This window comes from Massilia sp. YIM B02443, assembly GCF_030411955.1.
Lineage (GTDB): Bacteria > Pseudomonadota > Gammaproteobacteria > Burkholderiales > Burkholderiaceae_D > Telluria.
Genome location: NZ_JASNRA010000026.1, coordinates 1 through 56,801, shown reverse-complemented (window position 1 = coordinate 56,801; position 56,801 = coordinate 1). Strand labels below are relative to the sequence as shown.

52 protein-coding genes, 2 tRNA genes and 1 pseudogene (1 of these 55 running past the window's edge) are annotated in these 56,801 nt (G+C 66.1%); 28 read left to right on the top strand and 27 right to left on the bottom strand.

The window, feature by feature from the left end:
• Together tssM and QPK27_RS21310 are read right to left on the bottom strand one after the other, a co-directional pair.
• Window positions 1–666: the beginning of a type VI secretion system membrane subunit TssM gene (tssM, locus tag QPK27_RS21315; RefSeq protein ID WP_290420186.1), read on the bottom strand. Its footprint begins 3,102 nt before the window's first position; only the first 666 of its 3,768 coding nucleotides appear in the window; it begins with the start codon at window positions 664–666; its stop codon lies beyond the left edge, outside the window.
• Window positions 667–782: 116 nt separating this feature from the next.
• Window positions 783–1,622 (bottom strand): M15 family metallopeptidase, encoded by an 840-nt coding sequence (locus QPK27_RS21310; protein WP_374047100.1) that lies wholly within the window; start codon window positions 1,620–1,622, stop codon window positions 783–785.
• Between the two features lie 59 nt (window positions 1,623–1,681).
• On the opposite strand from QPK27_RS21310, the gene QPK27_RS21305 reads away from it, so the two are divergent.
• The 3 genes from QPK27_RS21305 (at window position 1,682) to QPK27_RS21295 (ending at window position 6,659) form a co-directional block, all read left to right on the top strand.
• Window positions 1,682–2,524: a hypothetical protein gene (locus QPK27_RS21305; protein WP_290420185.1), complete on the top strand. Its 843-nt coding sequence runs from the start codon at window positions 1,682–1,684 to the stop codon at window positions 2,522–2,524.
• Between the two features lie 101 nt (window positions 2,525–2,625).
• Complete coding sequence (locus QPK27_RS21300) at window positions 2,626–4,338, top strand: VRR-NUC domain-containing protein (protein ID WP_290420184.1); 1,713 nt, start codon at window positions 2,626–2,628, stop codon at window positions 4,336–4,338.
• Window positions 4,335–6,659 (top strand): helicase C-terminal domain-containing protein, encoded by a 2,325-nt coding sequence (locus tag QPK27_RS21295; RefSeq protein WP_290420183.1) that lies wholly within the window; start codon window positions 4,335–4,337, stop codon window positions 6,657–6,659. The genes QPK27_RS21300 and QPK27_RS21295 overlap by 4 nt, the downstream gene beginning before the upstream one ends.
• On the opposite strand, the gene QPK27_RS21290 is transcribed toward QPK27_RS21295, so the two are convergent.
• From QPK27_RS21290 to QPK27_RS21260, 7 genes are all read right to left on the bottom strand, one after another.
• A complete protein-coding gene (locus QPK27_RS21290) occupies window positions 6,651–7,388 on the bottom strand; it encodes a LytTR family DNA-binding domain-containing protein (RefSeq protein ID WP_290420182.1) in 738 nt (245 codons plus the stop codon). The two genes, QPK27_RS21295 and QPK27_RS21290, sit on opposite strands and share 9 nt — an antisense overlap.
• A gap of 2 nt (window positions 7,389–7,390) precedes the next feature.
• Entirely contained in the window at window positions 7,391–8,470 is a 1,080-nt protein-coding gene (locus QPK27_RS21285; RefSeq protein ID WP_290420181.1) for a sensor histidine kinase, read from the bottom strand.
• Between the two features lie 13 nt (window positions 8,471–8,483).
• Window positions 8,484–9,188 carry a LiaI-LiaF-like domain-containing protein gene (locus QPK27_RS21280; protein WP_290420180.1) on the bottom strand — a complete coding sequence of 235 codons (705 nt, stop codon included), beginning with the start codon at window positions 9,186–9,188 and terminating at the stop codon, window positions 8,484–8,486.
• On the bottom strand, window positions 9,178–9,567 hold the full coding sequence (locus QPK27_RS21275) for a LiaI-LiaF-like domain-containing protein (RefSeq protein WP_290420179.1): 390 nt from the start codon (window positions 9,565–9,567) through the stop codon (window positions 9,178–9,180). Before QPK27_RS21275 ends, QPK27_RS21280 begins: the two co-directional genes overlap by 11 nt.
• A gap of 261 nt (window positions 9,568–9,828) precedes the next feature.
• Window positions 9,829–10,005, bottom strand: a complete 177-nt coding sequence (locus tag QPK27_RS21270) for a hypothetical protein (RefSeq protein WP_290420178.1) — start codon at window positions 10,003–10,005, stop codon at window positions 9,829–9,831.
• A gap of 59 nt (window positions 10,006–10,064) precedes the next feature.
• On the bottom strand, window positions 10,065–10,226 hold the full coding sequence (locus QPK27_RS21265; RefSeq protein ID WP_290420177.1) for a hypothetical protein: 162 nt from the start codon (window positions 10,224–10,226) through the stop codon (window positions 10,065–10,067).
• Window positions 10,227–10,608: 382 nt separating this feature from the next.
• Window positions 10,609–10,953: a hypothetical protein gene (locus tag QPK27_RS21260; RefSeq protein ID WP_290420176.1), complete on the bottom strand. Its 345-nt coding sequence runs from the start codon at window positions 10,951–10,953 to the stop codon at window positions 10,609–10,611.
• Window positions 10,954–11,445: 492 nt separating this feature from the next.
• Here QPK27_RS21260 and QPK27_RS21255 point away from each other — a divergent pair, with 492 nt between their 5' ends.
• The 15 genes and pseudogenes from QPK27_RS21255 (at window position 11,446) to QPK27_RS21185 (ending at window position 28,739) form a co-directional block, all read left to right on the top strand.
• Window positions 11,446–13,230, top strand: coding sequence for a nucleoside-diphosphate sugar epimerase/dehydratase (locus QPK27_RS21255; RefSeq protein WP_290420175.1), 1,785 nt, complete (start codon window positions 11,446–11,448; stop codon window positions 13,228–13,230).
• A gap of 243 nt (window positions 13,231–13,473) precedes the next feature.
• Window positions 13,474–14,802 carry a nucleotide sugar dehydrogenase gene (locus QPK27_RS21250; RefSeq protein ID WP_290420174.1) on the top strand — a complete coding sequence of 443 codons (1,329 nt, stop codon included), beginning with the start codon at window positions 13,474–13,476 and terminating at the stop codon, window positions 14,800–14,802.
• A 14-nt stretch (window positions 14,803–14,816) separates the two neighbouring features.
• On the top strand, window positions 14,817–15,878 hold the full coding sequence (locus QPK27_RS21245) for a Gfo/Idh/MocA family protein (RefSeq protein ID WP_290420173.1): 1,062 nt from the start codon (window positions 14,817–14,819) through the stop codon (window positions 15,876–15,878).
• A gap of 1 nt (window position 15,879) precedes the next feature.
• Window positions 15,880–16,473, top strand: a pseudogene (locus tag QPK27_RS21240) (acyltransferase); the annotation flags it as partial.
• Between the two features lie 224 nt (window positions 16,474–16,697).
• Window positions 16,698–17,897, top strand: a complete 1,200-nt coding sequence (locus QPK27_RS21235) for a DegT/DnrJ/EryC1/StrS aminotransferase family protein (protein ID WP_290420172.1) — start codon at window positions 16,698–16,700, stop codon at window positions 17,895–17,897.
• On the top strand, window positions 17,894–19,141 hold the full coding sequence (locus QPK27_RS21230; RefSeq protein ID WP_290420171.1) for an oligosaccharide flippase family protein: 1,248 nt from the start codon (window positions 17,894–17,896) through the stop codon (window positions 19,139–19,141). The genes QPK27_RS21235 and QPK27_RS21230 overlap by 4 nt, the downstream gene beginning before the upstream one ends.
• Entirely contained in the window at window positions 19,138–20,553 is a 1,416-nt protein-coding gene (locus tag QPK27_RS21225) for a hypothetical protein (protein ID WP_290420170.1), read from the top strand. The genes QPK27_RS21230 and QPK27_RS21225 overlap by 4 nt, the downstream gene beginning before the upstream one ends.
• Complete coding sequence (locus tag QPK27_RS21220) at window positions 20,459–21,748, top strand: glycosyltransferase (RefSeq protein ID WP_290420169.1); 1,290 nt, start codon at window positions 20,459–20,461, stop codon at window positions 21,746–21,748. The genes QPK27_RS21225 and QPK27_RS21220 overlap by 95 nt, the downstream gene beginning before the upstream one ends.
• Before the next feature lie 158 nt (window positions 21,749–21,906).
• Window positions 21,907–22,593, top strand: a complete 687-nt coding sequence (locus QPK27_RS21215; protein ID WP_290420168.1) for a hypothetical protein — start codon at window positions 21,907–21,909, stop codon at window positions 22,591–22,593.
• Window positions 22,590–23,372, top strand: coding sequence for a hypothetical protein (locus tag QPK27_RS21210; protein ID WP_290420167.1), 783 nt, complete (start codon window positions 22,590–22,592; stop codon window positions 23,370–23,372). Before QPK27_RS21215 ends, QPK27_RS21210 begins: the two co-directional genes overlap by 4 nt.
• Window positions 23,369–24,913, top strand: a complete 1,545-nt coding sequence (locus QPK27_RS21205) for a glycosyltransferase family 4 protein (RefSeq protein ID WP_290420166.1) — start codon at window positions 23,369–23,371, stop codon at window positions 24,911–24,913. Before QPK27_RS21210 ends, QPK27_RS21205 begins: the two co-directional genes overlap by 4 nt.
• Window positions 24,906–26,300, top strand: coding sequence for a DegT/DnrJ/EryC1/StrS aminotransferase family protein (locus tag QPK27_RS21200; protein ID WP_290420165.1), 1,395 nt, complete (start codon window positions 24,906–24,908; stop codon window positions 26,298–26,300). The genes QPK27_RS21205 and QPK27_RS21200 overlap by 8 nt, the downstream gene beginning before the upstream one ends.
• A gap of 11 nt (window positions 26,301–26,311) precedes the next feature.
• Window positions 26,312–26,926, top strand: coding sequence for a sugar transferase (locus tag QPK27_RS21195; protein WP_290420200.1), 615 nt, complete (start codon window positions 26,312–26,314; stop codon window positions 26,924–26,926).
• Window positions 26,923–27,519, top strand: coding sequence for a hypothetical protein (locus QPK27_RS21190; protein WP_290420164.1), 597 nt, complete (start codon window positions 26,923–26,925; stop codon window positions 27,517–27,519). Before QPK27_RS21195 ends, QPK27_RS21190 begins: the two co-directional genes overlap by 4 nt.
• Window positions 27,520–27,539: 20 nt before the next feature.
• Entirely contained in the window at window positions 27,540–28,739 is a 1,200-nt protein-coding gene (locus QPK27_RS21185; RefSeq protein ID WP_290420163.1) for an acyltransferase, read from the top strand.
• A 797-nt stretch (window positions 28,740–29,536) separates the two neighbouring features.
• Here the strand turns inward: QPK27_RS21185 and QPK27_RS21180 are convergent.
• The 6 genes from QPK27_RS21180 to QPK27_RS21155 all read right to left on the bottom strand — a co-directional run bounded on the left by QPK27_RS21180 (window position 29,537) and on the right by QPK27_RS21155 (window position 36,984).
• Window positions 29,537–31,804 (bottom strand): polysaccharide biosynthesis tyrosine autokinase, encoded by a 2,268-nt coding sequence (locus QPK27_RS21180; RefSeq protein ID WP_290420162.1) that lies wholly within the window; start codon window positions 31,802–31,804, stop codon window positions 29,537–29,539.
• Window positions 31,805–31,949: 145 nt separating this feature from the next.
• Window positions 31,950–33,128, bottom strand: a complete 1,179-nt coding sequence (locus tag QPK27_RS21175) for a polysaccharide biosynthesis/export family protein (RefSeq protein WP_290420161.1) — start codon at window positions 33,126–33,128, stop codon at window positions 31,950–31,952.
• Between the two features lie 137 nt (window positions 33,129–33,265).
• Window positions 33,266–35,146, bottom strand: a complete 1,881-nt coding sequence (locus QPK27_RS21170; RefSeq protein ID WP_290420160.1) for an energy transducer TonB — start codon at window positions 35,144–35,146, stop codon at window positions 33,266–33,268.
• Window positions 35,147–35,254: 108 nt separating this feature from the next.
• Window positions 35,255–36,223 carry an MBL fold metallo-hydrolase gene (locus QPK27_RS21165; protein WP_290420159.1) on the bottom strand — a complete coding sequence of 323 codons (969 nt, stop codon included), beginning with the start codon at window positions 36,221–36,223 and terminating at the stop codon, window positions 35,255–35,257.
• 76 nt (window positions 36,224–36,299) lie between these two features.
• A complete protein-coding gene (locus tag QPK27_RS21160) occupies window positions 36,300–36,668 on the bottom strand; it encodes a DUF5710 domain-containing protein (RefSeq protein WP_290420158.1) in 369 nt (122 codons plus the stop codon).
• Window positions 36,669–36,765: 97 nt separating this feature from the next.
• A complete protein-coding gene (locus QPK27_RS21155; RefSeq protein WP_290420157.1) occupies window positions 36,766–36,984 on the bottom strand; it encodes an HP1 family phage holin in 219 nt (72 codons plus the stop codon).
• A gap of 172 nt (window positions 36,985–37,156) precedes the next feature.
• Between QPK27_RS21155 and QPK27_RS21150 the strand changes: the two genes are divergently transcribed.
• From QPK27_RS21150 to QPK27_RS21140, 3 genes are all read left to right on the top strand, one after another.
• Complete coding sequence (locus tag QPK27_RS21150; RefSeq protein WP_290420156.1) at window positions 37,157–37,888, top strand: S24 family peptidase; 732 nt, start codon at window positions 37,157–37,159, stop codon at window positions 37,886–37,888.
• Window positions 37,885–38,172, top strand: coding sequence for a hypothetical protein (locus QPK27_RS21145; protein ID WP_290420155.1), 288 nt, complete (start codon window positions 37,885–37,887; stop codon window positions 38,170–38,172). The genes QPK27_RS21150 and QPK27_RS21145 overlap by 4 nt, the downstream gene beginning before the upstream one ends.
• 200 nt (window positions 38,173–38,372) lie before the next feature.
• Complete coding sequence (locus QPK27_RS21140) at window positions 38,373–38,750, top strand: TerB family tellurite resistance protein (protein ID WP_290420154.1); 378 nt, start codon at window positions 38,373–38,375, stop codon at window positions 38,748–38,750.
• Between the two features lie 20 nt (window positions 38,751–38,770).
• On the opposite strand, the gene QPK27_RS21135 is transcribed toward QPK27_RS21140, so the two are convergent.
• The 6 genes from QPK27_RS21135 to QPK27_RS21110 all read right to left on the bottom strand — a co-directional run bounded on the left by QPK27_RS21135 (window position 38,771) and on the right by QPK27_RS21110 (window position 44,227).
• Window positions 38,771–38,847, bottom strand: a tRNA-Arg gene (locus QPK27_RS21135).
• Window positions 38,848–38,952: 105 nt separating this feature from the next.
• A tRNA-Pro gene (locus QPK27_RS21130) sits at window positions 38,953–39,029 on the bottom strand.
• Window positions 39,030–39,113: 84 nt separating this feature from the next.
• Window positions 39,114–40,454, bottom strand: a complete 1,341-nt coding sequence (gene glmM, locus QPK27_RS21125; RefSeq protein WP_290420153.1) for a phosphoglucosamine mutase — start codon at window positions 40,452–40,454, stop codon at window positions 39,114–39,116.
• A gap of 21 nt (window positions 40,455–40,475) precedes the next feature.
• Window positions 40,476–41,351, bottom strand: coding sequence for a dihydropteroate synthase (gene folP, locus QPK27_RS21120; protein ID WP_290420152.1), 876 nt, complete (start codon window positions 41,349–41,351; stop codon window positions 40,476–40,478).
• A gap of 60 nt (window positions 41,352–41,411) precedes the next feature.
• A complete protein-coding gene (gene ftsH / locus QPK27_RS21115; RefSeq protein WP_290420151.1) occupies window positions 41,412–43,295 on the bottom strand; it encodes an ATP-dependent zinc metalloprotease FtsH in 1,884 nt (627 codons plus the stop codon).
• 284 nt (window positions 43,296–43,579) lie between these two features.
• On the bottom strand, window positions 43,580–44,227 hold the full coding sequence (locus tag QPK27_RS21110; RefSeq protein ID WP_290420150.1) for an RlmE family RNA methyltransferase: 648 nt from the start codon (window positions 44,225–44,227) through the stop codon (window positions 43,580–43,582).
• 42 nt (window positions 44,228–44,269) lie between these two features.
• Here QPK27_RS21110 and yhbY point away from each other — a divergent pair, with 42 nt between their 5' ends.
• Complete coding sequence (gene yhbY, locus QPK27_RS21105; protein ID WP_290420149.1) at window positions 44,270–44,740, top strand: ribosome assembly RNA-binding protein YhbY; 471 nt, start codon at window positions 44,270–44,272, stop codon at window positions 44,738–44,740.
• 80 nt (window positions 44,741–44,820) lie between these two features.
• Here yhbY and QPK27_RS21100 read toward each other — a convergent pair whose 3' ends face one another.
• From QPK27_RS21100 to QPK27_RS21075, 6 genes are all read right to left on the bottom strand, one after another.
• The gene (locus QPK27_RS21100) at window positions 44,821–45,297 is read right to left on the bottom strand and encodes a DUF4149 domain-containing protein (RefSeq protein WP_290420148.1); all 477 of its coding nucleotides are present in this window, start codon (window positions 45,295–45,297) and stop codon (window positions 44,821–44,823) included.
• Complete coding sequence (greA, locus tag QPK27_RS21095) at window positions 45,297–45,770, bottom strand: transcription elongation factor GreA (RefSeq protein ID WP_290420147.1); 474 nt, start codon at window positions 45,768–45,770, stop codon at window positions 45,297–45,299. Before greA ends, QPK27_RS21100 begins: the two co-directional genes overlap by 1 nt.
• 150 nt (window positions 45,771–45,920) lie before the next feature.
• Window positions 45,921–49,151 carry a carbamoyl-phosphate synthase large subunit gene (gene carB, locus QPK27_RS21090; protein WP_290420146.1) on the bottom strand — a complete coding sequence of 1,077 codons (3,231 nt, stop codon included), beginning with the start codon at window positions 49,149–49,151 and terminating at the stop codon, window positions 45,921–45,923.
• Entirely contained in the window at window positions 49,152–50,315 is a 1,164-nt protein-coding gene (gene carA / locus QPK27_RS21085; protein ID WP_290420145.1) for a glutamine-hydrolyzing carbamoyl-phosphate synthase small subunit, read from the bottom strand.
• A 295-nt stretch (window positions 50,316–50,610) separates the two neighbouring features.
• Window positions 50,611–51,018, bottom strand: coding sequence for a heme-binding protein (locus QPK27_RS21080; RefSeq protein ID WP_290420144.1), 408 nt, complete (start codon window positions 51,016–51,018; stop codon window positions 50,611–50,613).
• A 14-nt stretch (window positions 51,019–51,032) separates the two neighbouring features.
• A complete protein-coding gene (locus QPK27_RS21075; protein ID WP_290420143.1) occupies window positions 51,033–51,953 on the bottom strand; it encodes a patatin-like phospholipase family protein in 921 nt (306 codons plus the stop codon).
• A gap of 193 nt (window positions 51,954–52,146) precedes the next feature.
• On the opposite strand from QPK27_RS21075, the gene QPK27_RS21070 reads away from it, so the two are divergent.
• The 6 genes from QPK27_RS21070 to QPK27_RS25545 form a co-directional block, all read left to right on the top strand.
• Complete coding sequence (locus QPK27_RS21070; protein WP_290420142.1) at window positions 52,147–52,866, top strand: DUF4198 domain-containing protein; 720 nt, start codon at window positions 52,147–52,149, stop codon at window positions 52,864–52,866.
• Between the two features lie 121 nt (window positions 52,867–52,987).
• Window positions 52,988–53,275: a DUF3649 domain-containing protein gene (locus QPK27_RS21065; protein ID WP_290420141.1), complete on the top strand. Its 288-nt coding sequence runs from the start codon at window positions 52,988–52,990 to the stop codon at window positions 53,273–53,275.
• Complete coding sequence (locus QPK27_RS21060) at window positions 53,272–54,939, top strand: PepSY domain-containing protein (protein WP_290420140.1); 1,668 nt, start codon at window positions 53,272–53,274, stop codon at window positions 54,937–54,939. The genes QPK27_RS21065 and QPK27_RS21060 overlap by 4 nt, the downstream gene beginning before the upstream one ends.
• Window positions 54,936–55,283 (top strand): DUF3325 domain-containing protein, encoded by a 348-nt coding sequence (locus tag QPK27_RS21055; protein ID WP_290420139.1) that lies wholly within the window; start codon window positions 54,936–54,938, stop codon window positions 55,281–55,283. Before QPK27_RS21060 ends, QPK27_RS21055 begins: the two co-directional genes overlap by 4 nt.
• Window positions 55,284–55,377: 94 nt before the next feature.
• Complete coding sequence (locus QPK27_RS21050) at window positions 55,378–56,037, top strand: hypothetical protein (protein ID WP_290420138.1); 660 nt, start codon at window positions 55,378–55,380, stop codon at window positions 56,035–56,037.
• A 510-nt stretch (window positions 56,038–56,547) separates the two neighbouring features.
• Window positions 56,548–56,801: MerR family DNA-binding transcriptional regulator (locus tag QPK27_RS25545; protein ID WP_374047098.1), on the top strand; the 254-nt coding region annotated here is incomplete at its 3' end.

Genomic DNA, 56,801 nt, shown 5'->3' with positions numbered 1-56,801 from the left:
GGCGGTGGCCGGACCCGCCATCAGTTCGGCCACGCTGACCGCGATCAGGATGCCGTTGACCGGCGCCCGGCTGCGGTGCTTGCGTAGCAGGTCAAGGAAGCCGAACCACTCGTTGCGGTCGTCGTCCTGCACCGAGTAACGGCCGGCGGTGTCGAGCAGGATGCCGTCGGTGGTGAAGAACCAGTCGCAGTTGCGGGTGCCGCCCACGCCCTGCAGCGCCTTGTTGCCGGGGATCGGGAAGGTCAGCCCGGAGTGGACGATGGCGCTGCTCTTGCCGGCCGCCGGATTGCCGATGATCATGTACCAGGGCAGCTCGTACAGCGCCGCGGCGCCGCGCGTCAGGCCCAGCTTCGAGGTCTTGATGGTCGATACCGCTTCCAGCAGATTCTTGCGCAGCACCGCGACTTCGCCGCGGCCGTCGGCTTCAAGACTGGCGTCGCCCTCGGCCATCGCCGCCAGCAGCTGCCTGGCCTTGCGCGCGCGCCAGGCGCGGTGCAGCATCCACCAGATGCCCCAGCAGGCCAACAGCACCAGGCCGACGATCGCAGCCCACAACAGACCGACGCCAAGCACCGCGGCGCCGATCATCAGGATGGCCGCGAGCGCGGCGATACCGATCACCGCCAGCACGCGGGTGTCGGTCAGGAACTTCCAGATTCGTGCCATGGCGGGATGAGTGTGGTTGCAAAGGGAGTGGACGGGAGCTGCGACAGATCCAGCAGGAAATGTCGCATGTCGAAGTCAGCCGGCATTTGAGCCGTCGCAACCCCCGCCGGACCGTATCAACGGCGCATCACTCCGCGCATCCGCAACTCGATGTGGCCGAAATCCATCATCTGCCAGCGCCCGCCCCAGGTCAGGCCGAGCGATTCGGCCACCTGGCCGTACAGCTGGTAGCCGCGCATGGCCCACGGATCCTTCTCCGAGATCACCAGCTTGCCGTCGCGCAGGAAGGCGCAATCGGCCGCCAGCCCATACTGGTGCCAGCTCTGGAACGCACGCGCATTGGTGACGTGGCCGCCCGCATTGGCCAGCTCGTCCTGGCGCGCCGGGCTGCGGTAGCCTTCCAGCAGTGCCATCTCGTAGCCGTGCTGTTCCTTCATGATCTTGAACGCCAACAGCAGCCGCGCGCTGAAGTCGGGATGCAGCAGGCCCCAGTTGCGGCTGGCGCCCACCAGCATCGGCCGCACCAGCTCCACTTCGCGGGTGGTGAACACATCCGGCGGTAGAGCGACCGGCGGCACCAGCTGCTCGCCGGCCAGCAGCGCTGCGATCTGCTCGTCGGGCAAGGCGTTGCTGCTTTCATACACCGGCAGCATGCCCGGTTTGCTCAATGCCAGCGCCAGCAGCGACGGCACCAGGATCACCGGCACCCCGACCGCCAGCAGCATGCGGTGACGGCGCGCACCGTCCACGATGCGCGCGCGCCAGTCGGTGGCGGCCTCTTCCAGCGCGGCGCCGGACTGGCGGCGCGCGTGATGCCAGGCCGGCGCCCGGCGCGCGAACAGGCCGCGCACGTTGAACACGCCACGCGACACCCATGCGCGCCCACCTGGAAAAAGCACAAGCCAGATCAGGCCGGATGCAACACAAACGTACAGAAGGGCGATAAAGATCAGCATGGAAGTCCCCAAGATTGTTTCTAATCGGAATCGGAAAAGCCAATCTTAGGAGTGTTGTCGTGCGTCCTTCAGACGAAAATCAAGCTGCCAGCTCGCATCCTCATCTGCGCCCCAACCTGATGTCGTCATCGCGCCGCAGTGGCCATGAAGACAGCATCCTGGCCAAACTCGAGCGCGAGCCGGCGCGCCGTTCAGGCGGACGCACCGGGGTGCGCCTGGTCTGGTACGGCGCCGCCGCCCTGGTCGCGGTGGGGCTGACTGCCACCCTGGCCTTGCTGGCGGCCGACAGCGGCACGCAGACGGTGGAGGTGGCACAGGTCAGCGAAAGCGGGGCGGTGCGTATCGGCGGCGCGGTGTCGCAGCCGCTGCAAGAGGCGCAGCCGGGCACGGAAAACGTGCCGGCGCCGGTTCAGGAGACGAGGTCGGCCCTGATCGTCGACGCCGCGCCCGAGCCGGCGCCGCCACTGCGCATGCTCGACGGGCCGGACGCCAAGCCGGCGCCGGTCAAGGTGGCGCCGGTGATCGTTCCGCCGGCCCCGGTAAAAGTGGCGGCGGCCCCCCCGGTGCGCGAGTCCCGACCGGAGCCGCGACCGGAACCACGGCGCGAGGCCCGCTCTGAGCCACGCCAGGAGCGTCGTCCCGAAGCGCGTGGCGTGGCGCGCAGCGAAGCCCGCCCTGCTCCCAGCCGTGCGCGCACCGCTTCGGCCCGCCCGCCAGCACGCCAGAACCCACGGGCGCGCACGATCAACCCGGCCCGCTCGGGCGAACACGACGACAGCGACGTGGCGCTGATCTCGGCCGTCATCTATCACGCCAACGGCCACGCTGCCGGCGACGGCATTGACGAAAACGCATCGCCCTGCGCCGACGACGCCTGCCGCCCCCGCCCCGCCCGTCAATAACGTGGTAAAAAGTCCGCGCCATCGGTTGGCGCGGCCAAAAGCGCTGGGACTTCGGCGCCGACGGCGTTATACTGTACATAAGCACAGTAGGACGTTCCGTCATGATCAGGGTTCTGGAAAACGAGTTTTATTATCTGGACAATTTCCAGCGCGTTCTCGATTGGATCGGCGAACGCTATGCCGACCTGCTCGACGAAACCGAACTCGCCTTCCTGGCCGCCTTCCCGGCCCTGCCGCAGAATGCGCGCGCGCTGTTCGTGCGCATGGTCATGCGCAAGGGCGACCTGTTCCGCGCCAGCAAGCTGATGTACGCCGAGATCGGCTGCCCGGTCGAAGCGGCCAACCTGCTGCTCGGCACCGGCTGGATCGAACGTGACCCCGCGTTGACGCTGGACGAATTGTTCGACCTGCTGTCCAAACCCGAGATCGCCGAAGCCTTCGGCGCGCGCCTGCGCCACAAGAACGCGCGCAAGGACGAGCAACTTGCAGCATTGCGCGAGGCGCTGTGCGACGAACTCACCGACGCCGACCAGCGTCCCTTCTCCGTCTGGTACCAGGACTGCACCGATACCGCGCTACGCATCCTGGTGAAACCGCTGTGCGACCGCCTGCGCCTGATCTTCTTCGGCAACCTGCACCAGGACTGGACCGAGTTCGTGCTGTCCGACCTGGGCCTGTTCCGCTACGAACAGGTTGACATCTCGCCGGCCTCGCGCGGCTTCCGGCGCCGCGCCGACGTCGAGCACTACATCCAGCTGCATGCGTGCCGCGAACGCTTCGCCAGCGCCCGCGACACCGGCGAGACGGTCGACCAGATCGTGCGCGACGTGCCGCAGCACGCCTTCGGCAACGACTGGCTCGAAAGCCGGCGCGAAAAGCTGCTGTTCCAGATCGGCCAGCACTACGAAAAATTGAAGGACTGGGACGGCGCCTTCGATGCGTACGCGCGCTGCCGCTTCCCCGGCGCGCGCGCGCGTTCGATCCGGGTGCTGGAAAAGCACGAGCGCTTCGAGCACGCCTATCAACTCCTGTGCACCGCCCAGATTAACCCCGAAAGCGACGCCGAACGCCAGCACCTGGCGCGCATCGCACCGCGCCTGGCGCGCAAACTCGGCCACGCGCGCCTGCCGGCGCGGCGCGCCGCGGCGGTCGACCGCATCGACCTGTGCCTGCCGCTGCCGCACCTCGGTCCGTGGGTCGAAGGCGTGGTGCGCGACCACCTGGCGCAGCAAAGCGACATGCAAGCACCCGTGTTCTACGTCGAGAACGCGCTGGCCAACACCCTGTTCGGCCTGCTGTGCTGGCGCGCCGTGTTCGCGGCCATCCCCGGCGCCTTCTTCCACCCCTTTCACCGCGGCCCGGCTGACCTGTACAGCGCCGACTTCCACCAGCGCCGCGCGGCGGAATTCGCCGCCTGCCTGGCCGAACTGGACGACGGCAGCTACCGTGACACGATCCGGCGCAACCATCTCGAAAAGGCCGGCCTGTCCTGCCCCTTCGTGCATTGGGAAGCGATCGACGCCGACCTGCTCGAGCTGGCCCTGCACTGCATCCCGCCGACGCACCTGCGCAAGTGGTGCGAGCGCATCCTGGCCGACGTCAAGGCCAACCGCACCGGCTTCCCCGACCTGATCCAGTTCTGGCCCCATGAGGCGCGCTACACCATGATCGAGGTGAAGGGCCCGGGCGACCGGCTGCAGGACAACCAGCTGCGCTGGATCGAGTACTGCGCAACGCACGGCATGCCGGTCTCGGTGTGCTACCTGCAGTGGGAACAGGCAGCCGAAGCGCCGGCACTGGAACAGGCCGCGTGAGCTACACCGTCGCGGTACGGGCCCTGTGCGAGTTCACGGCCAAGCAGGGTGACCTCGACCTGCGCTTCACGCCCTCGCCCAGCGCCCAGGAAGGCATTGCCGGCCACGCCGTGGTCGGCGCGCGCCGCGGCGACGGCTACCGCACCGAGGTGGCGCTGTCGGGCGAATGGAACGGTGTGCACGTGCGCGGCCGCGCCGACGGCTTCGACGAACGCGAATGCCTGGTCGAAGAGATCAAGACCCACCGCGGCCGCGCCGATGCGATCCCCGACAACCACCGCCACCTGCACTGGGCCCAGGTACGCGTCTACGGCCACCTGCTGTGCGCCGAGCTGGGGCTGGAGCGCATCCACCTGGCGCTAGTCTACTACGACATCGGCAGCGGCGTCGAAACCGTGCTGCGCGAGACGCGCGACGCCGCCTGGCTGCAATCGCACTTTCGCGACCTGTGCGAACACTTCGCCGCCTGGGCCGCCAGCGAGGCGGCGCACCGCACGGCGCGCGACGCGGCCCTGAGCGCCCTGCGCTTCCCGCACGCCGATTTCCGGCCCGGCCAGCGCCAGCTGTCCGAAAACATCTACCGCGCCAACGCCAGCGGACGGTGCCTGCTGGCGCAGGCCCCGACCGGCATCGGCAAGACCGTCGGCAGCCTGTTTCCGGTATTGAAGGCCTTGCCGCAGCAGGGCCTGGACAAGGTGTTCTTTCTGGCCGCCAAGACGCCGGGGCGGCGCCTGGCGCTGGACGGCGCGGCGAGCCTCTGTCGTGCCAGTTCGACCTCCGGGAGGACGATCCCGCTGCGCGTGCTCGAACTGACCGCGCGCGACAAGGCCTGCGAGCATCCCGATAAAGCCTGCCACGGCGAATCCTGCCCGCTGGCCAAAGGGTTCTACGACCGCCTGCCGCAAGCGCGCGCCGCCGCGGCCGAGGTGCCGGTGCTGGACCGCGAAGCCCTGCGCGAAGTGGCCCTGGCGCACGACGTCTGCCCCTACTACCTGGGCAGCGAGATGGCGCGCTGGTCCGACGTGGTGGTTGGCGACTACAACTATTATTTCGACGGCGGCGCCATGCTGTACGCGCTGGCCCAGAACAACGGCTGGAAGACCAGCGTGCTGGTCGACGAGGCGCACAACCTGGTCAGCCGCGCGCGCTCGATGTACAGCGCCCAGATCGACCGCACCGCGCTGCGCCTGGCGCGCGCCAATGCGCCGGGCGAGATCAAGAAGGCGCTGGAAAAGGTCGGGCGTGCCTGGTCGGCCGTCAACAAGACCGCCCCGGCGCCCTACCAGGTGCTGGAATCGGTGCCGTCGAAACTGGTCGACGCGCTGCAAACGGCTGCCAGCGCGGTCAACGAACACCTGGCCGCCTTCCCCGGCCCGCTCGACCCCGACCTGCAGCGCTTCCATTTCGATGCGCTGGCCTTCGTGCGCCTGGCCGAAGCCTTCGGCCCGCACTCGCTGTGCGACCTGTCGCGCGAAGGCATGCACGATCCGCTGCGCGATTCGGTCATCTGCATCCGCAACGTGGTGCCGGCGCCCTTCCTCGGCCCGCGCTTCGCCGCCGCCCATTCGGCCACGCTGTTCTCGGCCACGCTCGGCACATGGCACTACTGCTGCGACACGCTCGGCCTGCCCGAGGACACGGCCTGGGTCGACGTCGCCTCGCCATTCAAGGCCGACCAGCTCGACGTGCACGTCGCGCACGGCATCTCGACCCGCTACCAGCAGCGCGCCGCCTCGGTGGCGCCGATCGCGGCCCTGATCGCGCGCCAGTACCGCGAACGCGAAGGCAACTACCTGGCCTTCTTCAGCAGCTTCGACTACATGGACCAGGTGGCGACGGCGCTGGCGCGGCTCGACCCGTCCATCCCGCTGTGGCGCCAGGAGCGGCGCATGAGCGAGGCCGAGCGCCAGGGATTCATCGACCGCTTCGCGCCGGGCGGCGCCGGGATCGGCTTCGCGGTGCTGGGCGGCGCCTTCGGCGAAGGGGTCGACCTGCCGGGCAACCGCCTGATCGGGGCCTTCGTGGCCACCCTCGGGCTGCCGCAGGTGAACCCGGTCAACGAACAGCTGCGCGAACGGATGCAGACCCTGTTCGGCGCCGGCTACGACTACACCTATCTTTACCCCGGCATCCAGAAGGTGGTGCAGGCGGCCGGGCGCGTGATCCGCACCGAACAGGATCGCGGCGTGGTATGGCTGATCGACGACCGCTTCGGCCAGCCGGGCATCCGTTCGCTGATGCCGGCGTGGTGGGAGCTGGACGCGCGTCCGGCGCGGCCAGCCGCAAATCCGGCGGCAAACAAGCCGGCGCTGTCAGCCTAGCAGCGCGCGCACCTTCTGGTAGCCGCTGCGGCTGATCGGCAGGCGCACGCCGCCGTCCAGCACGGCGCAGTGGTTGTCCTTGCTGACCGGTTCGATGCGCCGCACCGCGCCCACATTCACGATGAACGAGCGGTGGATGCGCACGAACAGCGCCGGGTCGAGTTGCGCTTCCAGCTCCGACAGGCTCCCGTGCTTCAGGTAGCGTTCACCTTCTGCGCTGATCCCGACGTAGTCGTCCTGGGCCTCGATGTAGTCGATGCTGCTGCTTGCCACCACGTGCACGCGCGCGCCGTCGCGAATCAGGATCCGCTCCAGTGGCTGCTGGCGCGCCGCCGCCTCCTTCACCAGCGCCTGCATCCCCGCTGCCTGACTGCTTGACGGCATACGCTGTCGCGCCTGCGCCAGCGCTTCGGCCAGGCGCTCGCGCGAAAACGGCTTGAGGAGGTAATCCAGGGCATGCACCTCGAACGCGCGCAGCGCGAACCCGTCATAGGCGGTGGCGAAGATGTAGTGCGGCCCGGCGCCGGCCAGCTCCACCACTTCGAAACCGTCCAGCTTCGGCATCTGGATGTCGAGGAATACCAAATCCGGATCGCGTTCGGCGATCGCCTTGACCGCCTCGAAGCCGTTGGCGCATTCGCCGACGATCTCGACGTCGGCGTGCGCCGCCAAATACTCGCGCAGCAGCGCGCGCGCCAGGTGTTCGTCGTCCACGATCAGTACGCGCATTCTCATTGCCTCCCTTCTTCTCCTGTCTCATAGGGCAGCACCAGGTCCACCCTGAATGACTTCCCGTTCTTTTTCCAGTGCACGCCGGCCTCGATGCCGTAGGCCGCCGCCAGGCGCTGGCGGACGTTGACCAAGCCGATGCCCTTGCCGCCCGCTCCCGTCACCGCATCCGGATCGGCATCGTTTTCGATGCTGATCTTCAGTTGCGAGCCGGCGCGTTCGGCGCGCACCCGGATCGTGCCGCCGTCGAGCAAGCCGCCGATGCCATGCTTGACCGCGTTCTCGACCAGCGGCTGCAGGATCATCGGCGGCAGCAGGCAGCGCTGCGCATCCGCATCGACCTGCTGCTCGAACGCCAGGCGCGGCCCGAAGCGCACCGCCTCGATCGCGATGAAGCGCCGCACCAGCGCCACTTCTTCCAGCAACGTCACCTTGCGCTGCGCCTCCAGCCCCAGCGTCTGGCGAAAGAAGCCGGCCAGCTGCAGCGTCATGTCGCGCGCGCCGGCCGCGTCGATGGCGGTGAGCGCGCTGATCGAATTCAGGCTGTTGAACAGGAAGTGCGGATCGATCTGGGTGCGCAGCATGCGCAGCTCGGCCTCCTGCGCCAGCAGGCGCGCTTCCAGCTCGCTGCGTTCCAGCCCGCGTGCACGTTCGAACTCCATCGCCAGGTAATGCGCCGCCCCGCTCACTCCGTACCACAGCACGCCGACGCCGAACATCATTGCCGTCAGCGGCCGCGACATCGTCACCGTCTGCGTGTGCGGCGCCAGCCACGCGCACAGCGCGGCCCAGGCATTGCCGGCCACGCACCACAACAGCGAAGCGATGACGGCGCTGGCGAAGAACACGCCGAGGATCGCCGGCAAAGGCTTGCGCGCCAGCGGAAAGGCGCGGCACAGGTAGTAGGCCGAAAAGCCGCAGGCGCTGGCATACACCAGCACCAGCGGCAGCGTGAATATGGCGGCGGCGCCTGGCGCCACGTCGCCGGTCGCCGCCAGCAGCCCGGCCAGCATCAGGCCCAGCATCAGCCAGGCCGCCAGGTACAGCGCCGCGCTGCGCCGCCCCCAGGCGCCGGCGCCCATCAGCGATATTCCATCAATTGCGCACCTCGACCCCGCCCATGATCGCATAGCCGCGCACGATCAGGCGCTTGCTGTCGTCGGGTGGCGCCACCGTCTTCTCTTCGAACCCGCCGAGAATCGGCGTGCCATCCAGGATCACGGTCCAATCGGGCGGGCACTTGAGCGTCAGGCCGCCCCAGAACGCGAACACATTGACCACCGCTTCGCCCTGGATCGACGCGCCGCGCAGGTCGAGCGCGCAGCCGCCCATGATGGCAGTGACTTCGGCGCCGCGAAAATCCTGGCTGGTGACGCGCCGCTCGAAGCCGCCCAGCACCGCCACCACGTCCAGCATGCTGTCGGCCGGCGCGCCGTCCTTCAGCACGCCGTGCGCCGGACGCCGGCCGCGCAGCGCCTTGGTCACCAGGAAGACGCCGAGGCCGATCAGCACCAGCGGCCACACCGTGCGCCAGTTGAAGTCGATCACGCCCATCCGGTCCAGCATCATCAGGATCCCGATCCCGACCAGGCCACCGCCCATCAGGACCCCGCCCTGGGTGCGCGTGTCGCACAGCTTGACGGTGCCGGCGATCACGAACACCATCGGCCAGAACGAGAAGGCGCGGTGCATGTCGAGGATGCCCAGGTTATCGAGCAGGAACAGCAGTCCCATGCCGATCACCAGCAGGCCAAGCACCACCTGGCTGGTCATGCCGCGCGGCTGCAGTTCATTTTTCATGGTGGTTCTCCATGCGCGCGGCCATGCGGTTGTTGTTGAAGCGGCGCGCGATGAACGGATCGAGCACCAGCTTGACGCCCCACATCAGGATGAACAGCGGCCAACTGTTGCGAAACGTGAGGCCGAAGGCGTTTTCGAACACGGCGAACAGCCACAGGCCGGTGAACACGGTCCACAGGCCGTTGCCGAATTCTTTTGGGCTCGGGTAGCCGATGGTCTGGCTGACGCCGATCACCACCAGCAGCAGCGGCGCGTAGTGCCAGTAATCCTGGGCGTCGATATGGCCCAGGCGGTCCAGCAGCACCACCGTGCCCAGCACGATCAGCGCCAGGCCCCACAGCACCTGCTTGCGCCAGCGGTATGCATCTTCGGTATTCATGTGACTTGGCTCCTGTTGAATTGAACGTCAGCGAACAGGACGAACGATAGCAAGAACCGCGGCAGGCGCGAAACCGCTTTTCGGCGAATGGCGGCCGGCGGGCGGCGAATGGAGAAAAGGAGATCGAACGGCGGCGAACGGCGAACCGGCATTCGAGCGGGATGCAGCCGGCGGCGCGCCTGGCGCCGGCAGACGACGAGAACGGCGGGACGAAAAAAAGCCCGCCTCCAGGGCGGGCCATGCTCGGTGCGAACCGTGCGCTCAGGCTGCGACTTGCGCCTCGTCGCGTGGACGCATGCCTTTCGGCTGGTTGCGGTACTTGGCGCGCGCTTCCGCCTGGCGGATCGCTTCGCGGGCGACGTTGGTGCGCTTGATCTCGAGGCGTTCTTTCTTGCCGCGGTGTTGTGCGATGTGCTTGCTGCCGATCTTGCTGGTCATGGATGTCTCCTTGGGTTGGGGCTTGCCGTCCCGACGCCTGCATGGCGCCGTGCGGCGGATTAGGAGCGGTTGGTTCCCATCTTGAGATCGGCCGGCATCAGCATGCCCCAGCCAAGCTGGCGCCGGATCTCCTCGGGCGTCGGCGGCGGCGCCGTGTCGCGCGCACGGCGTGCGAGATAGGCGCGCACCAGCTGCTTGGATGGATGCTTCACTTCTGACATGGCAACCTCCGCTTCCGATACGGTCCGCCGTCCAAGCGACAGGCAACGGCGGCCCTGAATTGGTGCCGGTCCTCGAGGCGACCGGCTAACCTGTTGAGATGGTTGGAATGCGCGGACTGCGATGCGCGAATGACGCGTTTCACAGTGCGCTCCTCACTCAGACAGGTCCATCATACAGAGCGCGACCGTTGTTCACCGTTAGGTGCCGCACACTATCGCCTAGCATTCCCGGTTCGACCCGCTTGCGGACGCAAACGGCGAAGCGCGACGACGCCCTGGTCGCCGCGTGCCCTCGTCATACAAGCCATCGTCCTGGCAATGAATCACGCTCACGTCGACAGGCTAACGCGATGCGATGTAGCGCGCTGGGGCTACGACACAATCAGGTTCGAGCTGCAAGCGACAGCAGGATGTGCGCGCCCGCATCAGCTTCCGCATGGCCGATGCGGGGATGCCTCGCGGCGTCGTCGAAACGACCATTGTTCGCCGTTTCTGCACGCGCATTTGCTGCTCGTGGTACCTCCCTGCCGCTTCCTGTCCTTATCCCTGTCATGCATCGATTGTGCTGGCAGTCCGACGCCACGGCACCGTCGGCCATGCTGGGAATTGACGAAATCGGGACGTCATAGATGATTTTTTCGTCCCGCGCGTCCAGGCGGCGGAAACGTCTACGGGCAGATGCAATTCCTAAATAAATAAATAACCGCTTAGAAATAATTAACTTCAATCATTTTCCGTTAATCACTCATTCCATTCTTAGATAAGAGAAACTCCATACCGATCCCAGTTAGCCGTTGAGTGACCTCAAATCCGTTATTCAATCCCGGACAGATAATAAACTTATAAATGATCAGCTAATCAAATCAACGCGCTATTTCGTCCAGCACCGTCATTTCGTTATTCGCCCTAGCCGCTGAATCATGCCTTGATTCAATTTAACGGATTTTACGACGCACAGTGAGTTCATCTGATTTCCAGGACAAACAGCAGAGCATTTCTGATTACCGATAAGCCGATCGCCATGTCCATTCAACGCCTCAGCCTCCCCAACCAGCTCTGTGCCCGAATCTGCGCCCGCATCGTGTCCATGCACCGCACCAGCAAGGTCGGCCTTGCGATCCTGGCCGACCTGATTGCGCTTCCCGTCTGTTTTTTAATCGCGATGATATTGCGCGGTGGCGATTTACAGCTTGCAAAACAATTCGATGCGGCATCGTATATGCTGGTTGCGGTATTAACCATCGGCGCCTTCTGGCTGTCCGATTTATACCGCGCGGTGATCCGCTATATCGACCACCGGCTGCTGATGCTCACCGGACTGGCATTGGCAATCGCCGTATTGGGCGCCTATCTGGCGCTGGTAATGGCCGATGAAGCGCGTTTCCCGCGCAGCGCGCTCGCCATTTACTGGTTCATCGCCTTTTCCTATGTCGTGGTATCGCGCATCGGCGTGCGCAACCTGCTGCGCAGCCAGCGCGGCCCGTGCACCCACAATTCGCTGGCAGTCGCCATCTACGGCGCGGGCGAGGCCGGCGCGCGCCTGGCGCAGACCATGCGCGACGGCGACGAATACCGCCCGCTGTGCTTCTTCGACGACAAGCGCGCCCTGACCGACCGCACCGTCGCCGGCCTGCGCGTGTTCCACACCGCGCGCCTGGCCGAACTGGTCGCCGCGCTGCGCATCCGCACCGTGGTCATCGCCCTGCCCAACGTCGCGCCCGAGCGCCTGCGCGAACTGATGCAGCGGCTCAGCCAGCCCGGCGTGCCGACCCGCATCCTGACCCGCCTGGTCGACCTCGGCGACGACAAATCCGCACCGCGCGAGGCGATCCGCGAACTGAAATTCGAAGACCTGCTCGGCCGTCCGGCGGTGCCGCCGCGCGTGGACCTGTTCGCCCGATGCGTGCGCGCCAGGGGCGTGCTCGTGACCGGCGCCGGCGGCTCCATCGGCAGCGAACTGTGCCGCCAGATCGCCACCCTCGGCCCGGCGCGCCTGCATCTGCTCGACCACTCCGAATACGCGCTGTACACCATCCGCCAGGAGCTGGCGGCGCGCTTTCCCGAACTGGCCATCCATGCCCACCTGGGCTCGGTGTGCAACGCCGACCTGGTCGACCGGGTGCTGGCCGCCGGCGGCGTCGACACCATCTACCACGCGGCCGCCTACAAGCACGTGCCGCTGGTCGAAGCCAACATCGTCGAAGGCCTGCGCAACAACGTGCTGGGCGCCCAGGTCGTGGCCGCGGCCGCCGCGCGCCACCGGGTCGCGACCTGCGTGCTGATCTCGAGCGACAAGGCGGTGCGGCCGACCAACATCATGGGCGCCAGCAAGCGCATCGCCGAACTGATCTTCCAGGCGGCGGCCGCTCGCGGCGGCGACACCACCTTCTGCATGGTCCGCTTCGGCAACGTGCTCGGCTCGTCCGGCTCGGTGATCCCGCTGTTCCAGCGCCAGATCGCGCGCGGCGGCCCGGTCACCATCACCCACCCCGAGGTGTCGCGCTACTTCATGCTGATCCCCGAGGCGGCCCAGCTGGTGATCCAGGCCGGCGCCATGGCCAAGGGCGGCGACGTGTTCGTGCTCGACATGGGCGAACCGGTGCGCATCGTCGACCTGGCGCGCACGATGATCGCCATGCACGGGCTCACCGAGCGCACGCCGCAGCAGGCGCGCGGCGACATCGACATCGAGTACGTCGGCCTGTTCCCCGGCGAGAAGCTGCACGAAGAACTGCTCACCGACGGCACCGTATTCCCGAGCGAGCACCCGCGCATCATGCGCATGAAGGAAAGCGCGCTGCGCCCGAGCGTCCTCGAGACCTGCATCACCTGCCTGATGATGGCTTGCGAGACGCACGAACGCGGCACGATCGAGTCGATGGTCAAGGCGATCGTGGCCGAATACGTGCCATCGCCGCCAGCACCGATGCCGCAGCCTGCCACGGTCGAGCCGGCACCGGTGGGCCTGATCCGCAAGCTGGTGCCGTTCCGGATCCAGACGTGATGGACGGGGCACCCGTTAGTCCCGAGCTTGTTCACCAACTGGATCGCCGGCGCGTTCGCGATTGAGGTGCATCGGGGCAGCGCCGGCGCCATGCAGCACCGCATCAAGCGCAGCACGCAGCGACATGTCAGACGCAGCACGCAAGAGATCACACGCAGCAGGTAACACAGGTAACACGCCGCACGCAGCAGAGCACGCATTACTGCATTACCGCATTCATCACTGCACAACCCGAGGAAAACCATGCGAGACGAGAATCAATCAGTACACCTGGAACAGCTCTTGACCCGGCTGCGCGAGCGCGAAGCCGTGATCGGCATCGTCGGTCTCGGCTACGTCGGCCTGCCGCTGGCGCTGCGCTACGCCGCGTCGGGCTTTCGCGTGCTTGGCATCGACATCGATGCCGACAAGGTCGCGCGGCTGAACCGGGGCGACAGCTATATGCAGCACATCGGCGCCGCCGCTATCGAAGCCGCCCGCGCCGCCGGCTTCAGCGCCAGCACCGACTTCCAGCGCGCCGCCGAACTCGACGCGCTGGTGATCTGCGTCCCGACCCCGCTCACCGCGTACCGCGAGCCCGACCTGTCCTACGTGCTCGGCACCGTCGAATCGCTGCTGCCGTGGATGCGTCCCGGCCAGCTGCTGTCGCTGGAAAGCACCACCTACCCCGGCACCACCGAGGAAGAACTGCGCCCGCGCCTGGAAGCGCGCGGTTTGCGCGTCGGCCATGACGTGTTCCTGGTGTTCTCGCCCGAACGCGAAGACCCGGGCAACCCCGACTACCACACCCGCACCATCCCGAAAGTGTGCGGCGGCTCCACCGAAGCCTGCCTGGAGGCCGGCCTGGCGCTGTACCGGCCGGCGATCGACACCGTGGTGCCGGTCAGCTCGACCCGCGCCGCCGAGTTGACCAAGCTGCTCGAGAACATCCATCGCGCCGTCAACATCGGCCTGGTCAACGAAATGAAAATCATCGCCGACCGCATGGGCATCGACATTCACGAGGTGATCCGCGCCGCCGCCACCAAGCCGTTCGGCTTCACCCCCTATTATCCGGGCCCCGGCCTGGGCGGCCACTGCATCCCGATCGATCCGTTCTACCTCACCTGGAAGGCGCGCCAGTATGGCCTGCACACGCGCTTCATCGAGCTGGCCGGCGAGATCAACAGCGACATGCCGCACTGGGTGGTGAGCAAGGTGGCGGACGCCCTCAACAACCGCGGCCGCGCGGTGATGGGCAGCCGCATCCTGGTGCTGGGCATCGCGTATAAAAAGGACGTCGAGGACATGCGCGAGTCGCCCTCGGTGGCGCTGATGGAGCTGCTGCGCGCGCGCGGCGCCACCGTCGACTATTCCGACCCGCACCTGCCGGTATTCCCGCGCATGCGCGAGCATCGCTTCGAGCTGTCCAGCGTGCCGCTGGCGCCGGCCACGATCGCTTCCTACGACGTGGTGCTGCTGGCCACCAGCCACAGCGCCTTCGACTATGAGCTGATCCGGCAATACGCCAACCTGATCGTCGACACCCGGGGCGTGTATCCGCCGCGCCTGCCGAACGTGGTCGCCGCCTGAACCGAAAGCCCCCCATGCTCCACTACCCTCCGCCCGTCCTCGACCGCAAGATCAAATTCGCCCTGGTCGGCTGCGGACGGATCGCGCGCAACCACATGAACGCGATCCGCGACCATGGCGAGCGCTGCGAGCTGGCGGGCGTGTGCGACATCGACCCGCGCGCCCTCGGCGAAGCCGCCGGCAACACCGGCGCCCGTCCCTACGCCAGCCTGGAGCGGATGCTGGCCGGGTGCGACGCCGACGCCTTCGTGCTCGCCACCCCGTCCGGCCTGCACTCGCAGCAGGCGATCCGCATCGCCGCCGCGCGCCGCCACGTGATCACTGAAAAGCCGATGGCCACGCGCTGGGAAGACGGCAAGCGCATGGTGGCGGCGGCCGACGAAGCCGGGGTGCGCCTGTTCGTGGTCAAGCAGAACCGCCGCAACGCCACCCTGCAGCTGCTCAAGCGCGCGGTCGAGAAGAAGCGCTTCGGCCGCATCTACATGGTCAACCTGAACGTGTTCTGGACCCGGCCCGACGCCTACTACCAGAGCGCCGGCTGGCGCGGCACCTGGGAATTCGACGGCGGCGCCTTCATGAACCAGGCCAGCCACTACGTCGATCTGCTGGAATGGATCGTCGGCCCGGTCGAGAGCCTGCAGGCCTACACCGCCACCCTGGCGCGCGACATCGAGGTCGAGGACACCGGCGTGATCAGCCTGCGCTGGCGCAACGGCGCGCTGGGCTCGATGAACGTCACCATGCTGACCTGGCCGCGCAATCTGGAAGGCTCGATCACCATCCTGGGCGAGCGCGGCAGCGCGCGCATCGGCGGCGTCGCGGTCAACGAAGTCCAGCAATGGGAGTTCGCCCAGCCCGATCCGGACGATGCCGCGGTGGCCCAGGCCAGCTACCAGACCACCTCGGTCTATGGTTTCGGCCACCCGCTCTATTACGACAACGTGATCCGCGTGCTGCGCGGCGAAGCCGAACCCGAGACCGACGGCCGCGAAGGTCTCAAGTCGCTCGAGGTGCTGGTCGCCGCCTACCGCTCGGCGCGCGACGGCCGCCGCGTCGCCCTGCCTCTGGAGTACTGACATGAGCGCCGTTCCCGATTCTGCCATCCCGCCCCCTGCGATCCACCCCAGCGCCATCGTCGACCCGGGCGCCCAGCTTGGTCCCGACACCCGGGTCTGGCATTTCGTCCACGTGTGCGCCGGCGCCCGCATCGGCGCCCACTGCTCGCTCGGCCAGAACGTCTTCGTCGGCAACGACGTCCGCATCGGCGACCGGGTCAAGGTCCAGAACAACGTCTCGATCTACGACGCGGTCACGCTCGAAGACGAGGTATTCTGCGGCCCCAGCATGGTCTTCACCAACGTCTACAACCCGCGCGCCGCGGTGCCGCGCAAGCACGAATACCGGCGCACGCTGGTGCGGCGCGGCGCCAGCATCGGCGCCAACGCCACCGTGGTATGCGGGGTGACGATCGGCGAATACGCCTTCATCGCCGCCGGCGCCGTGGTCAACCGCGACGTCGCGCCCTACGCCCTGATGGCCGGCGTGCCGGCGCGCCAGATCGGCTGGATCAGCCGCACCGGCGACCGCCTGGCCCTGCCCCTGGCCAACGACGGCGAGGCGCGCTGCCCCCATACCGGCGAGCCTTACGTGCTGCGCGACGGCGTCTGCAGCCCGGCCGAGGCGCCGTACGACCCGGCCCGGATCGCGGCCGACGCGGCGCCGGGCGCGAATGGCGCCAGTCGCGATGCCGGCTTTGCCCCCCCTTCCGGCCCTGACCTCGGCCCCGGTGCCGGCCTCGATCCCGGCGCCGGCCCCGGACCTGGCCCGATCCAGCCCGGGCTGGCCCGCTAGCCCCTGCCACCAGCCGAACCTCGAGCGCCGCCCAAGGAGTATCCATGGACTTCATCGACCTCAAATCGCAATACCTGGCCTCGCGCGAGCTGATCAACGCGCGCATCCAGGCGGTGCTCGACCACGGCCAGTACATCATGGGGCCGGAAGTCGCCGAGCTCGAACGGCGCCTGGAAGCCTGGACTGGCGCGCGCCACTGCATCACCGTGTCCTCCGGCACCGAGGCGCTGGTGATCGCCCTGATGGCGCTCGGCATCCAGCCCGGCGACGAAGTCATCACCACCCCATTTTCCTTCATCGCCACCGCCGAAGCGGTGCTGCTGGTGGGCGCCAGGCCGGTCTTCGTCGACGTCGAAGCCGTCACCGGCAACATCGACGCGCGCCTGATCGCCGAGCGCGTCACGCCGCGCACGCGCGCCATCCTTCCGGTCTCGTTGTACGGCCAGCCGGCCGACATGGACAGCATCAACGCCCTGGCCGAACGCCATGGCCTGGCCGTGATCGAAGACGCGGCGCAAAGCTTCGGCGCCGCCTACCGCGGCCGCAACAGCTGCCACCTGTCGACGATCGGCTGCACCAGCTTCTTCCCCAGCAAGCCGCTCGGCTGCTACGGCGACGGCGGCGCCCTGTTCACCGACGACAAGGCGCTCGCACGCGCCATGCGCGAGATCCGCGTCCACGGCCAGTCGCGCCGCTATGTCCACACCCGGCTGGGCGTCGGCGGCCGCATGGACACCCTGCAATGCGCGATCGTACTGGCCAAGCTCGAGCGCTTCGAATGGGAACTCGAACAACGGCGGCGCGCCGCCGCCGACTACGACGCGCTGCTGCGCCACCAGCTGCCCGCGCTGGCGGTGCGCCCCGACCGCAGCAGCGCCTACGCCCAATACACGGTACTGGTGGATGAAGGCGAACGCGAGCGCATCCGCGCCGAGCTCGACGCCGCCGGCATCCCGACCGCCGTGCACTACCCGCTGCCGATCCACCAGCAGCCGGCGTATGCCCACCTGGCGCCGGGCGAATCCTATCCGGTGGCCGAGGCGCTGTCGCGTACCGTGCTGAGCCTGCCGATGGGGCCGTTCCTCGACCGCGCCGGCGTGGAGCAGGTGGTCCAGGCCCTGCTGCAGGCCTGCGGTCCTGGCCGCGCGATGGCGCAGGCTGCGCCAGGCAGCAGTGCCGACGCCGGACCCGGCGCTGCTGCGCATCCCTGCGCCGCGCCGGCCATCCTTGCCTCCAGCTCATGAAGCAACTGCCGCAGTTCTGGCGCCAGGTCGTCACCGTGCTCGGCGGCGCGGTCGGGGCGCAGGCGCTGCCGCTGCTGGCGGCGCCGCTGCTCACGCGCATGTGCACGCCCGAAGAAATGGGCGCCTACAGCGTCTGGCTCGGCGTGATCGCGCTGTCCGCGATCGGCGCCACCCTGCGCATGGAAGCGGCGATGATCCTCGACCACGAAGCCGAGCACCAGCGCACCTGTTTCCGGGTCGTGTTCTACAGCGCCACCATCACCGCCCTGCTGCTCACCCTGGGCGCCACGCTGGCGCGGCTGGCCGGGTTCAGCCCGGCGCTGCACCTGCCCTGGGCCGCCCTGCTGACCCTCGGCGCCGGCGCCTGGCTCACCGCCTGCATGCAGACCACCTATGCCTACGCCACCTCGCACAATGCCTTCGGCAAGGCGGCGCGCGCCAAGGTCACCACCTCGGCCACCATCGTCCTGACCCAGCTGGCGCTGCTGTACGCCGGGATGGGCGGCGCCGGCCTGGTCGCCGGCCATCTGGCCGGCCTGCTGGCCGGCTACGCCACCGCGCGCTGGCTGCTGCGTCCGCCATCGGCGCCGATCGGCTGGCTGCCGGACGCGTTCCAACGCGCCTACCTGCGCCGCCACCAGGCCTTCTGGCGTTTCTCGCTGCCTTCCAACCTGCTCAACGGCGCGGTCAGCCAGCTACCGCTGTTCCTGATCGGCATCCGCCACGGCGCCCTGGCCGCCGGCCTGTACGCGCTGACCCAGCGCGTGCTGTCGGCGCCGGTGTCGCTGCTGGCGGCATCGGTGCTGGAAGTCTTCAAGCGCGAATCGGTGCTCGAATTTCGCGCCCACGGCAATTGCAACCGCGCATACCGCCACACCTTCAAGGCGCTGCTGCTGCTCGGCACCGGGCCGGCGCTCCTGCTCCTGCTGTTCGCCCCGCCCCTGTTCGGCGCCGTGTTCGGCGCCTCCTGGCGCGAAGCCGGCGAGCTGGCCCAGCTGATGGCGCCGCTGTTCCTGCTGAACTTCATCGCCAGTCCGCTCAGCTACGTGTTCTTCGTGGCCGGCCGCCAGAAAGCCGACCTGCTGTGGCAGGTGACGTTGTTTGCCACCACCTTGAGCGCCTTCCTGCTGCCCGGCAGCGTGCAGCAGAACGTGCTGTGGTACGTGATCGGATATTCCGGCCTGTACCTGGTCTACCTGCACATGTCGTGGAACTGCTCGCGCAACCGATTGGCGGCCGCATGACAATCCTGCCCGACATTCCCGGCGCCGGCCATCACGGTGCACATCGCCCGCTGCAGCACGCCATGCAGCGCGGACTGCAGCCGGACGGCCCCGCGCGAGCGCCGGGGCAGATGCCGGGACTGCCCTGGCCCGGCCGCCAGGGCGGCGGCAGGCACGGCGACGCCCGCCACCGGCGCGAACAGTGGCTGCTGATCGCCTGCTTCTTCATGCTGTTCCCGGGCTTTTTCTTCTATCACACCCTGCTCGGCACCGGCACTACCGGCGCCTTCCTGGGCGGCTACTTCGCACCGATGGCACTGCTGTTTGCGCTGCCGATGCTGCTGGTCTACCTGGGGCGCATGCGGCGCGATGGCGCGCGCCTGACCATGGTCGACCTCCATTACGGGCTGTTCTTCGCCTACTTCCTTAGTATCGTGCTGGTCAATGCCGCCGCCGGCGCCAATCGCGCCATCGTGGTCTACCACGTGCTGGCGATCCTGTTCATGGTGCTGGTCTACATCATGTTCTGCTTCATCGACTTCGACAGCCGGCGCTTCCGCCTGGCCGGCCTGCTCAGCTTGTTTTCGATGTCGGCCATCGTGTTTTCCTACTCGGTCGACGGCGTGTTCTACCTGGGCGCGCTCGGCATCGCCAAGGACAGCAACGCGCTCGCCACCTACCAGGGCTTTTCGCGCTCCTACCTGTTCACCTACCTGGCCGTGGTCTGCTTCACCCGCAACCTGCCGCTGCGCCTGCTGCTGCACGTGCTCGGCGCCGCCACGCTGTTCGTCAACACCGCGCGCAGCGAGTTCGTCGCCCTGGTGTTTGCCATCCCGCTGATCGAGTTCTACTATTCGCGTCACAAGCTGTACTTTTTGCTGGCCGGGATCTGCCTGGCCACCGCCATCGGCCTGTATCTCGACCAGATCCTGGCCGCGCTGCCCGCCAACCGCATCCTCGAGCTGTTCGACCTGTCGCATTCGACCTCGGCCAACAAGCGCCACCAGCTGACCGTGTATGCGATGGAAACCATCGCGGCGCATCCGGTGCTGGGCGACTACGGCAGCTACAAGCCCGGCTACTACTCGCACAACGTGCTCTCGGCCTGGGTCGACCTCGGGCTGTTCGGCATGCTCTACCTGGGCGCGCTGGCCATCGTGCCGATCACGCCGATGTTCTTCCACGAATATTTTGCCGCCCGCGCCCGCCCCCTGTTCCTGCTGGCGTTTGCCTTCGCCTGCGTGACCATCCTGTTGCTGCTGTCGTCCCACTACTTCACCGACATGCTGCTCAGCGCCACCCTTGGCGCCTGCAGCCGCTATGCCTACGAGAGGAAACATGCCGCGCATCGTCCACATGACGTCGGCGCATCCGCGCTACGACACCCGGATCTTCGTCAAGCAGTGCCGCACGCTGGCCGCCCATGGCCATGAGGTAAGCCTGGTGGTGGCCGACGGCCGCGGCGACGAGGTGCGCGACGGCGTGCGCATCGTCGATGCCGGTTCGCCCGGCGGACGACCCGCGGGCGAGCCGGGAACAGGCAGCGCCGGCGCGGCCCCGCCATCCCGGCGCGGCGCCTTGGCCGGACGCCTCGAACGCATGCTGCTGGCCACGCGCAGGGTGGCCGCGCACGCACTGGCGCTCGAGCCCGACATGGTGCAGCTGCACGACCCCGAATTGCTGCCTGCCGGCCTGCGCCTGCAGCGCTCGGGCATCCACGTCGTGTTCGACGCCCACGAAGACGTGCCGGCCCAGCTGCTCGACAAACCCTACCTGCCGCCGGCGGCGGCGCGCCTGCTGTCGGCCGCCTACGCGCGCTACGAGCGTTACGCCTGCGCCCGCCTGGACGGACTGCTGGCGGCCACGCCCCTGATCAGCGCGCGCCTGGAAGCCTGCAATCCGCGCACGCTGGATATCGCCAACTACCCGCTGCCCGAAGAATTTTTCCCGGTCCGCGAGAGCGATGGCGACGACGCAGGCCACAGCAACAACGACAACTGCAACGCCGGCAACGGCAACGGCAACGGCAACGGCAACCACGATGATGGCGAACCGCGCGCCCAGGTCTGCTATGTCGGCAGCATCTCGGCGATCCGCGGCGTCCGCGAACTGGTGCACGCGTGCGACCTGCTGCGCACGCCCACCACACTGGTGCTGGCCGGCGGCTTTTCGGAGCCGGCGCTGGCCGCCGAGGTCGCGGCACTGCCCGGCTGGTCGCGGGTCCGGGCACTCGGCCACCTCGACCGCGCCGGCGTGGCCGGCGTCATGCGGCGCTCCTGCGCCGGCCTGGTCACGCTGCTGCCGACCGCCAGCTACCGCGACGCGCTGCCGGTGAAGATGTTCGAGTACATGGCGGCAGGGATCCCCGTGATCGCCTCCGACTTCCCGCGCTGGCGCGCCATCGTCGACGCCAGCGAATGCGGCCTGTGCGTCGATCCAGGCGACCCGGCCGCGATCGCGGCCGCGATCGACCGCCTGGCCGGCGATCCCGAGTTGGCCAGGCGGCTGGGCGCGAATGGACGGCGCGCGGTCGAGCAACGCTACAACTGGCGCCAGGAGGCCCAGAAACTGATCCGCTTTTGCGACGATCTGTGCCGCCATCCATTGGCGCATCGCCTGGCGCTTTAATGGCGATTAGAAATCTTTTTTGAAAATAAACTACGGCAATCAACATCATAACGGGCGTCTGAATCAATCTGCTCGAACTGCCGATCATTTAAACGAATCAAGGAAGTAATAAGCAAACCATTTTATGGTGATCAAACGATCGTGCGACGGGTGAACACATGTTCTTACAACACTACAATACATTTATTCAGGCCATTAATTTGCCCGTCGCAAAGCTGTGTTTTTACGAACATATCGACCCGGACGATATTTGCAATACCTATCGCGCATTCACGCGCCCGCATCCACGTTTTCGCTTCATCCGCGCCAAGACCATCGGCGCCGCCCTGATTGACCTGGCGCGTTTCGCCGACCGCAACACTTATCTGGAACAAATCAAGGCCAAGAACCACGGCGGCTATCATGCGAAGCGGGCGCGCAAACGCGGATATCTATTTTCGGAAATCGACCGCAATCAACACGTCGACGAAATTCATGCGATCAATACCTCGCTCGAAAATCGCCAGGGCCGGCCGATGGACCCGCGTTATCTGAAAAAACGCGACGCATTCGAACGGCTGCCGCATTTCAGGTATTACGGCATTCTCGACGGGAAAGGACAACTCGTCGCCTATGCCAATCTCGGCTTGTACGGTAATTTCGCTGCCTATTCGCAAATGCTCGGCTACCGTAACAACGACGGCATCATGCACCTGCTGCTGGTCGAGTCGATCTGCCGCCTGATCGATGAAAAGCAGGTGCGCTACGTAATGTACGACACCTTCTTCGGCGCCCAGCCCGGCTTGCGCACCTTCAAGAGCATCCTCGGCTTCCAACCCTATCGCGCGCGCTATTCATTGCAATGAAGACGCTCCTGAACCGGGTCTACGCCGACTACCTGATGCCCAGCCGTCTCGGCGAGTACGCCGCGCTGCTGCGCGCCGCGGCCGAAGCCGGTTACGCGCAGGTCTCGGTGCGCAGCTTCTTCCGCGACCTGAACCGGACTGCGCAGCGCGGGCGCACCCTGGTGCACCGGCACGACATCGACAGCGACCTGCGCACCGCCAAGAAGATGTTCGCGATCGAGGCCCGGCATGGCGTCCAGGCCAGCTATTACTTCCGCCTGTGCACGCTGGACTACGGCTTCATGCGCGAGATCGAAGCCGCCGGCAGCGAAGCGAGCTACCACTACGAGGAAATCGCCGACTTCGCCAAGCGCCACCGCATCCGCAAGAGCGACGAACTGCGGCGCCGCTTTCCCGAGATCCGCGAACTCTTCGCCCGCAACATCGGCCAGATCGCCACCCGCCTGGGCGCGCCGCTGGCCACCGTGGCCAGCCACGGCGACTTCGCCAACCGCCGCCTGAAGGTGATCAACCACGAACTGCTGCGCGACGCGTCGCTACGCGCGCGCTGCGGCATCGAATGCGAATCCTATGACGTCGAACTGCTGCGCGGCTTCGACATGTACATCAGCGACCGCAAGCATCCCGTCTACTACCACCCGATCTCGCCGTTCGAGGCGCTGGGCCGCTACGAGCGCATCTGCCTGCTGACCCATCCGGTGCAGTGGGAAACCAACTGGATCGAGAGCACGCGCTGCAATCTGCGCCGACTGCTCGAGGAAATGGCGTGGCGGGTATGAACATCCTCCTGATCAACCACTACGCCGGCTCCATCCACCATGGCATGGAATACCGCCCATACTATCTGGCGCGCGAATGGGTACGCCGCGGCCACCGCGTGCACATCGCCGCCGCCACTTGCTCCCACCTGCGCCAGCAGGCGCCCGGCACCGACGCCGGGGCCGGACCCTGGACCGAAGAAAACATCGACGGCATCCGCTACCTCTGGCTGCGCACGCCCGCCTACCGTGGCAACGGCGCGGCGCGCGTGCGCAATATGCTGGCCTTCGTCGCGCGCCTGTGGCGCGAAGCGCCGCGCCTGGCGCGCACGGTGGCGCCGCATGCCGTGATCGCCTCCAGCACCTATCCGCTCGACATCTGGCCGGCGCACCGCATTGCGCGCCTGGCCGGCGCGCGCCTGCTGCACGAGGTGCACGACCTGTGGCCGCTGTCGCCGATGGAGCTGGGCGGCTACTCGCCGCGCCACCCCTTCATCATGCTGCTGCAGGCGGCCGAGAACCACGCCTGCCGCCACGCCGACGCCATCGTCTCGATGCTGCCCAAGGTGCGCGAGCACCTGGAAGCACGCGGCATGGCGCCGCACAAGCTGCACATCATCCCGAACGGCGCCGATCCCGACGAATGGCCTGCGCCGGCCGAGCTGCCTGCCGGGATCATGGCGGATCGGCCAATGGCGTTGGGCGAGTCTGTCCGGAAGACGCGAGCGAGCACCGGCATGGCAAGCGGGATCGGAACCGGTTCGGCGCGGCGCGTGACGGCGACCGGACCAGTCCTGACGCTGGTCACCTCGAGCCCGAAGACGGCTGCGGCGCCCGGCGCGGCCCCGGCCCCGGTCCGAGCCCGAGCAGCGCCAGCTCCTGCATCGGCCGCCGTCGCCGCCTTGATCAGGTCCGCCAGCCCGCCGGCAACCTCGGCCACGCCATCGCTGGCGCAGCTGCCTCCCGAATTAAGCAGGCTGCTGGGGCAATTGCGCGAACAGGGCAAGACGGTCGTCGCCTACACCGGCAGCCACGGCCTGGCCAACGCGCTCGATATCCTGCTCGACGCTGCGCGCCTGGTGCACGACCAGCCGCTGGCCTTCCTGCTGGTCGGCGCCGGTCCCGAAAAGGAGCGGTTGCAACAGAAGGCGCAGCGGCGTGAACTGGCGCAGGTGCATTTTGCCGCGCCGGTCGCCAAGCGCCACATGCCGGCCTTGCTCGGCAATATCGACATCGCCTTCCTCGGCTGGCAACGCCAGCCGTTGTACCGCTTCGGCATCGCACCCAACAAGCTGCTCGACTACATGATGGCCGGCTGTCCGGTGCTGCATGCCGTAGACGCCGGCAACGACCCGGTGGCCGAAGCCGGCTGTGGCGTCAGCGTCGCGCCCGAAGACCCGGCGGCCCTCGCCCATGGCTTGCTGCGCTTGCTCGAACTCGGCCCGGAACAACGGCGCCTGCTCGGCGCACGCGGCCGCCGCTATGCCTTGTCCCATCTCACCTACCCGGTGCTGGCGCAGCGCTTTCTCAACGTACTCGCACAGGAGACTCCCCATGGCTGACCAGGCAAGGGCCGGGCACGATGCCCCGGCGGGCGAACGCGGCGCGACATTGGCCGCAGCCCCGCCCGTCGACGGCGTCGCGTTGATGACCGACGCCAGTGGCATTGGCGCCGAGACGATTGTCGCCGAGTGTCAGTACCGCTGCACCGCCGACGATGGCCGGGCGCCAATGAACCCCTCCGATGCCGAACGCGCCGGTGTGGCGAGCGCCGGCGAAGCCGCGACGGCCAGCGGCGAGGAGGACGCCTTCCTGCCCTTCGCGCTGCCCGACATCGGCGAAGAAGAAATCCGCGCGGTCGAGGCTTGCCTTCGATCGGGCTGGGTGACCACCGGCCCGGTCACCAGGCGCTTCGAGGAAGCCTTCCGCAACTACCTCGGCGGCGTCGAAGCGATCTCGGTCAACTCCGCCACCGCCGGACTGCACCTGGCGCTGGAAAGTCTCGGCATCGGTCCCGGCGACGAGGTAATCGTGCCGACCCTGACCTTTACCGCCACCGCCGAAGTGGTGCGCTACCTGGGCGCACGCCCGGTGTTCGTCGACGCCGATCCGCACACGCTGAATCTGGCCCCGCGCGCGGTCGCGGCGGCGATCACGGCGCGCACCCGCGCCATCGTGCCGGTGCACTACGCCGGCCTGGCCTGCGACATGAACGCCATCGGCGCGCTGGCCGTGCGCCATGGCCTGCACGTGGTCGAAGACGCCGCCCACGCCTTCCCGGCGCGCTGGAACGGGCGCCTGGTCGGCACCCTCGACAGCGACGTCACCGTCTTCAGCTTCTATGCCAACAAGACCATGACCACCGGCGAAGGCGGCATGGTCGTCACGCGCGATGCCTCTCTGGCGCAGCGCATCCGTTGCATGCGCCTGCACGGCATCAGCCGCGACGCCTTCGACCGCTACGTCTCGCGCACGCCGTCCTGGTACTACGAAGTGATCGCGGCCGGCTTCAAGTACAACCTGACCGACATCGCGGCCGCCATCGGCATCGAGCAATTGCGCAAAATCGACCGCTTCCAGGCGCGCCGCGCGGCGCTGGCGGCGCGCTACGACGCGGCGCTGGTTGGCCTGCCGCTGCAGTTGCCGGCGCGGCCCGCTCGCGGCGCCACCCACGCCTGGCACCTGTACGTGGTGCGGCTGGCCGACGGCGCCGGCATCGAACGCGATGAACTGATCCGGCAGCTGGCGGAGCGCGGCATCGGCACCAGCGTGCACTTCATCCCGCTGCACCGGCAACCGTACTGGCGCGACGGCTGCGGCCTGCGCGCGGCCGATTTCCCGGTCGCCGAGCGCGCCTTCGAAACCATGCTCACCCTGCCGCTCTATACGCGCATGCGCGACGCCGACCAGGAACGGGTGATCGCGGCGCTGCACGCCCTACTGCCATGATCACTGCCGTCATGATCAAGCGCGGCTTCGACCTGGTGGCGTCATTGGCCGGCCTGGTGCTGCTGGCCCCGGCACTGCTGGCGATCGCGCTGTGGATCCGCTGGGATTCGCCCGGCCCGGCGCTGTACCGCCAGCAGCGTGTCGGGCGCGGCGGCGCACTGTTCACGATCTACAAGTTCCGCACCATGCACCAGCGGCGGCACGACGGTGAGCAACTGACGGTCGGCCACGATCCGCGCATCACCCGCGCCGGGGCCCTGCTGCGGCGCTACAAGCTCGACGAGCTGCCGCAGCTGTTCAACGTCCTGCGCGGCGACATGAGCCTGGTCGGGCCGCGTCCGGAAGTGCCGCGCTACGTGGCCTGCTATCCGGAACCGGTGCGCCGCATCGTGTTGTCGGTCGCGCCGGGCATCACCGACTGGGCCTCGATCCTGTACAAGGACGAAAATGCGGTGTTGGCGCGCTCGGCCGATCCCGAGCGCGCCTATATCGACACCGTGCTGCCGGTCAAGCTCGACTATTACGTGCGCTATGTACGCGAGCGTTCGTTCTGGACCGACCTGCGGATCATCGCCCACACGCTGGCGGCGATCGTCCGCCAGGCCGCCGACCGACCGCTCCCATGATGCGCCTGGTGCACCTCGGCGACCTCGAAGTGGCACTGCCGCTCGCCGCCGCGCTGGCCGCCTGGCTGCTGGCGGCCGGCGCCTGGCGCACCGCGCTGCGCTGGGGCCTGTGCTTCGCGGCGGCGGTGCTGCTGGTCGGCGGCAGCAAGATCGCCTTTCTTGGCTGGGGAACCGGCTTTTCCGCGTTCGCTTTCAAGGCGCTCAGCGGCCACGCGACCGTGGTCAGCGCCCTGTATCCGATGCTGGCCTGGGTGCTGCTGTGCCGCCAGGGAATGGCCGCGCCGCGCATCGGCCTGGCGGCCGGGCTGGCCCTGGGGGCGGCGGTCGCCGCGCTGCTGGTGGTCACCGGCGAGCATACGGGAGTGGAAAGCGCCGGCGGCTGGCTGCTCGGCGCCGGCGTCAGCCTGGCCGGCGTGGCCTCCTCAAACGAATTGCGCACGGCGCGCCTGTTGCCGGGCCTGTGGTGGTCGCTGCCGGTGTTCTCGGTCGGCGCCTGGCTCATGGAATCCGCGCACGTCGGCTACTGGATGGTCCGGTTGGCCCTGGCGCTGTCGGGCAATAGCCATCCCCATGCATGGGATGCCTGTGGCTAATTCTTCACAAGGAGCGAGAGATGCCTACCCTATCCCTTCCCACCCTGCGCTGTCGGTCGCAATCGAACCTGAACGAGCACCCACTGCAGTCGCTGGCGCTGTCGCTGTTGCGCGGGGTGGCGGCGCTCGAGGTGGCGGCGGGCCACCTGCGCTCCGAGATCTATCCCGGCCTACGCTCGCTGGCCGATCCGACCTTTGCCTACCAGGTGTTCGCCTTCGTCACCGGCTTCGCGCACCAGGCCGTGATCGTGTTCTTCCTGATCAGCGGCTGGCTGGTCGGCGGCAGCCTGCTCAACCGCCTGCACCAGCCGCGCGCGCTCGCCAACTACGCGATCGACCGCGTCACGCGCCTGTGGACGGTGCTGTTGCCGACCCTGATCCTGATCCTGCTGATCGGCATGACGATCGGCGAAGCGCATCCAGGCCAGGTCGACGCCTCGCCCGCGAACAACTATTCGGCGCTGAGCTTCATCGGCAACCTGCTGGGCGTGCAGACGATCCTGGTGCCCAACTTCGGCGGCAACTATGCCCTGTGGAGCCTGACCTACGAAACCTGGTACTACGTCCAGTTTCCGCTGCTGGCGCTGGCGCTGTTCGGACACGGCCGCTGGCGGCGCGCCGCCTGCGCCGCCGCCTTCGTGCTGCTGGTGATCGCGCTGCCCGGCATGATCTCGACCTATTTCATCCTCTGGCTACTGGGCGCCGCCTTTTCGCGCATCGAGCTGCATTGCGGGAACGCGATGCGCGTTTCCCTGCTGCTGCTGACCGCGGTCCTGTTCAGCTATTACCGGCTGACCGGCAGCAATAACGAACTGGCGCCTGAATCGTTCGTGCAGGACCTGATCTGCAGCATCCTCCTGCTCCTGCTGCTGGCATCGCTGCACCAGCAGGTCGATACGCGTTTACCGCGCTTCGTACGCGCCAGCGCCATCGCCAACTTCTTCTCCGAGTTGTCGTTCACGCTGTACGTGATCCACCTGCCGCTGATCTTCCTGCTGCTGCACGTCGGGGCCGAGACACTTGGACGCGACCAGCTCGATCCGCACGTCACGCTGGATTACCTGTGGTACGGCGTCATCCTGCTCGGGCTGATTGGCGCTGCGTATGTGTTCTATCTGCTGTTCGAACGCAATACGTTCCGGATTCGCCGCGCGCTCAAGAACTGGCTGCTGGCGCCGCCGCCGAAACGTCCGGTGGTACCGGTACTGTCGCCGGACTGAGCTATCTGCCGAGGCTGCCTTCAAGGCAGCCTGATTGGCGACGCGCAGGCTTGCCTCCAGCCCGGCGGCGCTGCGCCATGGCTCGGTTGCAATCGATGGGTTCGTCACCGCCCGGCATGCTTGTCGTCCAAAGCAGGCCCATGCGCCATTCGCCCGGACGGCGCTCGCCTTGGCAGCGACAGGCGTGGACCAGGAATTCGCCACTACGACAATTCGTAGCGCCGGCGCCGGCGAGCGATTCGAGACCGAGCGCTGTCTGGACTGCGCGCGCGGCGTTCTATTGCAGCCATGTCCCAGGCTCCGTCGACGAAGCGCTGTCGGAGGCTCGATCAGCGACAACGATCAGTCTGGCCTGTCACGTCGATTCGTCGGATAGCCGACCGTCTTCCTACGGCTGCCAAGTGCCGCCTGCGAACTGAGCAGGCCGGAGAGCGCGTCAGGCGCTGGTCGAGTAGCGCCTGGGGTGGAGTATCGAGCGGCAGCGACACGAATAGCGCGCCGCCCCTCGCACATATCATGGGGCAAGTGTCTGCCCTCCACGCCGCCAGAACCGTCAGCACGATCGACGTATATTCCACTCCGAACCGTCGAGCCCGCTCGCGCAAGCTGCAGCCTAGGCCGCATACCGTTCCTTCAAACTTATGTAAAACTATTTACAGCTAGCTTTACTGTTGAATTCCTGATTCGTCGAAGCCGGTTCCACCTTACAGTTTCGCAGGGCCAGCGCCTTCTTCTCCACAGGCTGATACGGTGGAACTCACCGCCATCACAAATTTGAATGAGTTCCAGGCTATCTGTTAAAACCCTAACTGCACGGCGTTGTACTGGGAGCGGTATTCACCCAGCCGCAGCGCCATGTCATTGAACAGCACACCACGCGGCGAAATGCCGGCATGGTTGAGGCGCTTGATCGACTCATTGATGTGGTTCTCGGTTGTCACGCCCGAGCGCGCGACGATGAACACGGCGCCGGCATGGCTTCCGATGATCAGCGCATCGGCTACCGCCAGCAAGGGCGGCGGATCGAGCAGGACCAGGTCGTAGCGGGCGCTGGCGGCCTCGAGCAGGTTGCCGAAGTTTAGCTGCAGCAGGAATTCGGAGCGGTTGGTCGGCAGCTCGCCGGTCGGAATGAAGTCGAGGTTGTCGAGCACGCCGCGGTGGATGACCTCGTCAATGGTCATGGCGCCCAGGATGGCGCGCGACAGGCCACGCACGCGGTCGACGCCGAAGTAGCGGTGCAGGTGGCCGTTGCGCAGGTCGGCGTCGATCAGCAGCACGCGCATGCCGCTGGCCGCCATCACGGCGGCGAAGTTGGCGGTGACGAAGGATTTGCCGAGGCAGCGCGTCGGTCCGGCCACCATCACCACGTTGTTCTTGAAATGCGGCATCGAGAAGCGCAGCGCGGCGCGGAAGCTGCGCAGGCTTTCGACGGCCGGGTCTTCCGGCAGGATCTGGGCCAACAGCGGCAGCACACCGTCGGGTTTCACCTTGCGCATCAGGCGGTCTTCGTTGCCGCTGTGGGGGATCGATGCGTACACCACGCGCGCCCGCAGCAACCGTTCGATCTTGGCCGGGTCGTCGATGCCGCCACGCATGGTCTTTCGCGTAAAGGCGATCAGCGTGCCCAGGAACAGGCCGGTGACGACCGCCAGCGCCACGATCAGCGGCCGATTCGGCTTGATCGGGCGTTCCGGCGCGATCGGCGCGTCGACCAGGCGCACGTTGCTGACGCGGCCGACCGAGATCAGGCGCAGCTGCTGGGCCGTGTTCGACAGCGCCGTGTACAGGTCGGTGTTGACCTTGATGTCGCGCGACAGGCGCGCTTCGTCCTGCTCCATCACCGGCAGCGTGCGGATGCGGCCTGCGATCGCTTCGATCTCGGCGTCGACTTCGCGCCGCTGGCGGTTGATGGCGGCGACCACCGGATGGTCTTCGGTGAAGCGCGCCAGCAGTTCGGCTTTCTTCTGCGTCAGCTCCATGCGCCGTGCACGCGCGGCGGCGGCCTGCGCCAGGCTCATGCGCGCTTCTTCGCGCAAGTCGACGGTGCCGTGGGCGTTGCGGAACTGGTTGTAGCGGTCTTCGGATTGTTCCAGCTGGCGTTTCAGGATCGGCAGCTGCTGGTTCAGGAAAGCCAGCGACTTTTCCGCTTCTTCGGTCTTGCGCGCCAGGTTCTGGCGCATGTACTCGCGCCCGATCTCGCTCAGCAGGCTGTTGATGCGCTCGGCGTTCTGGCCCTGCAGCCGCACTTCGATCACGCCCGATTGCTTGCCCTGCTCGGTGATCACCATCGCGCGCTGGATCGCCTGGATGGTGCCAAGGCGTGACTTGCGCTTGATCTTGAAGCGCGCGCCGGGCTTGGCCGTCATGCGGTCGACCTTGATCTCGACCAGGCCATCCGGGGTGCGCACCCGGTAGCGCTGGCCGACGCTGGCGTCGAACGCGATGCGCTGGCCGCCGCCCGAGAAACGGTAGCGGTCGCCGGCGCGTGCGGTCAGCACGAATTCGCGGTTGAGCCAGCTTTCGGGCACTTCGAACACGGAGACCTCGGCGCGCTCGCCGCCCCACACGAAGCCGCCGTAACCGAACAGGCCCGGATTGGACAGCGCCGCGCCGTTCTGGCTGGCGAACCAGGAACCGAGCACCGGAAAATACTTGGGCTGCACCTCGACGTAGAGCTGCAGGTTGTCGACCGCGCGCGAGACCACCATGCGCGAACGCAGCAGCTCCATTTCGGCAATCGCCGCCTTCTTGGTCTCGAACAGCGACGATGCCTCGCTCAGGATGTTCTTCGAGGCGTTCGGACTTTCTTCCTCGACGTGGATCATCAGGTTGGCTTCGTACACGGGGTTGGCCACCAGCGCGTACAGCACTGCCACCACGGTGATGATGGCGGTGATGCTGCCGATCAGCCAGCGGCTGTCGTACAGCGTGTTGAGATACCCCTTCAGGTCGACCGTGGATTCTTCCGGCAGCGGTTCGGGTGGACGGGGGTCGAACGGCACCGACAGCACCGGCGGGCTGTGCGACACCTGGGTAAGCGAATGCGCATCGTGCGTGCTGGTCATGCTGAATTCCTCCGGCTCGGTGCGCTCACGGCGCCGATGGCCGACGCGTCAGACATGGGGTTCGGGTATGCGTGCAAGTAGCTCATGGACACTGGCGGCTGTTCAGGAATGATCTGGCAGGTTCAGGGACGCTCGAGGATGCCGCTCATGGCCGGTTGGTGACACCGACCGCGTTGGTCAGCGCCCCCGGGAAGATCAGGCTCAGGTTACGGTTCCAGTTGGCCAGCGGCGAAGCAGCCACGTAGACCACGTCCTTGGGCCGCAATTCGAACGTCTCGGCCATCGCCAGCGCGCCCGAGTCGCGCGCATCGAGCCGGAACACGCGGGTACGCTCGGCGGTCTTGCGCACCACATACACCTGGCGCGCGTCGCCGCTCAGCGGGCTGATGCCGCCGGTCTCGCCCAGCGCTTCGTTCAGCGTCAGGCGGCCGTTGTGCATCGTCAGCGCGCGCGGCGTGATCACCTCGCCCGAGACGAATACCTTGCTTTCGTCGCGCGAATGCACGCGCACCACGTCGCCGTGCGCCAGCAGGATGGTGCCCGGGTTGACGCCCTTCTGCACCAGCTCGCGCATGTTGACGGTGTAGCGCGCGTCGCCGCGCTCGACCACGATGCGGCTCTGGTCGGCCGTGGGCTGCATGCCGCCGGCGCGGTTGATCGCCTCGACCAGCGTCATCGGGATGTCGTCGATGGCCTGCAGCCCGGGCAGGCGCACTTCGCCGTCGACGTACACGCGGCGGCTGCGGTAGGCCTGCACGCGCAGGGTCAGGTTGGGATTGGCGATGTAGCGCGCCAGCTTCTTGGTCAGCAGCGCGCGCGCCTGTTCCTCGGTCAGGCCTTCGACCGGCAGCAGGCCGGCCAGCGGAAACTGGATGCGGCCCTGGTGGTCGACCGCGAAACCGGGCGGCGTGACGTTGGGCTGGACCACGCCGGCATCCGCCGCGGACGTGGCCATGGTCATGCCGCCGGCCGCCAGTTCGGGATGGTCCCAGACCACGATCGAGAGGATGTCGCCGCGCCCGATCGTATACGGAGGCGGATGCTGCACGAACAGCGGCGACAGGTCTTGCCGCGCCGCGGCGGCATTGGCCTGGCGCTCGTTGGCGATCAGGTTCTCGGTGATCAGCTCGGTGGGCGGCGCAGACGATTCGCCGCCGCCGCCCGAGCGCGCCGCTTCACCGAACCCGATGCCGGCGCCGGAAGCGCAGCCGGTCAGGAGCAACACCAGGACCAGCATCGGGAGAAGTAACGCGGCACCGGAGAAGGTGCGGCCAGCGCCTGGACGGCGCCAGGCAGTGCCTGCAACGGAACGAAACAAAGCCATGATTGTTGCCTATCAAAAATAGTCGCGGTACTTGAACGATGCAGTCCAGAGTACGGCGTCTATCGGGCTTGGCTTTGCAGCTGGTCAAAAGGCAATCGGGCACGGCGCGCGGCCGGGACGGTCATGCAAGCACCAGGTCAGCGCATCTCTTCCAGCAACTTGAGGCCGTCCGTGAAGCGCCAGATGCGGCGGATTTCGATGACGTCGAAGCGTGCGGCGACGTTCGGCGGAAACGCCGAATAACGTGCATTGAGACGCACAAAGCGGCGCACCGCCTCGTCCATGTCGGCCCTGCCGCTGGAACGGACGATGGTCACCTCGTCGATGCTGCCGTCGCTGCGCAGGGCCAGGCTGACCAGCGGGTCGATGCGCACGTCGCGCAGCGCCAGCCGCGCGCCGCCCAGCACGGCGTTGCGCTCGAGTTTCTGGCGCACGCTGTCGACGTACAGGCGCAGCGGCGCGTCGCGCTCGCCGCCATCGGCCAGTGCGCGGCGCGGATCGTCACGCCGGGCTGCCGGCAGCGCAACGCCGGCGCCGGGGATGGTCAGGCCGCGCAGCAGCTCGCGTGCGCGGCTGCCCGGGATGCCGGCCAGCGCCCCCGGTTGCGACAGATCGCCGGCGCCGCTGCCCGCGCCGTTGCCGGCACCCGGGCCGCCGGCGCCCAGACCCGAACTGCCGGGCTGGCCGCTTCCGGGAGCCAGCCCGGGTCCCTGGGCCTGCAGGCGCTCGGCCGCGGACCTGCGGGCGGCCTCGTCCGCTTGCTGGCGCGCCAGCCGTTCGGCGTCTGCACGGGCGCGCTCATCGGCTTGCTGGCGCGCACGCTCTTGCGCCAGGCGATGCTGCGCTTCGATGCGCTCGCGCTCGGCCTGTTCCCGGGCCAGGCGCTGCGCCTCGATACGTTGACGCTCGGCCTGTGCACGCGCTTGTTCCTCCTGCGCCAGACGTTGCGCCTCGAGACGCTGGCGTTCGGCCTGTTCCTGCGCCTGGGCCAGGCGCAGTGCTTCCGCGCTGGCGCGCTCTTGCGCGGCAGCCTGCGCCTGCAAGGCGGCCTGCTCGGCAGCGCGCTGCTCGGCGAGCCGGCGTGACGCCAGTTCTTGCGCTTCGCGCTGGCGCATCGATTCGTCGTTGGCGCGCGCCGCCCGCGCCGCTTCCTCGGCGACTCGTTCCTGCTCCTGGCGTGCCAGCAGTGCTTGCTCCTGCGCCTGCCTCTGCTGCTGTTCGAGTTGCTGGCGCGCCAGCCGTTCCTGCGCTTCCCGCTGCGCCGCCTGGGCCTCGTCGGCCGCCTGTTGCTGGGCGATCCGTTCGCGCTCCTGCGCTTCTTCCAGCGCGCGCTGGCGTTGTTCGTCGGCTGCACGCCGCGCCAGTTCCTCGGCCTCGTCGTCCGTGCCGGTGACGGTGTCTTCGATAGTGGACTGCGCCAGCGGTGGCGTTGCGCCCTCGTCCCCGGTTTCCTGCGCCAGCAGCGGAGCCGGTTCGGGAATGGATGCCGGCACAACCTCCGGCAGCGGCAGGCTGAATTCGGAATCCGGATTCGGCGCGGCCACGATCACCGGCGCCGGCACTTCGCGCACACGCCGTTCGATGCCGGGCTTGCCGCGCTTGGGCCGGACCTGGGCGGACGCCGGCTTCGCAATCTCGACTGCCGGCGGCGGCGGGGGCGGGGGCGGCAGGTCGACCAGGCGCAGGCCGTTCACCCGAGCAGGTTCCGGTGCCGGCACTGGCACGGGTGCCGGGGTGGGCACTGCGACGGGAGCGGGCGGGGTGGCGGCAGGCACGGGTGGCACGGATTGCGCAGCGAGCGGTACTGAAGCGGAGACAGGTGGAGCATCAACCGGCGCCGCATCCGGCGCCAGCGTCACGGTGATCGGCCCGCCGCTGCCCAGACCGAGCCCCGGCACGCCGAATTGCAGCGACAGCACCAGTGCGTGCAGCAGCACCGACACGGCGATGCCGGCGCCAAGGCGGCGGTCGCTGCGGATCGTGGCGGGAGAGCGACTGCGTGCGGACGCTGAAGGCATGTCGGGCTTGATCAATTGTCAAGCTGGCATCTTAACGTTTACTCAGCAGTAATGCGAGACGCGCACGATACGATGCGTCTTCCACGCCGCACCGCTGCATGACGCAGGTCAGCGCCTGGTCGGCTTGAAGGTATAGGTTTCGCCGTGCGCCAGGTACACCACGTCACGCTCGAGTCCGGCCGCCTTGACCTCGCGCGCGAAATCTTCGAGCGGCGACTTGAAGACGTCGTAGTCGTTGTAGTGAATCGGAATGGTCTTGCGCGGCCGCACCACCTGCATCATGCGCACGCCGTCCTTGCCGTCCATCGTCACCTTGACCACGCCCAGGATGCGGGTGCCGCCCAGGTGCAGCAGCGCCAGGTCGATGCCGGGAAAACGCTGCGGCACCTGCTTGATATCGTCGATCACGAGGGTGTCGCCGCTGATGTACATGCGGTAATCGGGACGTGCTGCATCGACGCCGAAATCGAGCACCGATCCCATCACCTTGGGCAGCAGCGCCGCTACGCCGGCCGGCCCATGGCGGCCCGGCGTGGCCGTCACGCGCATCCGGCTTTGGCCCTTGCTGACCTCGAGCCGGTCCCATGGGCTGAGGCCGGTAACGCGCTTGAAGCCGAGCTTCCTGAGGCTGGCGGCGGCCTGGCGCGTGCTGACGATCGGGACTGCGCGGTCGAGACGCTTCTGCACCAGCTGGTCGAAGTGGTCGCCGTGGAAATGCGACAGCAGCACCAGGTCGATCGGCGGCAACCCGTCGAAGCTGATGGCGGGATTGGTCTTGCGTTCCGAGGTCAGGCCGTAGCCGAGGTGTACGTGGTCGCCCTTGTGCAGGAAATTCGGGTCGGTCAGGATCGTGAATCCCTGGTAGCGGATCAGCACGGTGGCGGTGCCGATGAACTGCACCGTGCCCTGGCTGTTGTCGACCGGCGCGTCGCCGGCCGGGAGTTCCAGCGTGACGACCTGGCCGGCATTGGCGTCGGATGCGGGCGCCTGGGCGAACGCCTGTTGCTGCGGACCGAGCAAGCCGGCGACGGTGGCACTGACGACGACACAGACGGCAAACAGACGGGCAAGGCGCATGAACGGTCTCCAGAAACCGGCGAACCGCCCGGCTCGCCCTACCGTGACGCTATCACGAAGCCCGGGCGGCAGGCGTTCACTTGCCGGACAGGCCGACGATCACCGCATGCAGACCCGCCTGGGCCTGGGCCCACGGCGTGCCGGCCAGTTGTCCGCTGCAGACCGGACAAGGTTCGAGCGGATTGCAGTCGTGCCCCAGTTCGAGGTAGTTGGCGCCGACCACGGTCTTGCCCTGGTAGCTGTCGACCCGGCCGGGGCGAGCCGCGGCCGGGGCTGTGCCCGGAGCCGCCGCACCGGCCGCTCCTGCGGCGCCGTCGACCCACTTGGCAAAGGGTTCGGCGGCGACGCCGTCCGGCACGTACCAGCGGCGCCGGGTTGGATTCCAGCGGGCGCCGAGGGCCTTGGCGGCGTCCTTTTCGGCATAGGGAACGTTCAATAAAACCATGGGCGGAAGGTACTCCAACGTCGTTATCGTGGTGGGGCGCCATTGTACAGCCAGGCGACTGCTTATCGGCAGGCCAGGCGCCTGGTGCCGGCGAAGCTCATTGATCTTTCTCGAGTCGCGCAGCCGCGGCGTCGCTGGCACGCTGCTCGCGCCGGTCCTTGCGGTAGGTGTAGACCAGGTTCGCAACCGAGCTGAGCAACGCGGTGACGATGCCGACCAGGATGCTCGCGTCCGCCAGTGTCCAGCCGTCCCACATTGCCATGACACTGCCGAGATAAGCGGCTAGCCTGGTCAGATCAAATTGTTGGTTCAACACGGTGTCTCCTTCGTCCCGGCCAGCCGGCATGCATACAGCGATTGTTGTCTGAGCGACGTCTCGTACAACGCTCTGTGCTAAATCAATACTGATGACAAAGTATAGAAAAACTAAACAACCCGAGTCAAGAAAAACTATACAAACGCGTATAGCTTTGCTATACCATACGTTTATGGAACTTCAAACGATGATTGCCGGGTGGGTGCGCGATGCACGGACCGCGGCGGGGCTGTCCGGGGCGGCGCTTGGCGCCAGGCTCGCGCTCGAGCTCGGCACTGAGCGCGGCCATACCAAGGCCAACATCTCGCACTGGGAGAACGAAAAGCACAGCCCCAACCTCAAGCAACTGCTGGCGATCGCCAGGGTCACCGGCAAGAGCCTGCCGGCCGATATCCTGGCGCCGATGTCCGGCAAGCCGTGGGGCGAGTCGGCTGTCGATGTGAGCGAGGCGATGCGCGTCGTCAGCGCCGAGAATGACGACGACGGCTTCGTCCAGATCCCGATGGTCAAGCTGCGCCTGTCGGCCGGCATCACCGGGTACCAGACCGAGCCGGAGCGGCGCGATGGCGGCACGCTCGGCATGCGCCGCACCTGGCTCGAGCGCAACCAGTACAACCCGACACACCTGATTGCGATCTACGTCAAGGGCGAGAGCATGGAACCGTCGCTGTACGCCGGTGACATCGTGGTCATCAACACCCTGGATACCAAGCTGGTCGACGGGGCCGTGTATGCGTTCAACTATGAGGGAGAAGCGGTGGTCAAGCGGCTCGCGCGCGACGCCGGCCAGTGGTGGCTAACCTCGGACAACGTCGACAAGGGCAAGTACCACCGCAAGCTGTGCCAGGGCGGCGACTGCATCGTCATCGGGCGTGTGGTGCGCAAGGAAAGCGATCGGATTTGAAACTGCGCGCCGGCATCGTCAGCGTGCGCGGTGTGCGCATCGCGCTTGCCTTTGCACCGGCACGCTATCTCGGCGCCGGCATGGGCGACGCGCTGCTGGCGCGATTGACGCCGTATTTTCCCGGCTTGCCAATCATGCTGGTGTCGATCAAGGCCGGCAAGCGGCGCGCCTACGCGACCTTCGATACGTCCACCCTGCTCGCAGAACTCGACCTGGAGAACATCGAAGAACATCCGGTCGACCTCGACACGCCGCCACCGGATACGCGCGAACTGCCGTTCTGATGCCGCGCTGCCGCAGGCATGCGAACCGCCAGACTGCGGCCCTGGTCTGCAGCGGCGCCCAAAAACACATCGAAATAATCTGATCGTGGAAAAGGATTATTCGATTTTACTTTGGATTCTGCGGCCCGTATATTGATGACTCCAGTTCATTTTGAAGCGAGGAAGCAATGCGAAGTTACCCTACTGACAGTCCCAAAGCCATGAGCCGCCTGCTGGCCCTGGCCATGATCGCCGACGGCCGCCTGGCCCCGCAGGAGCTCAAGACCCTGCACCGCAGCGGACTGCTCGGGGTGCTGCGGGTCAGCGAAGACACGTTTGATGAGACCGCCGGCGAACTGTGCCAGGACTTGCTGGCCACCAGCCGCAAGCGCGAACCGGGCATGGTCGATATCGAGCCGGACACGATCGACCGGCTGCTGGCGGAGGTGCAGGATCCGGCGCTGCGTGCGACGGTATTGAAAGGCATGCTGGAAATCGCGCGCGCCGACAGCGTGATCGATCACCGCGAGCGCAGGCTGTTGCGCCGCGCAGTAAATGCGTGGGCCGAGCCGGAGTCGGTGCTCGACACAGCAGCATAAGCGGTAACAGGAAGATTTCTTGGCCTGCCCAGCTGGATTCGAACCAGCGACCCTTAGCTTAGAAGGCTAATGCTCTATCCAACTGAGCTATGGGCAGTCATTGTTGGCACTGCAGTTCGGCACTGCAACGGCGCTGCGACGATGTCGCAACGGAAGCGCAAAAAGAAAACGGGCTGTCCAGGACAGCCCGCTATCGTATTCATGGTCGGAGTACAAGGATTCGAACCTTGGACCCCCTGGTCCCAAACCAGGTGCGCTACCGGGCTGCGCTACACTCCGTAGGGCGGATAATACTCCTGCCAGGGCGAGGCGTCAATGCGCGCCGGATGCCGTCGCCGGCCCGTGCGCTCATTCATGGGTGTTTTATGCCGCCAGCTTGTCGGCGATGCGCCGCGCCATGCTCTCGGCCATGTCCGCTTCCCTGGCCTCGACCATCACGCGGATCAGGGGCTCGGTGCCCGAAGCACGGATCAACACCCGGCCGTTGTCGCCCAGTTCGCGCTCGACCGCTTCCTTCTCGGCCACCAGGGCCTGATCGCTGGTCCAGTCGAAGCCCGGCGTGACCTTCTTGTTGATCAGGGTCTGCGGGAACAGCGTCAATTCGGCGCAGCAGTCGGCCAGCGACTTGTTGCCGCGCTTGAGCGCCGACAGCACCTGCAATGCCGAGACGATGCCGTCGCCGGTGGTGTGCTTGTCCAGCGCCAGCAGGTGGCCCGAACCTTCGCCGCCCAGCAGCCAGCCGCGCTCGTTCATGACTTCCAACACGTAGCGGTCGCCGACCTTGGCGCGCGCGAAACCGATACCCATCTGCTTGAACGCCACTTCCAGCGCCATGTTCGTCATCAGGGTGCCGACGGCGCCGGCCACCGGGCCGGTGCTCATACGGTCGCGCACCATCACGTACAGCAACTCGTCGCCGTTGTAGACGCGGCCATTGGCGTCGACCATGATCAGGCGGTCGGCGTCGCCGTCCAGCGCGATGCCGAGGTCGGCCTTGTTGGCCACCACGGCTTCGGACAGCGCTTTCGGCGCGGTGGCGCCGAAGCCGGCGTTGATGTTGAAGCCGTCCGGCTGGGCGCCGATCGAGATGACTTCGGCGCCGAGTTCGTGGAACACATGCGGCGCGATGTTGTAGGCGGCGCCGTGGGCGCTGTCGACCACGATCTTCAGGCCGCGCAGGTCCAGTTCATTCGGGAAGGTGCTCTTGCAGAATTCGATGTAGCGGCCCTGGGCATCGCGCAGGCGCGTCGCACGCCCCAGCTTGTCGGATGGCACGCAACCCATCGGCTGGTCGATCGCTTCCTCGATTTCGAGCTCGACCGAATCCGGCAGCTTGGTGCCGTGGCGCGAAAAGAACTTGATGCCGTTGTCCTGGAACGGGTTGTGCGAGGCCGAGATCACCACGCCGGCCTGCAGGCGCAGGGCGCGGGTCAGGTAGGCGATGGCCGGGGTTGGCATCGGGCCGGCCAGCATCGAATCGACGCCGGCGGCCGAGAAACCGGCTTCCAGCGCCGCTTCCAGCATGTAGCCGGAGATGCGGGTGTCCTTGCCGATCAGCACCACCGGACGGCCGCCGCTCGACTTTGCGCCCTTGGCCAGGACAGTGCCGGCGGCGTAGCCGAGGCGCATGACGAACTCGGGGGTGATCGGTGCGACGCCCACCAGGCCACGTACGCCGTCAGTTCCGAAATATTTGCGTGCCATCTTGTTCTCTTTCTTAAAATTTCAAACGGTTGCAGCGCTCACGCTTGCGCCCGGGTTCATCGCCGCATGCCACACCTTCAGCGCATCGACGGTCTCTGCCACATCATGCACACGCACGATTCTAGCGCCATGCGCTACCGCAGCCAATGCCGCACCGATGCTTCCAGGCATTCTTCCCTCGAGTGGCCGCCCGGTGACGGCGCCAATCATCGACTTGCGCGACATGCCGGCCAGCACCGGCAGGTCGAGTTCGTCGCGAATACGGCCCAGGCCGTTCAACAGCGCGTAGTTATGTTCGACGGTCTTGCCGAAGCCGAAGCCCGGATCGACGCAGATGCGCGAACGCTCGATGCCGGCCGCGGTCATCGCGTCCACCCGCTCGCGCAGGAAGGCAATCACCTCGCCCACCACGTCCGCGTACTGCGGCGCCTGCTGCATGGTCTCGGGCGTGGCCTGCATGTGCATCACGCACAGGCCGCAATCACTGTCGAGCACGGCATCCAGGGCGCCGGACGCGCGGAAGCCATTGATGTCGTTGATCATGTCGGCGCCGGCGATCAGCGCTTCGCGCATCACCTGCGGTTTGCAAGTGTCGACGGACAAGGCGACGTCGAGCGTCTTGAGCGCGTACAGGGCAGGCATCACGCGCCGCAGTTCCTCGTCCAACGGAACGCTGGGCGCGCCGGGGCGGGTCGATTCGCCGCCGATGTCGATCATGGTGGCGCCGTCACGCATCATGTCCTCGGCGTGGCCGAGGGCGAATTCGAGGCCCTGGTAACGGCCGCCGTCCGAGAATGAATCCGGGGTCACGTTCAGGATGCCCATCACGACCGGGCGCAGGGAGTCCGGCCCGTCCAGCTCGAAGCTGAAACGGCCGCATTGGAGTTGCTTGTTCATGGCACGAGGTAAACGAAAAAAGGCACCCTGACGGGTGCCTTTGGAGTGAGTCAGACAGCGTCAGGCCGGTGCGGTGGCATTTGGCGCCACACCGCCCGAGCCGCTGTCGCCAGGCGGCGAGCGCTTGGTCAACACCGTCTTCGGCTGGCGCGGCTCGTGGCCGGCCATGATGTCGTTGATCTGCTCGGTGTCGATGGTTTCCCAGTCGAGCAGCGCCTTGGTCATCATTTCGACCTTGTCGCGGTTCTCTTCCAGCAGACGGCGCGCCAGCGCGTACTGCCTGTCGAGGATGGCGCGGATCTCGGCGTCGACCTTTTGCTGGGTCGCTTCCGAGATGGTCTTGGTGGCGCCGCCGAAGAAGCCTTCGTTCTCGCTGTCTTCGTACACCATCACGCCCATGCTCTCGGACATGCCGAAGCGGGTCACCATCGAACGGGCCAGCTTGGTGGCACGCGAGAAGTCGTTCGAGGCGCCGGTCGACATCTGGCCGACGAAGATCTCTTCGGCGATACGGCCGCCGAACAGGATCGAAATTTCTTCGAGCATCTTGTCCTTGTAGCCCGACAGCGCGTCGTGCTCGGGCAACTGCCAGGTCAGGCCCAGCGCATAGCCGCGCGGCATGATCGTGACCTTGTGCACCGGATCGGCCTTCGGCAGCAGCTTGGCGACCACCGCGTGGCCCGACTCGTGGTAAGCGGTGTTGCGGCGCTCTTCCTCGCGGATCACCATCGACTTGCGCTCCGGACCCATGTAGATCTTGTCCTTGGCATCTTCGAAGTCGATCATCTCGACCAGACGCTTGCTGCGGCGGGCGGCGAACAGCGCGGCTTCGTTGACCAGGTTGGCCAGGTCGGCGCCCGAGAAGCCCGGGGTGCCGCGCGCCAGGATGTCGGCCTTCACGTCGGTGCCGATCGGCACTTTACGCATGTGCACGTTCAGGATCTGTTCGCGGCCGCGGATGTCCGGCAGGCCGACCATCACCTGGCGGTCGAAACGGCCCGGACGCAGCAGCGCCTTGTCCAGCACGTCGGCGCGGTTGGTGGCGGCGATCACGATCACGCCCGATTGCGCTTCGAACCCGTCCATCTCGACCAGCAGCTGGTTCAGCGTCTGTTCGCGTTCGTCGTTGCCGCCGCCCATGCCGGCGCCGCGGTGACGGCCGACCGCGTCGATCTCGTCGATGAAGATGATGCAAGGCGAATGCTTCTTGGCATTCTCGAACATGTCACGCACGCGGGACGCACCCACGCCGACGAACATCTCGACGAAGTCGGAACCCGAGATCGAGAAGAACGGCACCTTGGCTTCGCCGGCGATGGCGCGTGCCAGCAGGGTTTTACCGGTGCCCGGAGGACCGACCATCAGCACGCCGCGTGGAATACGGCCGCCCAGCTTCTGGAACTTGGTCGGGTCTTTCAGGAAGTCGACGATCTCCGACACTTCTTCTTTCGCCTCGTCGCAACCGGCGACGTCGGTGAAGGTAACGGTGTTGTTGGTTTCATCCAGCATGCGCGCCTTCGACTTGCCGAAGGAGAACGCGCCGCCCTTGCCGCCGCCCTGCATCTGGCGCATGAAGAACACCCACACGCCGATCAGGAGCAGCATCGGGAACCACGAGATGAACACCTGCTGCAGGAAACCTGGCTCTTCAGGCGGCTTGACGTCGAAGCGCACGCCGTTCTCGCGCAGGTCGCCGATCAGGCCACGGTCGAGGATGGTGGCGGTAGCGCGCACCTTGGTGTCGTCGCTCTTGACCGCGGTGATGTTCTGACCTTCGATCAGCACTTCCTTGATGCGGCGCGCCTTCACTTCATCGAGCAGCTCGGAATAAGCGATGGTCTTGCTGCCGCCGGCGACGCTGTGGGTGTCGAACTGCTTGAACAGCATGAACAACAGCAGCGCGACGACCACCCAGATGGCGGATTTGGAAAACATATTATTCACGAAAACTCCTCCGATGCGATGTGCATCTCTACCGATTTCAGACTGCCGATTTTACTCGCCGATTTTACTCGGAATACGCCGACGCTGCCACGCAACGCCTGCAATAGTGCAAGAAATACACTTCATTATCGCTAATACTGGCGCGTATTCACCAACATACACCACCAGACAAACGAACACGGGGGTGATGTGCGGCCGTGAATGGCGATTTCAAGAGCAATTTCCTGCCTTGGATCAACGATTTTTATCGCCAGCCATTCGGCTACCTGCTAGCACCCCGCACCTCATTCGGCGGGATTCTTGAGGCCACGGCCCAGCAGGAAAATCTCGGACGATTTGTCGCGGCTGGCTTTGGGCTTGATCTGTTTCACGACCTTGAATTCGGTACGGAATTTCTCCAGGATCTGGGTGAAACCCATGTCTTTAAAACACTTCACCAACAAGGCGCCGCCGGGCTTCAAATGCATTTGTGAAAATTCGATCGCCAGGTCGATCAAATGTTCCATGCGCGCCGCATCGGCGTGGCCGATCCCCGACAGATTCGGCGCCATATCGGACAGCACCAGGTCGGCCTTGCGCCCGGCCAGCACGTCGTCGAGCTGGTCCAGCACCTCTTCCTCGCGGAAATCGCCCTGGATGTAATGGACGTCGGCCACCGGCTCCATCGGCAGGATGTCGAGGCCGATGATGGTGCCGTGGATGCCGCCGTCAAGCGCGCCGGCCAGCTTGCGCCGGGTGTACTGGGCCCAGCTGCCCGGGGTGCAGCCGAGGTCGACGATGGTCTGGCCCGGCTTGATCAGCTTTTCGCTCTCGTCGATTTCCTTGAGCTTGTAGGCGGCGCGGGCGCGGTAGCCCTCTTTCTGCGCCAGTTTGACGTACGGATCGTTAATGTGGTCGTGCAACCAGTTTTTGTTTAATTTGTTCTTGGCCATTCGCGTAGAATACTGCTTTTATAGGTACATCTAAGATTTATTATGATTAAACTCACTCCGGCCGAGCGCAGCGCCCTGCGCGCAGAAGCACACGGGCTCAACCCTGTGGTCATGATCGGCGAAGCCGGCCTTACCGAATCCGTGATCAAGGAAATCGGCGCCAGCCTGGACGCCCACGGCCTGATCAAGGTGCGCGTGTTCGGCGACGACCGCGAAGCGCGCGTCGCCATGTACGAGCAGATCTGCGCCGACCTCGACGCCGCCCCGGTCCAGCACATCGGCAAGCTGCTGGTGCTGTATCGCCCGAAGAAGGAAGCCGTCAAGGAACGCAGCGGCAAGGCCGGTCCGGGCATGCGCGAAGTCACCATCGTCAAGGCCAGCGCCAGCGGCACCAAGAAGCCGAGCGTCACCAAGGTCATGCTGAAGGGGAACGAACGCGTCACCGCCGGCGGCAACATCAAGCGCGCCAAGCCGCGTCAGACCAGCACCAAGAAGAATTTGCTGAACAAGTAATTCCAGAAACCGGGGCGACCCGGTTTTTTATGTCTGCTCGCGTAGGGTTGGCGGCTCCGCCGCCAACCCTACGGACGGAATCACCGAACTCTGATGAGCAGCCACGCTCCCAGAATGCTCTGGACGACGTGGAACAGCTGTGACACCCCATGCATCACCGCGAACCGGGTCCAGTACGGCGAAGCGCGCACGCCCCCTTCTCCAGCCAATTCGCGCAGATGCGCCATCGCCGGCTGCAGGCCGACGAAGATCACCAGCGCACAGGCCAGCATCGCCAGCACCAGCAGGTTCAGGAAGCGCTTGCGCGCCGGCGCCAGGTCGCTTGAGCGCCACAGCAGCACGAACAGCAGCAGCGCGCAGGCGATCGACAGCCAGGCCTGGCGCGTGAGCAGGCTCGCCACCAGGTTGCCCGCTTGCCCGCTCTCGAGCGTGGCGAACGCCGCCGGCGCCGCGATGTAGCCGAGCGCCCACAGGCTACCCGCCCACAGCGCCGCCACCAGCAGGCGCGCCGCCGGCAGGCGGCCGGAACCGGTCGTGACGGCTGCGGCTTGCGTCATCAGACGTAACGCACTTCGAGGATTTCGTACTCGCGCGGACCCGACGGGGCCTGCACTTCGACCACGTCTTCGGCGTACTTGCCGATCAGGGCGCGCGCGATCGGCGAGGTCACCGAGACCTTGTTCAGCTTCAGGTCGGCTTCATCGATGCCGACGATCTGGTAGCTGACCTTCTGGCCGTTTTCCAGGTCTTCCAGGTCGACGGTGGCGCCGAACACCACGCGGCCTTCGGCGTCCAGGGTGGCCGGGTCGATGATCTGGGCGGTACTGAGTTTACCTTCCAGCTCGGCGATGCGGCCCTCGACGAAGGCCTGGCGCTCCTTGGCGGCATCGTACTCGGCGTTCTCGGACAGGTCGCCATGCGAACGCGCCTCGGCGATCGCATCGATCACGTTGCGGCGCTCCTTGGTCTTGAGCTGGTGCAGCTCTTCCTTCAGGAGTTCCGCGCCGAATTTGGTCAATGGAGTGTTCATGGTTCTCTGCGTTAGTGTGAATTCAAGTTTACCGCATGCTTCCCGCTCCTCGCTCGACAATCGCCGCGCGAAGCACAGTAAAGCGAAAACCACAGAGGCACGCGGCGCCAGGGCCGCGCGAACTCTGTGGTTGATGGGTACTACGTGTGCTTAGTGTAAGGTTTTATGCAGACCTTGTAAATCGTACACGCGCAGTTCGTCGATGTGACGCATGCCCTCGATCGCCGCTTCGGCGCCGAAGATGGTGGTGAAGGTCACCACGCGCGAGGCCAGGGCCGAGGTGCGGATGGTGCGCGAATCGTTCACCGCGCTGCGCTTTTCCTCGACCGTGTTCACGACCATCACGATCTCGTGGTTCTTGATCATGTCGACCACGTGCGGACGGCCTTCCAGCACCTTGTTCACGGCGCGCACCGGCAAGCCGGCGGCGCTGATCACGGCGGCGGTGCCCTTGGTCGCGACCAGGGTGAAGCCGAGCGCCACCAGGTCGCGGGCAACGGCCACCGCGCGCGGCTTGTCCGAACCCTTCACCGACAGGAACACGGTGCCCGACTTCGGCAGCGTGACGCCGGCCGCCAGCTGGGCCTTGACGAAAGCTTCGCCGAACGAGGTGCCGACACCCATCACTTCGCCGGTCGACTTCATTTCCGGTCCCAGGATGGTGTCGACGCCCGGGAACTTCACGAACGGGAACACGACTTCCTTGACGCTGTAGAACGGCGGGATCACTTCCTTCTCGATGCCCTGGCTGCTGAGGGTCTGGCCGACCATGCAGCGCGCGGCAATTTTCGCCAGCTGCAGGCCGGTCGCCTTCGACACGAACGGCACGGTACGCGAGGCGCGCGGGTTCACTTCCAGCACATAGACAGTGTCCACGGTCTGGCCGTTTTCCTCGGTCTGCTGGATCGCGAACTGCACGTTCATCAGGCCGACCACGTTCAGGGCTTTCGCCATCAGCGAGGTCTGGCGCTTGAGTTCATCGATGGTCGCCTGCGACAGCGAGTACGGCGGCAGCGAGCAGGCTGAGTCGCCCGAGTGCACGCCGGCTTGCTCGATGTGTTCCATCACGCCGCCGATGAAGGTGGCTTCGCCGTCCGAGATGCAGTCGACGTCGACTTCGATGGCGTCGTTCAGGAAGCGGTCCAGCAGCACCGGCGAATCGTTCGACACCTTGACCGCTTCGCGCATGTAGCGCTCCAGGTCGCGCTGCTCGTGCACGATCTCCATCGCGCGGCCACCCAGAACGTAGGAAGGACGCACCACAAGCGGATAGCCGATCTCGGACGCCAGCGCCAGCGCTTCGGTTTCGGTGCGCGCAGTGCGGTTCGGCGGCTGGCGCAGGCCGAGTTCCTGCAGCAGTTGCTGGAAGCGCTCGCGGTCTTCGGCGGCGTCGATCATGTCCGGCGAGGTGCCGATGATCGGCACGCCGTTGGCTTCCAGGTCCAGCGCCAGTTTCAATGGCGTCTGGCCGCCATATTGCACGATCACGCCGACCGGCTTTTCCAGCTCCACGATCTCGAGCACGTCTTCCAGCGTCAGCGATTCGAAGTACAGGCGGTCCGAGGTATCGTAGTCGGTCGACACGGTCTCGGGATTGCAGTTGACCATGATGGTCTCGTAGCCGTCTTCGCGCATGGCGAGCGCCGCATGGACGCAGCAGTAGTCGAACTCGATGCCCTGGCCGATGCGGTTAGGACCGCCGCCCAGCACCATGATCTTCTTTTTATCCGTCGGATTCGACTCGCACTCTTCGTCGTACGTCGAGTACATGTAGGCGGTATTGGTCGCGAACTCCGCGGCGCAGGTGTCGACGCGCTTGTACACCGGACGGATGTCCAATGCGTGGCGACGCGCGCGCACCGCGCTTGGCTCGACCTTCAGCAGGAAGGCCAGGCGGCGGTCGGCGAAGCCCTTCTGCTTCAACTTGTACAGCACGTTCTTGTCGAGCGACTCCAGGGTCTGGGTTTCCAGCCACAGTTCGATGTCGACGATCTCCTTGATCTGCACCAGGAACCACGGATCGATCTTGGTGAGATTGTGCACTTCTTCCAGCGTGAAGCCCTGGGCGAAGGCGTCGCCCACGTACCAGATGCGCTCGGGACCCGGCTCGCCCAGTTCCTCTTCGATCTTCTCGCGGTCGCGCGTCTTTTCGTTCAGGCCGTCGACGCCGACTTCCAGGCCGCGCAGCGCTTTCTGGAACGATTCCTGGAAGGTGCGGCCCATGGCCATCACCTCGCCCACCGATTTCATCTGGGTGGTCAGGTGCTTGTCGGCGGTCGGGAATTTCTCGAAGGTGAAGCGCGGGATCTTCGTGACCACGTAGTCGATCGACGGCTCGAACGATGCCGGGGTGGCGCCGCCGGTGATCTCGTTGCGCAGTTCATCGAGCGTGAAGCCCACCGCCAATTTGGCCGCGACTTTCGCGATCGGGAAGCCGGTCGCTTTCGACGCCAGCGCCGACGAACGCGACACGCGCGGGTTCATCTCGATGACGATCATGCGGCCGTCCTTTGGATTGATCGCGAACTGCACGTTCGAGCCGCCGGTGTCGACGCCGATCTCGCGCAGCACGTTGATCGACGCGTTGCGCATGATCTGGTATTCCTTGTCGGTCAGCGTCTGCGCCGGCGCCACGGTGATCGAGTCGCCGGTGTGCACGCCCATCGGATCCAGGTTTTCGATCGAGCAGATGATGATGCAGTTGTCCTTCTTGTCGCGGACCACTTCCATCTCGTACTCTTTCCAGCCGAGCAGCGACTCTTCGATCAGCAGCTCGTTGGTCGGCGAGGCTTCCAGGCCGCGCTTGCAGATGGCTTCGAATTCTTCGGCGTTGTAGGCGATGCCGCCGCCGCTGCCGCCCATCGTGAACGACGGACGGATGATGGTCGGGAAGCCAAGCTCGCGCTGCACCGCCCACGATTCTTCCATCGAGTGCGCCACGCCCGAGCGCGCCGAACCGAGGCCGATCTTGGTCATCGCGTCCTTGAACTTGGCGCGGTCTTCGGCCTTGTCGATCGCCTCCGGCGAAGCGCCGATCAGTTCGACCTTGTATTTATCGAGCACACCTTCGCGGTGCAGGTCCAGTGCGCAGTTCAGCGCGGTCTGGCCGCCCATGGTCGGCAGGATTGCGTCCGGACGTTCCTTCTCGATGATGCGCTCGACCACCTTCCAGGTGATCGGCTCGATGTAGGTGACGTCGGCCGTTTCCGGGTCGGTCATGATGGTCGCCGGGTTCGAGTTGACCAGGATGACCTTGTAGCCTTCTTCGCGCAGGGCCTTGCAGGCCTGGGCGCCGGAATAGTCGAATTCGACCGCCTGGCCGATGACGATCGGACCCGCGCCGATGATCAGGATGCTTTTGATATCAGAACGCTTTGGCATTTATTTCTTCTCCGGTGCTTGCATGAGGCTGATGAAACGGTCGAACAGGTAGGCGACGTCGGTCGGGCCGGGCGAGGCTTCCGGGTGGCCCTGGAAGCAGAACGCCGGTTTGTCGGTGCGCTCGAAGCCCTGCAGCGAGCCGTCGAACAGCGACACGTGGGTCACGCGGCAGTTATCCGGCAGCGACTCCGGATCGACGGCGAAGCCGTGGTTCTGCGACGTGATCAGGACCTTCTTCGAATCCAGGTCCTGCACCGGGTGATTCGCGCCGTGGTGGCCGAAGTTCATCTTGAAGGTCTTGGCGCCGGAGGCCAGCGCCATGATCTGGTGACCCAGGCAGATGCCGAAGGTCGGGATGCCCTTCTCGATCAGTTCACGCGAGGCGTTGATGGCGTAGTCGCACGGCTGCGGGTCGCCCGGGCCGTTGGCCAGGAAGATGCCGTCCGGGTTCAGTGCCAGGGCGTCGGCAGCGGTCGATTGCGCCGGCAGCACGGTGACCTTGCAGCCGCGCTCGGCCAGCATGCGCAGGATGTTGCGCTTGACGCCGTAGTCGAAGGCGACCACGTGGTACTGCGGGTTGTCCTGCTTGCCGAAGCCTTCGCCCAGCTTCCATTCGGTCTCGGTGAACACGTACGGCTCTTTCACCGACACCACCTTGGCCAGGTCCATGCCCGACAGGCCCGGGAACGAACGCGCCAGTTCCAGTGCCTGCGCTTCGCTCGGCTCGGCGCCCTGGGCGCCGGTCAGGATCGCGCCGGCCTGGGCGCCCTTCTCGCGCAGGATGCGGGTCAGTTTGCGGGTATCGATGCCGGCGATGGCGACCACGTTCTCTTGCTTCAGGTAGTCCGACAGCGATTGGGTGGAACGGAAATTCGAGGCCAGCAGCGGCAGGTCGCGGATGATCAGACCGGCGGCGTGGACTTTCGACGCTTCCACGTCGGCGCTGTTGACGCCGTAGTTGCCGATGTGCGGGTACGTCAGGGTGACGATCTGACGCGAGTAGCTGGGGTCGGTGAGGATTTCCTGGTAGCCAGTGATAGCGGTATTAAAGACCACTTCGCCGGTCGTGTGACCGGTGGCGCCAATGGAATATCCTTTGAAAATCGTTCCGTCGGCAAGGGCCAGGATGGCCGGGACGGCTGAGCCAGAAAAAAATGGCGGCAAGGGTAACTCCCGAAAAAGTTACCGTAGCTGCGCCACGTCAGACCGACATCCAACCGCCCACGGCAATACCATCTCGCCAGGGGTTGGAAGTCAAGTTGAATGAGGGATGGTGGTATGCGCTACGGCTGAGGTTTGAATTAGTTAAACTTCCGAATTATAGCCCGATTCGAGCCCTTCGGCAATGCTGCAACGGCACAAAAAAGGCGCCCACATGTCGGTGGATGACATGGGGCGCCGCTTTTTACTGCCTTGGTGAAACCTTGCTTTACATTGCGCCAAGACCCGGTTTACGGCCTCAAGCGCCCAGCGCCGCGATGCCGGCGCGCGCGATCTGCACGTCCTGCTCCGACTTCACGCCCGACACGCCGACCGCGCCGATCACGTGGCCATCGACGATCACCGGCACGCCGCCTTCCAGCATGCCTTCCAGTTTCGGCGCGCTCAGGAACGACATGCGGCCGTTGTTGACCACGTCCTCGTAGATCTTCGATTCGCGGCGGCCCAGGGCCGCGGTATTGGCCTTGGCCGGTGCGATGTACGACGACACCGGCGGCGCGCCGTCCAGGCGCTGCTGCCACAGCAGGTGGCCGCCATCGTCGACGATCGCGATCGAGACGTTCCAGCCGTTGGCGACGGCTTCGGCTTCGGCGGCGGCGCCGATGGTCTTGGCGTCCTGCAGGGTCAGATAAGGTTTGGTGTTCATGTGTTTCCTGTGATTTAACGTGATGCTGGTACCGGATACTGCTTGAGTTTCAACTTCGCTTTAATCTGCGGCATGACGGCCGCGGCGGCCTGCTCGCCGGCCAGGATCGCCATATTGCGCCCGCCAAAGTCGCTCGATCCCATATTGCCGAGCGCCGGCGTGATGACGATGTCGGCGTCCTTCAGTTCGAAGTGGTTCAGGCGCTGGCCCATGATGCTGAAGGTCTGCATCAGGACGTCGAGCGAGCTGGCGGTGGCCGCGCCTTCGGTCGCGCTCGAGATGTTCACCGCGATGATGAAGTCGGCGCCCATCTCGCGCACGAAGCGCACCGGCACCGGCGCCACCAGGCCGCCGTCGACATACGTCTTCCCACCAATCACGACCGGCTGGAACACGCTCGGCACGCTCGACGAGGCGCGCACCGCCATGCCGGTGTTGCCGCGGTTGAACAGGATCGGCTGGCCGGTCTTCAGGTCGGTGGCGACGGCGCCGAAGCGCAGCTTGAGCTTTTCCATCGGCACCCCGCCGACCGCCTTGTTGACGTAGTTCTGCAGCGCCTCGCCCTTGAGCAGGCCGGTCGACTTGGAGAACAGCGGCAGCGCCCAGTCCGAGATGGTGGCTTCGTCCATCGCCAGCGCAGCCTTTTGCAGTGCGAAGCCGTTCAGGCCCGAGGCATACAGCGAACCGACCACCGAGCCGGCGCTGGTGCCGACCACGATCTCGGGGTTGATGCCTTGCGCTTCCAGCGCCTTGATCACGCCGATGTGGGCGAAGCCGCGCGCGGCGCCGCCGCCCAGGGCCAGGCCGATGCGCACTTTCTTCGGTTGGACCGGCGCCGCTTGCGCCGGGGCGGCCGGCGGTGGAGTCGGGGTGCTGCCGCAAGCGGTCAGGAACAGGGCCGCGCAGGCCAATAAGGAAGAACGACGAGAGAACATAGGGCAACGGGAATGGAACGAGACGCGATTGTACATCGGCGTACCGAGCCGGCCGTCTAAAAGGTTTGGAAATGAGAATGATTCGCATTATAATTCTTGCCTATAAACCGATGGGTGCGCATGCGTGCCCGACACGATCCCGGCGTGACATCGGCATTCCACCCCAGCCCTTACAAGAAAGAGAAATCACTCCATGAACAAGATCCTGCTCGCATCCCTCGCCCTTGCCTTCGCCGCTCCCGCCGCCCAGGCGCACCACGTCTGGCTCGAGCAGGACGGCAAGGCCGTCAAGCTGCAGTTCGGCGAGTTCGGCGACAACCAGCGCGAAACCACGCCCGGCCTGCTCGACATGTTCGTGGCGCCAAAGGCGATCCTGGTCGGCGCCAAGGGCGAGCAGGCGCTGAAGCTGGACAAGACCGCGCAAGGCTTCGTGCTGTCGGGCGTTCCGGGTGCAGGCGAGTCGATCGTCGCCGAAGACAATGCCTATCCGACCTGGGAAACCAAGGAAGACGGCAAGACCCTGACCCACGTGTGGGCGCCGGCGGCGCGCCTGGTGAACGGCTTTGCCGCGCGCCAGCCGAAGCTCGCCTTCGACATCGTCCCGACCGGCAAGCTGGGCGAGTTCAAGGTGTTCTACAAAGGCCAGCCGCTGCCGAAGGTGAAGGTGCACGCAGTGATCCCGAACGGCTGGTCCAAGGAAGCCGAGTCGGATGCCGCCGGGGCCGTGAAGTTCGACCTGCCGTGGAAAGGCGCCTACGTGCTGGAAGCCGAGCACGTCGACAAGACCCCGGGCCAGCGCGCCGGCAAGCCTTACGCCAGCGCGACCTACGTCACCTCGCTGTCGTTCGTGCAGCCAACCGGTTTGGCGGCGATGGCGGCCGGTCCGGTGATGGCGCCGAATCCGAAGCATTGATCGCGTCGTTCGCATCAGGCGCTTGAGCGGCGGCGTGGTCGCATCGCGCCGCCGTCGCTGGTTACTTGTCCATCATCCGTTGCAGACGTTGTATCGCGCTCCACCAGAAAGGCCGAACATCATGACTCCCACCACCTGGCGCTACCGCGGCGCCGTCGCTTCGCGCACGCTTGCCGCGATCGGCGGCGGCTACGTGCTGACCTCGATCGCCATCGCCTTGACCGCCCTTGCGCTGCCGCTGCCGCGCGCCGATGCGGTCACCCTCGCCACCCTGCTGTCGTTCGTGGTGTACACCTGCGCCATCCTGTGGGTGTTCGCCACCAGCAGCGCCACCCGCGCCTGGGGCGGCATCGCAATCAGCAGCGCAGTGCTCGGCGCCGCGCTGTGGATCGCCGGGAGCGCGTCATGAAGGAAGGCGTGGTAGTGAAGGAAGGCCTGCGCCAGTCGATGTCGTGGGTGCATACCTGGGCCGGCCTGCTGGTGTGCTGGCTGCTGCTGCTGGTGTTCATGGCCGGCACCGCGGCCTATTACCGGCACGAGATCACGTTCTGGATGAAGCCCGAACTGCACAAGGCGGCCGAGGCGCCGGCGACCATTCCGGCCGCCGCCTCGGCCACGCTGATCGTGCGCGAACTGCAGCAGCGCGCGCCGCAGGCCAGCGCCTGGTTCATCGACCTGCCGTCCGAGCGCAACCCGCTGATCGTGGCCGGCTGGACCAACCCGCCCAGGAAAGGCATGAGCCGCGAAGAGCGCCGCGCCGCCTTCCGCCTGCAAAACGTCACCCTGGACCCGATCACCGGCCAGCATACCGCCGCGCCGCGCGATACCCGCGGCGGCGAATTCCTGTACCGCCTGCACTTCGACCTGTACTACATGTCGGCGCTCTGGGGCCGCTGGATCGTCGGCATCGCCGCCATGTTCATGCTGGTGGCGATCGTCAGCGGCGTGATCACCCATAAACGCATCTTCAAGGACTTCTTCACCTTCCGGCCCAGGAAGGGCCAGCGCTCCTGGCTCGACGCCCACAACGCCACCGCCGTGCTGGCGCTGCCGTTCCACCTGATGATCACCTACACCGGCCTGGTGACGCTGATGTTCATGTACATGCCGTCGCCCACCAAGGCGCTGTATGGCGAGGACCAGAACACCATGTTCGCCGAAGTCTTCATGAACGTCGACCGCACCAAGCCGGCAGGCGTGGCCGCGCCGCTGGCGAATATAGCGCCGATGCTGCAGCAGGCCGAACGCGCCTGGGGCGAAGCGCCGACCCGCATCGTGGTCAGCCACCCGAACGACGCCAACGCCAAGGTCGAACTGTTCCGCCCCTCGGGCCGTCAGCTGTCGAACCTGGAGCCGTCGATGACCTTCAACGGCGCCACCGGCGCGCTGGTCGCGTCCACCGGCCCGATCAGCACCACGCTGTCGGCGCGCGCCGCGATCTACGGCCTACACCTGGCGCACTTCGCCGATCCGCTGCTGCGCGCCCTGTTCTTCATCTGCGGCCTGGCCGGCTGCGCGATGGTCGCCACCGGCGCCCTGCTGTGGGGCGTGAAGGAGCGCCAGAAGTACGCCAAGGTGGTGGCGGCCGGCGGCAAGGTGGGCTTCGGCGTGCGCCTGGTCGACGCCCTCAACATCGGCGCCATCGCCGGCCTGCCGGTCGCGTTCGCGGTCTACTTCTGGTCGAACCGGCTGCTGCCGCTCGACCTGGCGCAGCGCACCAATATGGAGGCCAACTGCTTCTTTGCCGCCTGGGCCGCGTGCGCGATCCTGGCCCAGATAAGGCCGACGCGCGGCATGTGGCGCTTCCAGCTGATGCTGGGCGCCGGGCTGCTGGGCGGCCTGCCGCTGCTGAACTTCTTCACCACCGGCACCCACCTGGGCGTGACGCTGTTCGGCGGCCCGGGCCTGCGGCCGGTGGCCGGCTTCGACCTGGTGACGCTGCTGCTCGGCGCCCTGCTCGGCTGGGCCGCCTGGTGGCTCGGCCTCAAGGGCAAGGGCAAGCGCCAGGCCGCGGCCAAGTCCGCCGCGCCGGCTGCCGCCGCCGTTCAACCCACGCCGCTGGAGGCCGCATGAGCATGCTGATCCTGAGCGGCGCCGCGCTCGCCTTCAGCGGCTTCGCCGCCAAGGGCATCGTGATGGACCGTCATTACGCCGACATTCACGGCCGCGGCAAGGAAGCGGGTCCCGCCACCCGGCGACGCATGCTCCTGCTGGGCTGGCTCGGGCTGGCGCTGTCGTTCATCGCCTGCATCGGCGCCGGCGGCTGGCATATCGGGCCGGTGCTGTGGTGCGGGGTGTTGTCCATTGCGGCGTGGACGGTGACCTTGTTGCTGCAGTATGCGCCGCGCAAGGTGGTGCATGCGGCGTGGATCGGCGTGCCCGCCGCATTGCTGACCGCCGCGCTGCTGCTGCGTTGATCCTTCGGGCGGCGGCACGTCCGCCGCCAACCGTGCCCCGCCCCGCCATTGATACTTTCAGTTAAAATTCCATCTGGAATTTTCTGGGACGATCATGACGACTTCAACTGCCGATGCGTTTGCCAGTCTGGCAGCCCTCGAGCTGATTACCGCGCGACAGCGCATGGCCGTCGAGCGCCATCCAGCCTGCGCTTCCTTCCTGGCACTGCACGATCCGGTGCAGCAGCTGCCCTGGATGCATGCGCACAAGATCATCTCCGAAGACGAGCTCGACGACATGGCGAGCTTCGACGACGAGCCTTGCGAGCGCGAGACCATCCTGCAGGCGGCGCTGCAGGAAATCGAACGCGCCAACGACCTGCGCAACGGGCGCTTTCTCGACCGCCTGCTGCGCGACGGCATGATCACCCCGATCCAGCACGCCGCCGCCCTGCGCGACCCGTCCGGCCTGTACAACGAGACCGCCGCCGACATGCTGTATGAACTGATCCTGTTCGACATCCTCTCTCCCGCCGATTTCAGCGCCCTGCGCAAGCGCATCCGCGCCAATGCCGGCACCAACGGCGGCCTGGACCGCCTGCAGATGGTCGAAGATGTCCAGAGCCGCCTCGACGCCCAGAAAAAAGCCCACCGCAGCAATCCCGGCACCATCCGCATGGTCACCGACCCGGCCCATGCCCGCCGCCTCGGCTGGACCTACTTCGGCATCATCGCCTTGACCATCGGCGCGATCGCCTGGCTGCTCTTCCACTGACCCACCGGCAACGAGGGTCAGAGTCGAATTGTTGAGCAAATTCCCGCGCCCACCTGCTCAGCTAGCAACATCCCACGATTACGCCCAGCAAGTTTCCGAAAAGACAATTAGGGTCAGAGTCGAATTGTTTGACAACTTGTAGAGTTGCCGATTAATTCAACTCTGACCCTCTTTAATTTGCAAGGAAATCGGAGCTGAAAAAATCCGCCAGGATACAACTCGACCATGGAAACGTTTCGTGATTTGGCAACCCTTATAAATCATTGTCTTACGATTCACAAATCCCTGAAAAATAATTAGGGTCAGAGTCGAATTGTTGAGCAATTCCTCAGAATTGCATTTAATTCGACTCTGACCCTAATTATCGTGACTGAAAGATTCTCCTAAGCTATTGGCCATAGTAATTGTCTTGAGAGTATTTCACAAAGTTGTCAAACAATTCGACTCTGACCCTGATTGGAGGTGGGTTCTAACAGTTAGCGAGGAACTCATTCGAACATATGCAGTCATATGCATATGAGCAAACTTGTTCCCATTGGCGCTGCTGCCAAGGCATTAGGCGTTTCGACCAGCACGTGGCGTCGCTGGGAAGCGGCAGGGCGGCTCGCTCCGACGAGAACAGGGCGAGGCCAGCGCCGCTACGCTGTCGCAGCGCTCCTTTCGGGTATTAGCCCTGATCCGCTAAGGAAGCGCAATGTTCCTGGTCCATCGCATCGCGCTTGCCCCGAACAACGTGCAGGCCACCAGCCTTGCGCGCGCAGCCG

What these genes read in the sequence shown, in the direction of transcription:
- QPK27_RS21310 (WP_374047100.1), bottom strand. Translation starts at nt 1,622, where the DNA reads ATGCTGATCTTTATCGCCCTTCTGTACGTTTGTGTTGCATCCGGCCTG.
- QPK27_RS21300 (WP_290420184.1), top strand. Translation starts at nt 2,626, where the DNA reads ATGATCAGGGTTCTGGAAAACGAGTTTTATTATCTGGACAATTTCCAG.
- QPK27_RS21290 (WP_290420182.1), bottom strand. Translation starts at nt 7,388, where the DNA reads ATGCGCGTACTGATCGTGGACGACGAACACCTGGCGCGCGCGCTGCTG.
- QPK27_RS21285 (WP_290420181.1), bottom strand. Translation starts at nt 8,470, where the DNA reads ATGGGCGCCGGCGCCTGGGGGCGGCGCAGCGCGGCGCTGTACCTGGCG.
- QPK27_RS21280 (WP_290420180.1), bottom strand. Translation starts at nt 9,188, where the DNA reads ATGAAAAATGAACTGCAGCCGCGCGGCATGACCAGCCAGGTGGTGCTT.
- QPK27_RS21275 (WP_290420179.1), bottom strand. Translation starts at nt 9,567, where the DNA reads ATGAATACCGAAGATGCATACCGCTGGCGCAAGCAGGTGCTGTGGGGC.
- QPK27_RS21270 (WP_290420178.1), bottom strand. Translation starts at nt 10,005, where the DNA reads ATGACCAGCAAGATCGGCAGCAAGCACATCGCACAACACCGCGGCAAG.
- QPK27_RS21265 (WP_290420177.1), bottom strand. Translation starts at nt 10,226, where the DNA reads ATGTCAGAAGTGAAGCATCCATCCAAGCAGCTGGTGCGCGCCTATCTC.
- QPK27_RS21255 (WP_290420175.1), top strand. Translation starts at nt 11,446, where the DNA reads ATGCTGGTTGCGGTATTAACCATCGGCGCCTTCTGGCTGTCCGATTTA.
- QPK27_RS21250 (WP_290420174.1), top strand. Translation starts at nt 13,474, where the DNA reads ATGCGAGACGAGAATCAATCAGTACACCTGGAACAGCTCTTGACCCGG.
- QPK27_RS21245 (WP_290420173.1), top strand. Translation starts at nt 14,817, where the DNA reads ATGCTCCACTACCCTCCGCCCGTCCTCGACCGCAAGATCAAATTCGCC.
- QPK27_RS21235 (WP_290420172.1), top strand. Translation starts at nt 16,698, where the DNA reads ATGGACTTCATCGACCTCAAATCGCAATACCTGGCCTCGCGCGAGCTG.
- QPK27_RS21230 (WP_290420171.1), top strand. Translation starts at nt 17,894, where the DNA reads ATGAAGCAACTGCCGCAGTTCTGGCGCCAGGTCGTCACCGTGCTCGGC.
- QPK27_RS21225 (WP_290420170.1), top strand. Translation starts at nt 19,138, where the DNA reads ATGACAATCCTGCCCGACATTCCCGGCGCCGGCCATCACGGTGCACAT.
- QPK27_RS21220 (WP_290420169.1), top strand. Translation starts at nt 20,459, where the DNA reads ATGCCGCGCATCGTCCACATGACGTCGGCGCATCCGCGCTACGACACC.
- QPK27_RS21215 (WP_290420168.1), top strand. Translation starts at nt 21,907, where the DNA reads ATGTTCTTACAACACTACAATACATTTATTCAGGCCATTAATTTGCCC.
- QPK27_RS21210 (WP_290420167.1), top strand. Translation starts at nt 22,590, where the DNA reads ATGAAGACGCTCCTGAACCGGGTCTACGCCGACTACCTGATGCCCAGC.
- QPK27_RS21205 (WP_290420166.1), top strand. Translation starts at nt 23,369, where the DNA reads ATGAACATCCTCCTGATCAACCACTACGCCGGCTCCATCCACCATGGC.
- QPK27_RS21200 (WP_290420165.1), top strand. Translation starts at nt 24,906, where the DNA reads ATGGCTGACCAGGCAAGGGCCGGGCACGATGCCCCGGCGGGCGAACGC.
- QPK27_RS21195 (WP_290420200.1), top strand. Translation starts at nt 26,312, where the DNA reads ATGATCAAGCGCGGCTTCGACCTGGTGGCGTCATTGGCCGGCCTGGTG.
- QPK27_RS21190 (WP_290420164.1), top strand. Translation starts at nt 26,923, where the DNA reads ATGATGCGCCTGGTGCACCTCGGCGACCTCGAAGTGGCACTGCCGCTC.
- QPK27_RS21185 (WP_290420163.1), top strand. Translation starts at nt 27,540, where the DNA reads ATGCCTACCCTATCCCTTCCCACCCTGCGCTGTCGGTCGCAATCGAAC.
- QPK27_RS21180 (WP_290420162.1), bottom strand. Translation starts at nt 31,804, where the DNA reads ATGACCAGCACGCACGATGCGCATTCGCTTACCCAGGTGTCGCACAGC.
- QPK27_RS21175 (WP_290420161.1), bottom strand. Translation starts at nt 33,128, where the DNA reads ATGGCTTTGTTTCGTTCCGTTGCAGGCACTGCCTGGCGCCGTCCAGGC.
- QPK27_RS21170 (WP_290420160.1), bottom strand. Translation starts at nt 35,146, where the DNA reads ATGCCTTCAGCGTCCGCACGCAGTCGCTCTCCCGCCACGATCCGCAGC.
- QPK27_RS21165 (WP_290420159.1), bottom strand. Translation starts at nt 36,223, where the DNA reads ATGCGCCTTGCCCGTCTGTTTGCCGTCTGTGTCGTCGTCAGTGCCACC.
- QPK27_RS21160 (WP_290420158.1), bottom strand. Translation starts at nt 36,668, where the DNA reads ATGGTTTTATTGAACGTTCCCTATGCCGAAAAGGACGCCGCCAAGGCC.
- QPK27_RS21150 (WP_290420156.1), top strand. Translation starts at nt 37,157, where the DNA reads ATGGAACTTCAAACGATGATTGCCGGGTGGGTGCGCGATGCACGGACC.
- QPK27_RS21140 (WP_290420154.1), top strand. Translation starts at nt 38,373, where the DNA reads ATGAGCCGCCTGCTGGCCCTGGCCATGATCGCCGACGGCCGCCTGGCC.
- glmM (WP_290420153.1), bottom strand. Translation starts at nt 40,454, where the DNA reads ATGGCACGCAAATATTTCGGAACTGACGGCGTACGTGGCCTGGTGGGC.
- folP (WP_290420152.1), bottom strand. Translation starts at nt 41,351, where the DNA reads ATGAACAAGCAACTCCAATGCGGCCGTTTCAGCTTCGAGCTGGACGGG.
- QPK27_RS21110 (WP_290420150.1), bottom strand. Translation starts at nt 44,227, where the DNA reads ATGGCCAAGAACAAATTAAACAAAAACTGGTTGCACGACCACATTAAC.
- yhbY (WP_290420149.1), top strand. Translation starts at nt 44,270, where the DNA reads ATGATTAAACTCACTCCGGCCGAGCGCAGCGCCCTGCGCGCAGAAGCA.
- QPK27_RS21100 (WP_290420148.1), bottom strand. Translation starts at nt 45,297, where the DNA reads ATGACGCAAGCCGCAGCCGTCACGACCGGTTCCGGCCGCCTGCCGGCG.
- greA (WP_290420147.1), bottom strand. Translation starts at nt 45,770, where the DNA reads ATGAACACTCCATTGACCAAATTCGGCGCGGAACTCCTGAAGGAAGAG.
- carB (WP_290420146.1), bottom strand. Translation starts at nt 49,151, where the DNA reads ATGCCAAAGCGTTCTGATATCAAAAGCATCCTGATCATCGGCGCGGGT.
- QPK27_RS21080 (WP_290420144.1), bottom strand. Translation starts at nt 51,018, where the DNA reads ATGAACACCAAACCTTATCTGACCCTGCAGGACGCCAAGACCATCGGC.
- QPK27_RS21075 (WP_290420143.1), bottom strand. Translation starts at nt 51,953, where the DNA reads ATGTTCTCTCGTCGTTCTTCCTTATTGGCCTGCGCGGCCCTGTTCCTG.
- QPK27_RS21070 (WP_290420142.1), top strand. Translation starts at nt 52,147, where the DNA reads ATGAACAAGATCCTGCTCGCATCCCTCGCCCTTGCCTTCGCCGCTCCC.
- QPK27_RS21065 (WP_290420141.1), top strand. Translation starts at nt 52,988, where the DNA reads ATGACTCCCACCACCTGGCGCTACCGCGGCGCCGTCGCTTCGCGCACG.
- QPK27_RS21060 (WP_290420140.1), top strand. Translation starts at nt 53,272, where the DNA reads ATGAAGGAAGGCGTGGTAGTGAAGGAAGGCCTGCGCCAGTCGATGTCG.
- QPK27_RS21055 (WP_290420139.1), top strand. Translation starts at nt 54,936, where the DNA reads ATGAGCATGCTGATCCTGAGCGGCGCCGCGCTCGCCTTCAGCGGCTTC.
- QPK27_RS21050 (WP_290420138.1), top strand. Translation starts at nt 55,378, where the DNA reads ATGACGACTTCAACTGCCGATGCGTTTGCCAGTCTGGCAGCCCTCGAG.